Source organism: Micromonospora sp. NPDC005206, from assembly GCF_040608175.1.
Lineage (GTDB): Bacteria > Actinomycetota > Actinomycetes > Mycobacteriales > Micromonosporaceae > Micromonospora.
Map to the genome: position 1 here is coordinate 167,087 of NZ_JBEXHU010000006.1, position 56,929 is coordinate 224,015.

Genomic DNA, 56,929 nt, shown 5'->3' on the forward strand with positions numbered 1-56,929 from the left:
CGGTGAGGGCGGCGCGTACCCGCTTGAGGGTCTGCGCGTCCAACCCCTTGGGCAGGCTGTGCCCGGTCGTGCCGCGCAGGGTGGCGAACATCTGGTCCACCTCGTGCTGGGCGGCCACCTCCCCGTCGGCGAGCGCCTGGGCGCGGTAGTCGGCGTAGCGCTCCAGCTTGTCGCGGAAGGCGGCGAAGGTGAACGGCTTGAGCAGGTAGTGGGTCACGCCGAGGGAGACCGCGGTGCGTACCACCGCCAGGTCCCGCGCCGAGGTCACCGCGAGAATGTCGACGCTGCTGCCGGCCGCGCGTAGCGCCCGGCAGACGTCCAGGCCGTGCAGGTCAGGCAGCCGGAAATCGAGGAGTACGAGGTCCACGTCGCCGCCGTCGTTGGCGCGCAGCGCCGCCATGGCCGCCCGCGCGGTGTGCGCCACCCCGACCACGACGAAGCCGGGAACCCGTTCGGTGTACGCCGTGTGGGCCGCCGCCAGCAGCGGCTCGTCCTCGACGACGAGCACCCGGATGTCGGTCATCGGCGTACCCCGACGATCGGCAGCCGGACGGTGAACAGGCTGCCGCCGTCGTCCGAGCGGCCCACCTCGGAACGACCACCGTGCCGGTGGATCACCTGACCGATCAGGGCCAGGCCGAGGCCACGGCCGGTGCTCTTGGTGGACCAGCCGCGCCGGAACGCGTCCGCCACCCGATCTGGCGCCAGCCCGGGGCCGCTGTCGGCGACCCGTACCACCAGTTCGTCGTCGACCGCGCCGACGAAGACCCGCACCCGGCGGGGCGCCGGCGTACCGGCCACCGCTTCGAGGGCGTTGTCGAGAAGGTTGCCGACCACGGTGAGCAGGTCGTTGGTCGGCAGCGGGCTGTCGTCGAGCCGGCAGTCCGGTTCGATCACCAGGTCCACCCCGCGCTCGCTGGCCTGCGCCGACTTGCCGAGCAGCAGCGCGGCCAGCGCCGGCTCGGTCACCGCGCCGACCACCCGGTCGGTCAGCTGCTGAGCGAGGGCCAGGTCCCGGGTGCCGAGCCGCACCGCCTCGTCGGGGCGGCCCAGCTCCACGAGGGTCAGCACGGTGTGCAGCCGGTTGGCCGACTCGTGGGTCTGCGCCTGCAACGCCTCGGTGAGCGCACGTACCGAGTCCAGTTCGCTGGCCAGGGTCCGCAGCTCGGTCTGGTCGCGCAGGGTCAGCACCGTGCCGAGCACGGCGCCCTCGAACCGGGTGATCCGCTGGTTGGCCACCAGCACCCGGTCACCGGCCAGGACCGGCTCGTCGAGGGCGTCCCGCCCGGAGCCGAGCAGCTCGGCCACCGCCGGCGGCAGGTCGATCCCGGCCACCGGCTGGTCGATCACCGCCGCGTCCGCGTCGAGCCCCAGCAGCCGGCGGCCCTCGTCGTTGACGAGTGCCACCCGGCGGTCGGTGGTCAGCACGACGAGACCCTCGCGCACCGAGTGCAGGACCGCGTCGTAGTACTCGTACATCCGGGTCATCTGGGCCGGCCCCAGGCCGTGCGTCTGGCGGCGCAGTCGGCGGCTGAGCAGCCAGGAGCCGGTCGCGGCGAGGGCGAGCGCCGGCGCGGCGACGCCCAGCAGCACCGGCAACTGTCCGAGGAGCTTGCGGTTGATCGCCGAGGTGGTGATGCCCACCGAGACCAGGCCGACGATCCGGCGCTGGTCGTCGTACACCGGAACCACCGCGCGCACCGACTCGCCGAGCGTGCCGACGTTGGTGACGGTGAACGGTTGGCCGGCCAGCGCCGGCGCGATCTCCCCGACGAACGGCTGGCCGATCAGCTCCCGGGTCGGGTGCGAGAAGCGGGTGCGGTCCGGGGCCATCACCACCACGAAGTCGGTGCCCGTCGCCAGTCGGGTCGACTCGGCGTACGGCTGGAGGGTGCTGGCCGGGTCGGCGGTCGCGAGGGCCGCGCGGACGTCGGGGGAGCGGGCCACGGTCTGCGCCACCGCGAGCACCTCCTCCTGTGCCGCCTGCTGGGCGTCGCTTCGGGCCAACCAGACGGCGCCCGCCGCGCCGGCGAGCACGAGCAGCGTCACCACCACCGCCTGGAGGGCGAACAGCTGCCCCGCGATGCTCCACTGGCGCTGGGCCACCTCCACCACCTCCTCGTTGCGCCGGTGCCGTTGCTGCTTCCGCGGTGAACAGAATGACCGCAAGGCTGTCAACGGGTGAGACGCGCTTCACATTGTCGACATGGACTCCACCGCAACCACCACCACACCGGCGCCGCCGGTCCGTCGGGACCGTACCCGTTACCTCTACCTGGCCGTCATCGTCGCCGTGCTGGCCGGCATCGTGGTCGGCCTGGTCGCCCCTGATTTCGGCAAGGAACTCAAGCCGATCGGCACCGGCTTCGTCAACCTGATCAAGATGATGATCAGCCCGGTCATCTTTTGCACCATCGTGCTGGGCGTCGGCTCCGTCCGGCAGGCCGCGAAGGTCGGCAAGGTCGGCGGACTCGCCCTCGGCTACTTCCTGACCATGTCGACCGTCGCGCTCGCCATCGGCCTGGTGGTCGGCAACCTCATCCACCCCGGCTCCGGCCTGGACCTGGGTCAGGACCTCGCCGGCGCGGGCAAGGCCGCCGCGGGCGACGAGGCCGGGGGTACGGCGGACTTCCTGCTCGGGGTCATCCCGACCACGCTGCTCTCCGCGCTCACCGAAGGGGAGGTGCTCCAGACGCTGCTGGTCGCTCTGCTCGTCGGCTTCGCCGTACAGGCGATGGGCCGGCGCGGTGAGCCGGTGCTGAGCGCCATTGGCGTCATCCAGCGGGTGGTCTTCAAGGTGCTCGCCATGATCATGTGGCTGGCGCCGATCGGCGCGTTTGGTGCCATGGCCGCCGTGGTCGGCGCGACCGGCGTGGACGCGCTCAAGAGCCTCGCGCAGATCATGGTCGGCTTCTACGCGACCTGCCTGATTTTCGTGCTGGTCGTCCTCGGCGCGCTGCTGTGGTTCGTGGCCCGGATCTCGATCTTCTCGCTGCTGCGGTACCTCGGCCGGGAGTTCCTGCTGATCCTGTCGACCTCGTCGTCGGAGTCGGCGCTGCCGCGGCTGATCGCCAAGATGGAGCACTTCGGGGTGAGCAAGCCGGTCGTGGGCATCACGGTGCCGACCGGGTACTCGTTCAACCTGGACGGCACGGCGATCTACCTGACCATGGCGTCACTGTTCATCGCCGACGCCATGGGCAAGCCGCTGTCGATCGGTGAGCAGATCTCGCTGCTGCTGTTCATGATCATCGCTTCCAAGGGAGCGGCGGGGGTCACCGGCGCCGGGCTGGCGACGCTGGCCGGTGGGCTTCAGTCGCACCGGCCCGACCTGGTGGACGGGGTCGGTTTGATCGTGGGCATCGACCGGTTCATGTCGGAGGCACGGGCGTTGACGAACTTCGCCGGCAACGCGGTCGCGACCGTGCTGGTGGGGACGTGGACCGGGGAATTTGATCGGGATCGGGCGGTTGAGGTGCTGCGCGGCGACGACCCGTTCGACGAGGCGACAATGCTCGACGAGCACGACAACGAGGACGAGTCGGCGTCGCGGCGGCCCGCCGACGAGCCGGCCGCGCCAGTCGGGGCGTCGGTCTGACCTCGTTGAAGAGACACCCCGGGGTCCCGCCTGCTCAACGGCAGCGGGACCCCGGGTTCACAACAGATGTGGGCACCGATCGAGGCGGGCGGAGTGAGTCGATACTGAGCCGATGACGGACGAGCAGCCGACGGAGCTGACCCGGTGGACCATTCACGGTGAGCGAAGCGTCGACGATACCCGGCGAGCGCGGCTGAGCATCGCCGACGTGGAGTTGCCTGACGGCGGACGGTTCGAGCAGTACGTGATTCGAGCACCCCGGTCGGCCATGGTCGCGGTCCTCGACGATCGCGAGCGCCTGCTGCTCATGCGGCGGCACCGGTTCGTGTTCGACCGATGGGTGTGGGAGTTGCCCGGCGGCTACGTCGATAGTGACGAGCAGCCCGATGTGTGCGCCGTACGCGAGGTGGAGGAGGAGACCGGGTGGCGTCCGCACCAGGTCGAGCCGCTCCTGTCGTTCCAACCATGGGTGGGCACCGCGGACGCCGAGAACCTCCTCTTCCTCTCCCGGGCGGCGGAGCACACGGATGGTCCGGTCGACGTGAACGAGGCCGAGCGGGTCGCCTGGATCCCGCTGGCCGAGGCGCGGGAGCTCGTGGCACAAGGCGAGATCGTCGGGGCCGGGACGGTGATCGCAGTACTGGAGTTGGTTGCCCGACAGGCGCGTGGGGAGTTGTAGGCGTCAGCGCCGGGTGCCGAGGACCGCGTCGACCCGCCGGATGAATTGTTGAACGGTGGGTCGTCGGCGGTAGGGCACGAGTTCAGCTTGCAGGTCGCGTACGTAGCGGGCGGCCCTGGCCGATTGGAGCCGTGTGGTCAGAGTCAATGCTTCCGCCCCGACGAGGCAAGCCCGCTCCGGTTCCCCTGGCTGCGCCTGCGCCGTGGCGAGAAGGGCGAGGTTGAAGGCCTTGCCGCGGACGTACTGCTCGTCCATCCGAAGAGACCGGCCGCCCCGCCGAGAGTTCACACCGAAGCGGTCACTCCATCACGGCTGAGTGGTTGCGGTAGACGAGACACGTTCCACCGGGGAAAGACTCCACAGCAGGAGCTGGAACGGGTCCTCGCCGCAGGTGAGCCATGTGCCGTCGCCGAGCGCCATCGGGCTCTCTGAAATGGGCATCGAGTACTCGACCCGACCGAGCACGTCACCCTGCGACGCGTCGACGAGCCAATGCTGCGGGCGACCGTACTCCTCATCGTTCTCGTCGGCGCTCGCGATCACCGTGCGCTCGTCGACGAAGCCGCACTGGTAGTCCCAGTAGGGCTCCTCCGCCGTGTCCGACGGTGGTTGCGGGTGGGCCTGAAGCTGGTCGGCGGCAACCTCGTGCAGCACCGCACCGTCGGGAAGCCGATGGACCGCCAGGTCTCCCTGATGGTGGGCGACCGTGAGCAACAGTCTCCCGGACGGGCTGACGTCGATGAGGGAACGGTCGTCATCCCCGATCGAGGTGACGGTGAGTTGGACGCCGTCCCACCGGCCCCACCGCAGCGGGACACCGTCCTGGCCTTCGCCGATGCTGATGCCCATCTGGCCGGGGTCGGGGTGGGGAACGTGGTGGGAGCCGGCGGCTGCGGTGTCGGTCGAGGCCCGTCCCAGGATGCGACCGTCGGTGGCGTCGATCACGAGCCACTCCTCGTCGTACTCCGCCTCCGCGTCGTCGGGCAGAGGGGTGCGTACGTGCGCCCAAGCCGTCGAGCCGTCCGCGCTGATCGCGCACGAGCCCCGATCGGGATAGCGGTGCTCGTCGGTGCCCGCGTACTCCTCGTAGGACTCGTGGAGCGACGAGCAGGGGGAGCCCCAGCACGCGTGCCGCACACTCCAGCGCAGCGTGCCGGTCTGGTCGACCGCGTGCAGAGCGTGCTGGCCGCTGAAGACCGCCAGGTCGAGGGTAGGGCTCACCGCATCGACCCCGCCCGCCCCACGCGGCCATGGCGCCGGGAACCGCGCGGCGGGAGTGTCGTCGCCGCTGAGGAGCCGGTCGAGGTCGTATGCCAACAGCTCGTCGTGCCGGCGGATCACGACGAGCCGGCGATGCGGCCACCGCTGGACGGCGGGAGTGTCGGCGGTGCTGGCCATATCGGGTACGCGAGGGGCGTTCGACGGCATCCGGAAGGACGTTACGAGGTGAGGGGTGAAGCGCACCGGAACATCCTGCCAGGATGCGCCGCCCACCACGGCTCCGGAGCGTCGTGGTCATCGGTCAGCTGCTTTCAGACGGCCTGGGGCTACGGCGTGTTGGTTTCGTCGCAGGGACGGCCGATGCCGAGGTTGACTCGGTCCTGCCGCCCGTCCGACCGGACGATGAGCGGTAGGCAGGTGGCTCGTGCAACCCACGTGCCGCCGACGAAGGCCATCCACTGAGGTTGTCCCTCCGTGGGCGCGCAGGCGTGCACCCGGGCGGTCGCCGCGGGCGTTCCCGAAGCGCCCCATCCGATCCGGGCGTCGTCTTCCCATCCGGGCGCCACCTGAAGGTCAACGACAGTTCCGGCGCGTACGACCAATCCCCATTTGGCAAATAGCCGAGCTGCTGGATCGGCCTCGCCCGATTCCTCCGCGGGCAGCACCGTGCGGCCCGGCACCGCCGCATTCTCGCCCACGAGCCGATAACCCTCCGGTGGCGTGGGCATCGCCGCTGCCGATGTCGTGCACGGCGTCTCACCACTGCTTCCGGCCGTTGCCGTGGCCGCGCCATCGACAGACGGTGTGGCAGGGCGGCTGGAGTCGCTCGGGGGCGTGCAGGCAGTCAGCGTCACCATCAGGAACGTGAGGCCCCAGAGCAGGTTCGGCCTGGTCCAGATGCCCTGCATGGGCCCCGGTCCGGCCGGAGGCCGTGCCGTACGGGTCTCGACGGGATTCGAGTTCATTCGATATTCATATCAGATCGCCGATATACGCATTGGTAACATCGCGTTGGGCGACAGTGGGCGTGCATAGTGGAGTTGTGTCGGAATGGTCCAGTGGAGGCCGCCGAAAGCCGCGTGTGACATATCCAACTGTCGCTTTCCACCTGTCGGGAAGAATTGGGCACGTAATGATCGCCAGGCACCTTCCTGTCGTGCCCGACACCCCTCGACAGTTGATTGCCAATCGCTACCGGCTGGTACGTCCGCTCGGACAGGGCGGAATGGGCCGTGTGTGGCAGGCCCGTGACGAGATGCTCCAGCGGGACGTGGCCATCAAGGAGTTGGTGGCACCGCCCGGTCTGCGTGACGACGAGCGTCGGGAGATGCGCGAACGGTCCATGCGCGAGGCTCGGGCCGTCGCCCGCCTGGGTCATGGCAACGTGGTACGCGTCTTCGACGTGCTGCACTCCGGCGACGACCCCTGGATCGTGATGGAGCTCGTCCCGTCCCGTTCCCTGCACGAGGTGCTCGAATCAGAGGGTCCGATGCCGGTGGCCCGCGCCGCGCGGATCGGGCTGGGTGTGCTGGGCGCGCTGCGGGCGGCACACCAGGCCGGCGTGCTGCACCGCGACGTCAAGCCGGCCAATGTGCTGCTCGCCGACGACGGCAGGGTGGTGCTGACCGACTTCGGTCTGGCCACCCTCCCCGGCGACCCGCGCATGACGCAGACCGGCATGGTGCTCGGCTCGCCCGCGTACCTCGCACCGGAGCGGGCCACCGACGGCGACGTCGGCCCCGCCGCCAACCTCTGGTCACTCGGCGCCACCCTCTACGCGGCGGTGGAGGGACGTACCCCCTATCAACGCTCGTCCCCGATCGCCACGCTCGCCGCCCTCGCCACCGAGGCGCCACCACCGCCGCAGCGAGCCGGGCTGCTGAACCCGCTCCTCGAAGGACTGCTGCGGCGGGAGCCGGCTCAGCGGATCAGCGCCGAGGAGGCGGATCGCCTACTGCGCCGCGCCGTCGACCCGGATGTGCCGGCCGCCCGGATCAACACCGGCGACGATTCTCGTCCGCAGATCGTGCCCGAGTTCGTCACCGTCGGGTCCGGTCCGCCAGCGTCACCGGCCGTCCCCGACGCGCCTGTTCCAACGCCGGTCCGCAGGCGTCGGGGTCGGCTGATCGGGTCACTCGCCGCTGCCCTGCTGCTCGTGTCGTTGGTGAGTGCGGCGTTGGTGAACCGCGGAATGTCCGGCGGAGCGGGCGACCGCCAGGTGGCGATGCCGACCGCGAACCCGTCGCCCATCGCCGAGACGCCGGTGTCCAGGGTGCTGCCACCGCCGCCCGCCGGCTGGCACTACCACCGCGACGATCCGCGCTTCCTCGTACCGGTGCCGGACGGCTGGCAGCCGCGGCGAAACGGTGAGCGGGCCGAATTCCGCGAGCCGGACGGCAGCCGCGTGCTCGTCGTCGACGAACTCCGCCGCGTCCCGGCGGACCTGGCCGCCGAGCTACGGGCGCGGGAGAAGGCGGAACGCAAGCGGTACGCCAAGTACCGGCAGGTCCGGCTCGCCGCGCTGCGCTACCAGGCACGGGCGGCGCAATGGGAGTGGACGTACACCGCCGAGGACGGTACGCCGATGCGCGCGGTGAGCCGCGCCTTCGTCGGTCACAACGGCCACGCGTACACGATCGGCTGGACCACCTCGGCGGCCGAGTGGTCGGCCAGCGCGGGTGTCTTCGCGCTGATCACGGATGGTTTCCAGGGCCTGCCCGTCACGGGCGGCTCGCCGTCGAGATCGGCCGGCCCACCGCCGTCCGGGGACGCAGGGCAGTCGTCGCCGCGGCCGGGCAGCGGCGCGACGACCGGCCCGGGGAATCCGGCGCAGCAGCCGTCGGCACCGCCAGCGCCCCCGTCGCCGACGCCGACCAACACGCCCACCGGGAAGCAGATCGTCGGCTTCGCCAGTGACCGCTGCATCGACATCCCGGACGGCAACGCCACCGCCGGTGCTCGACTCCAGATCTGGGACTGCCGCCGGACCGCCAAGCAGCTGTGGACCTTCCCGGCGGACGGCACGGTCCGCTCGATGGGCAAGTGCCTGGACGTCGCCGGCCACTCCACCGAGAACGGGGCCGCTGTCCAGCTGGCCGACTGCACCGGCGCGGGGTCCCAGAAGTTCACCCTGAACAAGGCCCACGACCTGGTGAACACCAGGGCGGACAGATGCGTCGACGTGCTCGACCAGAACCCCGACAACGGCGCCCGCCTGCAGCTCTGGCAGTGCAACGGGCAGGCGAACCAGAAGTGGCGGGCCAGCTGAGCGCTGACGCGGGCTATTCGGCGCGAAACCCGCCGCCACCGGGAGGCTCCATGGAAAATGGTGGGCCGGGGAGGGCGCTGCGACGAACCCGGGGGAGCCGGCGTGCTCGGAACCAGCCTCCTGGGCCGGCTTCGCAGCCGTGACCCGGGGGATGCCGTCCTGCGGCGCGCGGCACGCCTGACCCTCGTCGCGTCCGTCGTCTTCTACGCCTGCCGCTACGGCGCGGGCAGCCCGATGCTCGCCACGTACGGTCTGTTCGGCGTGGTCGCCGCCGGGTCGTTCGCGCAGCTGCCCGGTCCGGCGCCCCAGCGGGCGCGGATCCTCGTCACGTCACTGCCGGCGGTCTGGGCCCTGATCGCCGCGGGCACCCTGCTGGCGTGGAGCACCTGGGCGGCCGCCGGCGGAATGCTGGTCATCGGGTTCGTCGTGGCGTTCGCCGGGGTCGGCAACCCGCGCCTGGTCGGGCTGGCCAGCGCGTTCCAGCTCTTCTACATCCTGGCGTCCTTCCCGCCGTACCAGCCGGACACCCTGCCGGAGCGGCTGGCGGGGGTCACGCTCGCCGTCGTGCTGCTCGCGGTGGCCGAGGTGTTCCTCTGGCCCGATCCGGTGCCGGTCACCTACCGGCAGCGTCTCGTCGAGGCCACTGGTGGCGTCGCGGCGTTCCTGGAGGCCACCGCCGCCCTGTTGACCGATCCGCGGGGCGGTCACGGCGGTCGGGACACACGGCGCGAGCGGGCGTACGACGCGGTGGCCGGCCTCGCGTTGGGCCGCAATCCCCCGGAGTGGGCACCCACCGCGGCGGGCGCTCGGGACCGGGCGTTGCGAATCTGCGCGGCGGCGTTGCGGGAGGTGCTCGCCGAGGCGGACCGGTTGGCGGCGGACGCGCCGCCGGAGCCGATCCCGGACCTAGCCGCGGCGCGGCTGCTGAGCTCGTGTGCCGAGACGACCCGTGCCGCTGGCGGGAGCCTGGCGCCGGGTGCACCGCCGGTCGACCTCGGCGACCTGGACGCCGCGATCGGGCGGGCCGAGAGGGCGTACCCCGTTGGAGAGGGCGACGACCGCCACGCGCCGGACGTGCCCCGGTTGTGCCGGGACGCGACGGCGCTGGCCCTCGCCGACCAGGTACGGGTTCTCGCCGTCGGTGCCCGGGTGGCCAACGGGTCACGGCTCGAGGGCGAGGAGGTCTCGGGGCAGTTCGAGTACGCGCGGCATGGCCCGTGGACGCTGTACTGGCGACAGTTCCGCCTCCACCTGGCGCCCCGATCCGACTACCTGCACAGCTCGCTGCGGCTGGCCGTGGCGCTGGCCGTCGCGCGGGTGGCCGCCGGGGTGTTGTCGCTCACCCACGGCTTCTGGGTGCTCCTGGCGACCCTCACCGTCCTGCGCACCTCGGCGGCGGACACCCGCACGGCGCTGCGGCCCGCCGTGCTCGGCACGATCGCCGGGGTCGTCGTCAGCGGCGGGCTCCTGCTCCTCGTCCAGGAGCCCATCGTGTACGCCATCGCGTTGCCGTTCACCCTGATGCTGGCCTTCGGCGTGGGCCGCCTGCTGGGGCCGGTCTGGCAGCAGGCCCTGTTCACCGTGCTGCTGACGTTCGTCTTCGCCCAGCTCGCCCCCGAAGGATGGCGACTCGCCGCGGCCCGCCTGGTCGACGTCGTGCTCGGCGCCGTGATCGGCGTGGTCGCCGGCATCGCCATGTGGCCGCGCGGCGCGAGCCGCGACCTGCGGCGCAACGCCGGCCGCTACCTGGAGGCCAGCGCGGACGCGGTCGACCAGACCATCCGGGCGGTGCTCGGCGGCCCTCGGCCCGACCAGGCTTTCGAACGGGTCCGCAGGAGCATGGTCCTCGTCGACTCGTCCTACTGCCAGTACCACACGGAGCGGCCCGAGCCGCCGAGCCGGCGCGTGGACTGGGACGCCGTCCTGGCCGCTGGGCACCGCGCGGTGCCCGCCGCCGAGTCGTTGCTGCGGCGCAACCCACCCGGCTGCCTCGCGGGCTGGCCCGCGGTGGCGCCGTTACTACGGGACTCCGCAGGTCAACTGCGATCGGAGTACGACGACCTCGCCGACGAGGTCGCGCACGGCCGGCCGTCGGGCCCGGTGCCCCCGCCGGCTGACTGCGTCGACGAACTCGACCGGATCCGCCCCCTGCTGGGTGCGGTCGGCTCCCAGTCCTCGATCCGGCATCTGGTGGAGGTCGACCGTTGGCTGGCCGGTCTCGCCGACAGCCTCTCCCGGATCCACCCGCCGGGCGGCGGTGACGTGTCCGGCCGAGGTGGGAAGCCGTGACGGCTCAGCCCGTTGGGGCGGCAGGATGTTCGTGAGCGTTATACCTCAGTGTCATATCTATACCTCAGAGTCATCACGCTCGTCAGGGACCGGCCCGCCGCGCAGGGCGCACAGGTGGCTCGTCCATGCGCCGCAGGCCGCCGGCCGCCGATTGGCCGTGCCGAACCCGGGCCGTCCCGCCTAGCGTCGGTCCCGTGGACATCGAGCAGGCACAGCAGTTGTGGAAGCCGGAGCCCGGCTGGCTGAACACCGCCTCCTACGGGCTGCCGCCCGAGCCGGCCTGGACGGCGATGCAGGAGGCCCTGGCCGACTGGCGGGTCGGCCGTACGTCGTGGGAAGGCTGGGGAGACTCCGTGCAGCGGGCGCGTACCGCGATCGCCGGCCTGATCGGGGTGCCGGTCGGTGACGTGGCGGTCGGTGCGGCCGTGTCCCAGATTCTCGCGCCGGTCGCGGCGGCGCTGCCGGCCGGTGCCACGGTGGTGGTCCCCGAGGTCGAGTTCACCTCGAACCTGTTCCCCTGGCTGGTCCAGGAGGATCGCGGGGTCAAGGTCCGGACGGTGCCGCTGGAGTCGCTGGTCGACGCGATCGACGCCGACACCGATCTGGTCGCGTTCAGCCTGGTGCAGTCGGCCGACGGGGCTGTCGCGGCGTACGACGAGATCGTGGCCGCGGCCCGCGCGCACGGCGCGCTGGTGGTGGTGGACGCCACCCAGGCGTGCGGCTGGCTGCCGTTTGACGCGAGCCGGGCCGACGTGGTGGCGGTGGGCGGCTACAAGTGGCTGATGAACCCGCGCGGCACCGCGTACGCCTATCTGGCACCGGCGTTGCGTGACCGGCTGCGCCCCGACGCCGCCGGCTGGTACGCGGGCCGCGACCCGCACGCCTCCTACTACGGACCGCCGCTGCGGCTCGCCGACGACGCCCGCCGGTTCGACATCTCACCGGCCTGGTTCAGCTGGGTCGGCGCGGCTCCCGCCCTGGAGTTGGTCGCCGAGATCGGCGTGCCGGCGATCCGGGCACACGACGTGGCGCTGGCCAACCGGTTCCTGACCGGGCTGGGCCGGCCGCCGGGGGAGAGCGCCATCGTCACCGTCGACGTGCCCGACGCGGAGCGGCGCCTGACGGCGGCCGGCATCCGGGCAGCGGTGCGCGCCGGCCGGGTCCGGGCCTCCTTCCACATCTACTCCACCGAGGCCGATGTGGACGCCGCCCTGACGGCGCTGACCAGCTGAGCTGGTCAGCACCACCCCCGCTCAGGCCAGGTGACCGCCGATCTTCGTGTACCCGCGCAGCAGGTCGCGCGAGATGATCAGGCGCTGCATCTCGTCGGTGCCCTCGAAGATCCGGTAGAGCCGGACCTGCCGGTACCAGCGCTCGATGGGCAGCTCACGGGTGTAGCCCATGCCGCCGTGGATCTGGAGCACCCGGTCGACCACGCGGTTGACCATTCCGGCGCCGTAGAGCTTGCCCATCGACGAGGCGTGCCGGGGGTCCATGCCCTGGTCGACCGTCCACGCCGACTTCAACACGAGCCAGCGGGCCGCCTCCAGCTCGGTCTCCGAGTCGGCGATCATCCACTGGATGGCCTGGTTGGTGCCGATCTTCGAGCCGAACGTCTCCCGGGTGTTGGCGTGGTCGATGGCCATCTGAAGGACCCGCTCGGCGATGCCGATGGCGTGCGAGGGGATGGTGTAGCGGCCCTTGCCGATCCACTCCATGCCCAGCGTGAAGCCCTGCCCGACCTCGCCGAGGATGTTGCGGTGCGGCACGCGTACGCCGTCGAAGATCAGCGACGCGGGCCCGCCCTCGCCCATGGTCTGGATGAACTCCGAGCGCCAGCCCATCGCCCGCTCCACCAGGAACGCGGTGGCGCCGCCGTTGCGGGCGCCCTTCTCCCGGTCGGTCACCGCCACCACGATGGCGAAGTCGGCGTCGTTGCCGCCGGTGATGAACGTCTTCTCGCCGTCCAGGATCCAGTCGTCGCCGTCGCGGCGGGCGGACAGCCGAATGTTCGCCGCGTCCGAACCGGCACCCGGCTCGGTGATCGCGAAGCAGGAGCGCCGCTGGCCCTCGATGGTCGGGATGAGGAACTCCCGCTTCTGCTCCTCGGTGGCGTGGAACAGGATGTTGTCCGCCTCGCCACCGAAACGGAACGGCACGAACGTGTGGCCCAGCTCGGTCCAGATCAGCGACTGGAGCACCGCCGGCAGGTCCATCCCGCCGTACTCCTCCGGGGTGGCCAGGCCCCAGAAGCCGAACTTGCGAGCCTTGAGTTGCAGCTCGCGCACCTCGGAGTGGTCCAGGCCCGGCTGGTGCGCCCGTTCCCGGCGGAGCACCTCCTCCTCCAGCGGCATCACCTCGCGGCGGATGAACGACCGGACGGTGTCCCGTACCGCCCGCTCCTCGTCGGTCAGCGAAAAGTCCACGGTGGTCCTCCTGGCGTCGGTGCTGCCGGTCACCCTTAAACTAGCGGTGTAAGTTTTGCCGCGTCCAGACCCCACGGCCGAGACCCGCGAGGAGCGCAGTGCCCCGACCACGCCAGCCCCGGCTCACCCGGCAGCTCATCGTCGAGACCGCCACCGCGGTGATCGACGCCGAGGGCCTGCCGGCGTTCTCCACCCGCCGGCTCGCCGCCGAGCTGGGCGTGCGTGGTCCGTCGCTCTACAACCACTTCGCCACCAAGGACGAGATCCTGGACGCGGTCGCCGACGCGGTCACCGCCGCGGTGGACACCGGTGGCTTCGCCAGCCGGGACTGGGTCACCGCGCTGCGCGACTGGGCCTGGTCGTACCGGCGGGCGCTCACCGCGCACCCGAACATCGTGCCGTACCTGGCCCAGGGGCCCGGCCGTCGGCCGGCCGCGCTGGCCATGGCGGACGCGGTCTACGGCGGGCTGGTGCGCGCCGGCTGGCCGCCGGCCCGGGCCACCCACATCGGCGCCGCGCTGCGCTACTTCGTGGCCGGGTCGGCGCTCGGCTCGTTCGCCCGCGGCTTCGTCGAGGACCCCGAGCTGTACGCCGCGCACTACCCGCACCTGCGCCAGGCGCACCGGCTCGCCGAGCACCAGCAGAGCGTGGACGAGGGCGCGTTCGCCCTCGGCCTGGACGCCCTGCTGCACGGCCTGGCCGCCGAGTACGCCCGCACCGTCGGCCCCCTCGGTCCGGTGGAGTCCGCCCGGTCCAGCGGGTAGCGTCGAAACTCCCAGCGCTAGTTTCATCGCCCATCGCCCACCCCCGAAGGGACGACATGGACCTCGCCGCCGCGCCGTCGCAGCTGCTGCCCGACGCCCTGCGCCTCCGGCGCCACCTGCACATCGCCGGCCAGTGGACCGAGTCCACCGCCGGCGAGGTGATCGCAGTGGAGACCCCGAGCACCGGCGAGCTGGTCGGGCAGGTGCCCGCCGGCACGCCGGCCGATGTGGACCGGGCCGTGGCCGCGGCGCGCGCCGCCTTCCCCGGCTGGTCGGCCGCCACCGCCGCCGAGCGCTCCGCTCACCTCGACCGGCTGCACACCGCGCTCGCCGCGCGCGCCGACGACCTCGCCCGCACCATCGCGGTGGAGCTGGGCGCCCCGCTCAAGCTCGCCACCCGGGTGCACGTCGGGCTGCCGCTGATCGTGCTGCGCGACCACATCGCGCTCGCCGCCCGACCACCAATCGAGGAGAGCATCGGCAACTCCCTCGTCGTCCGCGAGCCGATCGGCGTCGTCGGCGCCATCACCCCGTGGAACTACCCGCTGCACCAGGTGATGGCGAAGCTGGCACCCGCGCTGGCCGCCGGCTGCACGGTGGTGCTCAAGCCCAGCGAGCTGACCCCGCTGACCGCGTACCTGCTCTTCGACGCGGTCACCGAGGCCGGGCTGCCGCCGGGTGTGCTCAACCTGGTCCCCGGCATCGGCCCGGTGGTCGGCGAGGCGCTCGCCGGGCACCCCGACGTCGACCTGGTCTCGTTCACCGGCTCCACCGCCACCGGCGCCCGGATCATGCGGCTCGCCGCCGACCGCATCGCCCGGGTCGCGCTGGAGCTGGGCGGCAAGTCCGCCAACGTGATCCTCCCCGACGCCGACCTGGCCGCCGCGGTCAAGGTCGGCGTCGGCAACGCCCTGATCAACTCCGGCCAGACCTGCACCGCGTGGACCCGGATGCTGGTGCACCGCGACCGGTACGCCGAGGCCCTCGACCTGGTCGCCGCCGCCGTCGCCGGCTACCGCCTCGGCGACCCGTTCGACCCGGCGACCCGGCTCGGCCCGCTGGTCTCCGCCGCCCAGGCCGAGCGCGTCCGCGGCCACGTCGACCGGGCTCTCGCCGACGGGGCCCGGCTGGTCGCCGGTGGCCCGGACGCCCCGGTGCCGGCCCAGGGACACTACGTCGCCCCGACCGTCTTCGCTGACGTGCACCCGGACAGCGCGCTCGCCCAGGAGGAGGTCTTCGGCCCGGTGCTCGCCGTCATCCCGTTCGCCGACACCGACGAGGCGGTGGCCATCGCCAACAACTCGAAGTACGGGCTGGCCGGCGCGGTGTGGTCCGCCGACACCGACGCGGCGCTCGCAGTGGCCCGGCGGCTGCGTACCGGCGCTGTCGACATCAACGGAGCGCCGTTCAACCCGCTCGCCCCGTTCGGCGGTTACAAACAGTCCGGCCTCGGCCGGGAGTTGGGTGTGCACGGGCTGGCCGAGTTCAGCGAGCTGAAGGCGATCCAGCGATGAGCCCCGAGCCGGCCCCGGCCGGGCCGGTCACCGTCCGCGCGCTGGTCGCGCGAGGGGCCGGCGCCGAGCTGCGGGTCGAGCGGGTACGCCTGCCCGCGCCCGGCCCCGGCGACCTGCGGGTGACGATCACCGCGGCCGGCGTCTGCCACTCGGACCTGTCCATGGTGAACGGCACCCTGGCCGCGAGGTTCCCGCTGGTGCTCGGGCACGAGGCGACCGGGGTGGTGGCCGAGGCCGGGCCGAACACCCGATTGGCGGTCGGCACGCCGGTGGCCCTCAACTGGGCGCCCGCGTGCCGGGCCTGCTGGTGGTGTCAGCACGACGAGCCGTGGCTCTGCGCCGCGAACACCGCCCCGACGGTGGCGCGCGGCGAGACCGACGACGGCACCGGACTGCACCTGACCCTCGGCCTCGGCGCGCTCGCCGAGGCGGTGGTGGTGCCCGAGAGCGCCGTCATCGCCATCCCCGGCGGGCTGCCGCCCGAGCAGGCCGCGCTGCTCGGCTGCGCGGTGCTCACCGGCATAGGCGCGGTCGGCAACACCGCCCGGGTGGCTCCCGGCGAGTCGGTGGCGGTGATCGGGCTCGGTGGGGTCGGGCTCGCCGTGCTCACCGCCGCCCGCCGGGCCGGCGCCACGTCGATCCTCGCCATCGACATCGCCGAGGCCAAGCGCGACCTGGCGCTCGCCGCCGGCGCGACCGACTTCCTGCTCTCCGACGACCGGCTCTCCAAGGAGGTACGGGCACGCACCGAGGGCCGGGGCGTCGACCACGCCTTCGAGTGCGTCGGCCGCGCCGCCACCATCCGGGCGGCCTGGCGGCTCACCCGGCGCGGGGGAGCGGTGACCGTGGTCGGCATGGGCGCGAAGGACGACATCGTCAGCCTCGGCGCGCTCGACATCTTCCACTCCGCCCGGACCCTGCGCTCCTCGGTGTACGGCTCGTCCGACCCGGATCGGGAGGTGCCCGAGCTGGCCCGGGCCGCGCTCGACGGCACGCTCGACCTGGCACCGCTGGTCAGCGGGGTGGTCACCCTCGACGAGGCGCCGGCCGCGTTCGACCGGCTCGCCCGGGGCGAGGGCGCCCGCTGGGTGGTCAGCTTCCCGGACTGAGCTGAGGGTCGGCCTGCGGCGGCTGCTCGATCAGCGCGGCGTAGCCGTCGAGGAGCCGCCGCAGGCCGAACTCGAAGACGCTCTCCAGGTCGAGGTCCAGGTCGCCCTCGTCCGTGAGCGCGGCCATCGTGGAGTAGCCGCGGCTCGTGATCGCGTGCTGGAACGTGGCCACCTGACGGTCCACCCACTCGTCGTCGGTGAGGCCGGTGTCCTGCTCCGCCTGCGCCCGCATCTCCAGGTTCGTCGCGATTCCGCGGACGTACGCCAACAGGGCGATGGCGACGTGCCAGCGCACGTGCCGGTCGAGGCCCAGGCCGGCGGTGGCCCGCAGGCCCCACTCGGTGTGCGCCATGGCGTGGGGCAGCACCTGCGGACGGGCGATCGAGATGGCGTGCGGCAGCCAGCGGTGCCGCCGGTAGGTCGCCCACTGCGCTCGGCCCAGCAGCTCCAGCTGGGCCCGCCACCCGGCCGGCGGAACGGCCGGCAGCGGCGCGTTGGCCAGAACCGTGTCGGCCATGGTCAGGATCAGCTCGTCCCGGCCGCGCACGTGCCGGTAGAGCGACATCGTGGACACGCCCAGCTCGGCGGCGATCTGCCGCATCGACACGGCAGCCAGGCCGTCCGCGTCGGCCCAGGCGATCGCGGCCCGGATCAGCCGCTCCCGGGTCAGGTTCGGCTCCGCGCCGGCACCGCTCCGGCGCACCTGCGGCACCGCCGCGCGGGCCGGGGCCACCACCGTGCCCGCGCCCGGTCGGGTCAGCACCAGACCCTCGTCGCGCAGCAGTGCGAGGACCTTGGTGGCGGTGGCGATGGCCACCCCGTGCTCGCGGGTGAGCTGCCGGGCCGACGGCACCCGATCGCCCGGACGCAGCTCCCCGAGGTCGACCCGGCGGCGGATCTCCGCGGCGATCAGCCGGTACGGCGGCTCGGAACCGGTCATGGCGCACCTCCGGTGCAGCGTACTAGTACGTGCCGCGCCCGGCGGCTCTCCCTGGCGCAGCGTACTAGGTCGGGCCGAGCGCATGGATCCCTGTGTAACTACCGTTCGCTGCGCGGGACGACCTCCCGTCCGAGCCGCGGTGACGGCTGGGTTGACGGTGTAAAGCTCGATCTCAGGAGCGGTGCGATGGACGACAGGACCGTACTCATCTCCGGCGCCGGTGTGGCCGGCCCCGCGCCGGCCTTCTGGCTGCGCCGGAACGGCTTCGCCGTCACCGTCGTGGAGCGGGCGACCGGGCTCCGCCCCGGCGGGCAGGCGGTGGACGTGCGGGGGACCGCCCGGGAGGTCGTCGACCGGATGGGGCTCACCGCCCGGATCCGGGCCGAGTGCGTCCGGGAGCAGGGCATGGCGGGCGTCGACGCGCGGGGTCGGACGCGTTACCGGATGCCGGTGCACGCCTTCGGCGGCGAGGGCATCGTCGCCGACATCGAGATCGAGCGCGGCGACCTGGCCCGTCTGCTGTACGAGGAGACCCGCGCCGACGTGGAGTACATCTTCGACGACTCGATTGAGACACTCACCCAGACCGGGGACGGGGTGCGGCTCACCTTCGCGCGATCCGCCCCGCGGACCGTGGGCCTGGTCGTCGGGGCGGACGGCTCGCACTCGCGTACCCGGGCTCTGGCCTTCGGCCCCGAGTCGGCGTACGTCCGGCCGCTCGGGGCCTACCTGGCCTACTTCACGACCCCGTACCGGAACGAGACGGGCTGGTTCGAGCTGCACAACGCTCCGGGCGGTCGGGTGGTGGGCACCCGTCCGACCCGGCACGGCACGACCAGCGCGCTGTTCAGCTTCGTCTCCCCACCGCTCGACCTGGACCGCCGGGACCGGAACGCCCAGCAGCGACTCCTCACCGAGCGCTTCGCCGACGTCGGCTGGCGGACCGGGGAACTGCTGGCCGCGATGCCCGACGCCCCCGACTTCTATTTCGACTCCTACGGGCAGGTGCGGATGGACACCTGGAGCACCGGGCGGGTGGCGCTGCTCGGCGACGCCGCCTGGTGCCCGTCCCCGCTGACCGGGCAGGGAACCAGCCTGTCCCTGGTCGGGGCGTACGTGCTCGCCGGTGAGCTGGCGGCGGCCCGGGGTGACCACGTGATCGCGTACCGCCGCTACGAGGAGACGCTGCGGGCGCACGTGGCGCGCGGCCAGGATCTACCAGGCGGAGGCGTCTCCGGCTTCCTGCCGGCGACACGGACCGCGATCCGGCTGCGCGACGCGTCCATGCGGGCGATGACCTCCCGCCCGTTGCGGGCGCTCACGACCAGGCTCGTCTTCAGCCGGGCCGACGGGTTGACCCTGCCGGAGTACGCCGTCGCCGCGTGACGATCGCCGGGTGACCCGGCCCACCCGGAGCGGGTGGGCCGGTCCCGGTCACTTGCCGGTGACGATGCCCGGGTTGATGCAGAGTCCCGGGTTGGCCCCGTTCTTCTCGGCGATCTCCAGGCAGCGGGTCACCTTGTCGACCTTCGCGTTGGTCTCGGTGATCTGCTTGGAGATCTCGGCGTTCTTGCGGTCCTGCTCCAGGTTGCGGGTCTGGGCCAGCTTGTCCTGGAACGCCTTGATGTTGCCCTCGGTCTTCTCGTCGTGGTTCACCCGGGTGATGGTCACCGAGAGGATGTCGACGTCGGCGGCGAGCCGGGTCTCCGCGCTGGTCTTGATGTTCGCCGCGAAGGGCTTCAGGTCGACGTTCAGGTCGCCGGTCTGGGCGTCGATCTTCTCCAGCGGGTTGTACGCCGCGAACGCGTCGTTGACCGCGCTGTCGAGCTGCACGCCCACCCTCTGGCCACGGAAGCTGGTGAAGTCCCCCTTGTAGTCCATGAACTGCTTCGGCGCGTTCTCCGGCTTGACCTGCCACTCGATGAGCACCTCGACGCAGGCGTCGGCGAGCGTGCCGGTGCGGACCCGTACGCAGTTGTTGCCGCCGATGTGGTCGTACTTCTGCCGGCCCGCGTCCCACTCGCCGACCTTCTGCCAGGGCGCCACCCACTTCAGGCCCGAGCCGGTCACCTCACCGGTGGGCTTGCCGAAGCTGGTGACGATGCCGACCGAGCGGATCGGTACGGAGTGGGCGCTGGAGGCGACGCCGATCAGCAGCGTGAGGGCGAGGCAGCCGAGCGCCGCGAGGGCGGCCGTCCGCTTCACGGCGGTTCTCGGGGCGACGAGCGCCAGGACGGCGCAGACCGCCAGGGCGACGGCGAAGACGATCGCCATGGTGAAGCCGACAGGCATGGGTCGGGGGCCTTTCGCTGGGCTGTGTGGATCATCAACCTAGGGGGCTCGGTCAAGTTGGTGACGTCGGGGAGTGGGGTTTCAGCACGTCTCCTGCCGGCCGAATATGGATGCCATCGACATGGCTCGACTCGCAGGACCGGCCGTAGGTTTCCTCCACGCGACGGCCCTGTGACCACGGTCACCGATCGGACGTCGCCGCGACCCTGCGGAGGATGAGGCGATGGCCGGGCAAGCGCTCCTGTCGGCCCGTGGGCTGACCCGAGACTTCCGGGGCTTCCGGGCGGTCGACGACGTCGATCTCGACGTCGCGCCGGAGAGTGTGCACGCGCTGGTCGGCCCCAACGGCGCCGGCAAGACCACCCTGTTCAACCTGCTCACCGGCTTCCTGCGGCCCAGCGGCGGGCGGATCGAGCTGGCCGGGCGGGACGTCACCGGGCTGCCCCCGGAGCAGGTCGCCCGGCTCGGCGTGGCCCGCTCGTTCCAGATCACCAGCCTCTTCCCGCAGTTGTCCGCACGTGAGCACGTCGCGCTGGCGCTGCAGTCGTCCAGCGGGTTGGGCTGGCGGTTCTGGCGGTCCGCGAAGCTGATGGGCCGCTACACCGGGCGCGCCGACGAACTGCTGGCCATGGTGGGGTTGGCCGAGTTGGCGGACGCCCCCTCCGAGGCGCTGGCGTACGGCCGCAAGCGCGCCCTGGAACTGGCCATCGCCCTGGCGCTGGACCCGAAGGTGCTGCTGCTCGACGAGCCGACCGCCGGGATGGGCCTCGAAGACGTCGACCGCACCGTCGAGCTGATCGGCCGGGTCCGCCAGGGCCGGACCGTGGTGATGGTCGAGCACAACATGAGCGTGGTCGGCCGGCTCGCCGACACCGTCACCGTGCTCCAGGCCGGCAAGGTCCTCGTCGAGGGCCCGTACGAGCAGGTCCGCGCGGACGAGCGTGTGATCACCGCCTACCTGGGAGCCGCTGATGCTGCGCATTGAGAACCTGTCCGCCTGGTACGGCGAGGCGCAGGTGCTGCGGGACGTCAGCCTGGACGTCGCCGCCGGCGAGGTGGTCACCCTCGTCGGGCGCAACGGCGCCGGCAAGTCCACCCTGCTGCGCTGCGTGATGGGGCTGCACTCCGGCCAGCGCGGCACGGTCGAGCTGGACGGGCGGGACGTCGGGAAGCTGCCGGCGCACCGGCGGGCCTGGCTCGGGCTGGGCTGGGTGCCCGACGACCGGGGCAGCTACGCCACGCTGACCGTGACCGAGAACCTCACCCTGCCGCCCCGGGCCGGCCCGGACCCGTGGTCGCTGGAGCGGGTGTACGAGGCGTTCCCCGCCCTCTACACCCGGCGTGACTCCGCGGCCACCATGCTCTCCGGCGGCGAGCAGCAGATGCTCGCGCTGGCCCGGGTGCTGCGGATGGGCGCCCGGCTGCTGCTCTGCGACGAGCCCACCGAGGGGCTCTCTCCACTGTTGGTGCAGCAGGTCGGTGACCTGCTGCGGGAAGCCAAACGGCACGGGGTGACCGTGCTGCTGGTCGAACAGAACCTGCACTTCGCCACCGGCGTCGCCGACCGGCACTACCTGCTGGCCGAGGGACGCGTCGCCGAGGCGATGGACAACTCCGAGGTGCGCTCGCGGGAACGCGAGCTGCTGGCGTACCTCGGAATCTGATTTTTCTCTCAACGACGACCCGCGCGATGAGGCGCGGAATGGATGGAGTGGGCATGCGGAGGACGGTGGGTGTGGCTGCGGCGTCGGCCGCGGTGGTGCTGGTCGCCGGTTGCGGCGGCGGTGGACCCCAGTCGGGCGGCGACCAGAAGCTGACCGGCGACAAGATCGTGCTGGGCGTGCTCAACGACCAGTCCGGGGCGTACTCGGAGTTGTCCGGGAAGAACTCGGTCACGGCGGTGGAGATGGCCATCGCCGACTTCACCGCCAAGTACGGCGACAAGGCGGTGACCAAGGACATCACCGTGGAGACCGCCGACCACCAGAACAAGCCGGACGTGGCCAACTCCAAGGCCCAGGAGATGTACGACCGCAAGGGCGTCGACCTGATCCTGGACGTGCCCACCTCGTCGGCGGCGCTGAAGGTCGCCGACGTGGCGAAGGAGAAGAAGAAGCTCTACTTCAACATCGGGGCGGCGACCACCGACCTGACCGGCAAGAGCTGCAACAAGTACACCTTCCACTACGCCTACGACACGTACATGCTGGCCAACGGCACCGGGAAGACCACGACCGAGCAGATCGGCAAGAACTGGTACATCCTGTACCCGAACTACGCCTTCGGTCAGGACATGGAGAAGAGCTTCTCCACCGCGATCACCGCGGCCGGCGGGAAGGTCGTCGGCAAGGACGGCGCGCCGTTCCCGAACACCAGCGGCGACTTCTCCACCTTCCTGCTCAAGGCGCCGAACCTGAACCCGAAGCCGGACGTGCTGGGCACCATGCAGGCCGGCGCGGAACTGGTCAACGTGGTGAAGCAGTACAACGAGTTCAAGCTGCGCGACAAGGGCGTCGGCCTGGCGGTGGGGCTGATGTTCCTCACCGACATCCACTCGCTGACGCCGGCCGCGCTGGCCGGCACCACGTACACCGACGCCTGGTACTGGAACTTCGACGCGAAGAACCGGGAGTTCGCCGACCGGTTCCAGCAGAAGTCCGGCACCCGGCCGACGTTCGCGCACGCGGCCAACTACTCCGCCGCCCTGCAGTACCTGGAGGCGGTGCAGGCGGCCGGCACCGACGACGCGGACGCCGTCGTCAAGGGTCTGGAGGGCAAGACGGTCGAGGACGTCTTCCTGCGCAACGGCAAGATCCGCGCCGAGGACCACCGGGTGGTGCACGACGCGTACCTGGCCCAGGTGAAGCCGCAGTCCGAGGTGACCGAGCCGTGGGACTACGTCAAGGTGCTCAAGACGATCCCCGCCGCGGAGGCGTTCCGCGCGCCGTCGGCGGACTGCAAGCTGTGAGCGTGTGACGCTGTGAGCGGATTCGCGCAGAACACGTTCAACGGGTTGGTGAGCGGGGCGTTCTACGCCCTGCTCGCCCTCGGGCTCGCGGTCATCTTCGGCATGCTGCGGGTGGTCAACTTCGCCCACGGCGCGTTCTACATGCTCGGCGCGTTCGGCGCGTACGTGCTGCTCACCGAGGCGGGCGTGCCGTTCTGGGCGGCCCTGGTGATCATGCCGGTGGGGCTGGGTCTGCTGGGCATGGCCCTGGAGCGGGCGGTGATCCACCGCCTGACCCGACTCGACCCGCTCTACAACTTCCTGCTCACCTTCGGCCTGACGCTGATCCTGCAGGACCTGGTGAAGCTGCGCTACGGCGTGCAGTCCAGCCCGTACGAAACCCCGTCGCTGTTGAGCGGGACGGTCAACTTCGGGCTGTTCGACTTCCCGACCTACCGGGTGTTCATCCTCGGCTTCGCGGTGCTGCTCTGCGTCGCCGTGTGGTGGGTGCTCACCCGGACCCGGATCGGCATGGTGGTCCGCGCGTCCACCGAGCGGCCCGACCTGACCCGCGCGTTCGGTATCGACGTCGGGCGCTGGGTGACCCCGGTCTTCGGCTTCGGCATCGGGCTGGCCGGGCTGGCCGGTGTGCTGGCCGCGCCGATGCGCGCGGTCAACCCGCTGATGGGCGCCGACCTGATCATCGTGGTCTTCGCGGTCGTGGTGATCGGTGGGCTGGGGTCCATCTTCGGGTCGGTCGCCGCCGGCTTCGGCATCGGCCTGGTCCAGGCGTGGGGCGAGGCGTACCTGTCGAACTTCCCGATCGTGTCCCAGACGATCGTCTTCATCGTGATGGCCGCGGTGCTGCTCTGGCGCCCGGCCGGCCTGTTCGGCCGTGAGGAGGCGCCGGCATGACCAGCACCGTGGACACTCCGGCCGACGCGCCCCGGGCGGCGCCGCCGTCCGGGCTGGTCACCGTGGCCCGTGCCCCCGGCTGGGTGCGGTACGCGCTGCTCGCCGTCGGGCTGGCCGTCGCTGCGTGGCTGCCCAACGGCCTCTATCCGGCGGTCGCGGTGGACATCCTCTGCTGGGCGTTGTTCGCCGTCGCGGTGGACCTGCTGCTCGGCTTCACCGGGCTGATGTCGTTCGGGCACGCCGCGTTCTGGGGCACCTCGGCGTACGTCACCGGGTTGGTGGCGATCCACGCCGGCCTGCCGTTCCCCCTGGCGGTGCTGGCCGGGGCGCTGGCCGCGGCCGTGCTGGCGGTGCCGATCGGCTACCTGGCGGTCAAGCGGACCGGCATCTACTTCGCCATGGTGACGCTGGCCTTCGCGCAGATGGTCTACTACGTCGCCAACGAGTGGCGCTCGGTGACGCAGGGCGAGAACGGCCTCCAGGGGGTGCCCCGCGCGCTGTTCGGCTGGGACCTCACCGACGACTACTACTTCTATTACGCGATCCTGCCGATCGTGCTGCTCGGGCTGGCCGCGGCCTGGCGGATCGTGCACTCGCCGTTCGGTCGGGTGCTGGTCGGCATCCGCGACAATCCGGCCCGCGCGCGGGCGCTGGGCTATCCGGTGCACCGCTACAAGCTCACCGCGTTCGTGCTCTCCGGGTTCATCGCCGGCCTCGGCGGCGGACTGTTCGCGGTGGGCCACCGGTTCGTCTCGCTGGACGTGCTGCACTGGACCACCTCCGGCAAGGCGGTCATCGTGGTGGTGCTCGGCGGGATCGGCACCCTCTGGGGCGGGGTGCTGGGCGCCGGGATCGTGGTCCGTCTGGAGGACTGGCTGTCGTTCTCCGGGTTTGAGGCGATCGGCCTGGTCACCGGGGGCATCTTCGTCCTCGTCGTGGTGCTGTTCCGGCGCGGCATCTGGGGCAGCGCCGCCGCGCTGGCCCGCCGGCTGATGGCGCGCCGCCGGTAGATCTCCGCGCCGGCGCATCCGCCGCGCGCCCTCGTGGCGTACCCCAGGGTAGCGAACACCTACCCGGGGGTACGTCTGGTGCTGACCGATCCGATGCCGGCGGAGGCCGTGGAGACCGCGCACAAGCGGGTCACGCTGGCGGCCGAGGACCTGGACGGCAACCGGGTCGCCACGTTGTTGCTGGAGCTGGCCGGGGAGTGGGGTGTACCGGCGCTCTGGCAGCAGGTCTGCCAGCCGCTGCTGGCCCGGCTGCCGGGGCGTACCGCCGCCGAGATCGCCGTCGAGCACGCCCTCTGTGCGGGCGTGCGGGTCGGGCTGGACGTGTACCGGCGGGAGCCGGGGCGGTCGCTGCCCACCGGCGGCGTGCTGCTCGCCGGGGCCGAGCGGGAGGCGCACTGCCTCGGCCTGCACGCGCTCGCCGCCGCGCTGCGCGAGCACGGTCGCGGCTGCCTGCACCTCGGCCCCGCCCTGCCGTGGACCGCACTGACCAGCGCCGTGTACCGGGCCCGCCCGAGCATCGTCGTGCTCTGGTCGCAGACGCCGGTCACCGGCCGCGCGTACCGCCTCGTGCGCTTCGCCCGGGATTTCCCGCTGCTGCGGGTGTACGGCGCCGGGCCCGGTTGGATCGAGCCGCTCGCCGCGCCGGCGACGCGCCTGCGTACGCTGCCCGCCGCCGTCGCCGCCTGCCTGGCCGCCCCGCGACCATGCTGACCTCGGCGGCTAACCGGCCCCCGCGGTGTGGCCGGCCCCCGCGGGGTGGCCGGCCCCCGCGGGGTGGCCGGCGCGAGGGCGACCGGTGCCGGGTCCGCCTTTGCTCTGCTTCAACCGACGCAACACTCACCGCCCGAAACCGTTGCGCGGGTTGAAGCAGAGCAAAGGCGGCGGGGGGGGTGCCCCACGGGTCAGACCGGGACCGGGACCGGGACGACGTGACGCCGGCCACATACGATACGGATCGGTTCCGTATCGTTAATGCCGCCAGTACTCTGACCGGAGTTACGAGTCTGGCCCGTATCGTATTGCGCGGCCGGTGAAACCGGGGGGAGAACCGGGCATGGAGCTGCACGAGAACACCGGACATCCGAGGAGGTGGGCGATCCTGGGGGTGCTGGTGATCAGCCTCCTCGTCGTCGTCCTCGACAACACGATCCTCAACGTCGCCCTACGCACCCTGGCCGACCCGGTGCACGGCCTCGGCGCCAGCCAGGGCGAGCTGGAGTGGTCCATCAACTCCTACACGCTGGTCTTCGCCGGGCTGCTGTTCACCTTCGGGGTGCTCGGTGACCGCGCCGGCCGCAAGCGCTTCCTGATGATCGGGCTGGCGCTGTTCGGCCTGGCGTCGCTGCTCTCCGCGTACGCCCAGGACCCGGCACAGCTGATCGCGGCCCGCGCCCTGATGGGGGTCGGCGGCGCGGCCATCATGCCGGTGACGCTGTCGATCATCTCCAACGTCTTCGACCCGCGCGAGCGTGGCCGGGCGATCGGCGTCTGGGCCGGCGCGGTCGGGCTCGCGGTGGCGATCGGTCCGATCCTCGGCGGCGCGCTGCTGGAGCACTTCTGGTGGGGCTCGGTCTTCCTGATCAACGTGCCGGTTGTGGTCGCCGGCGTCATCCTGGTCGCCCTGCTGGTGCCCGAGTCGCGCGACCCGCGCCCGGGCCGGGTCGACCTGCTCGGCGTCCTGCTCTCCGTGGTCGGCCTGGTCGCCCTCTCCTACGGCATCATCGACGGCGGCGAGCACGGCTTCGGCCGCCCGGTGGCCTGGGGTTCGATCGTCGTCGGCCTGGCGGTGCTCGCCTGGTTCGTGGAGCACGAGCGGCGCAGCGACCACCCGTCGCTGGACGTCCGGCTGTTCCGCCTGCCCCGGTTCGCCGCGCCGGTGGCCATCGTCGGCCTGGTGTTCTTCGCCGCGATGGGCGTGATGTTCTTCAGCTCGTTCTACCTGCAACTGGTACGCGACTACAGCCCGCTGCAGACCGGTCTGCTCTTCCTGCCCTTCGCCGGCGCCCAGCTGATCTTCGCGCCGCGCAGCGCCGCCATGGTCCGCCGCTACGGCGGCCGGGCGGTCGCCACCGTCGGGCTGGCGCTGACCACGGCGGCGCTCGCCGCGTTCGCCTTCGTCGACGCGTCCACCCCGATCTGGATCGTGCTGGTCGTCTTCTTCTTCCAGGGCGTCGGAATGGCCAACATCATGCCGCCGGCCACCGAGTCGATCATGTCGGCGCTGCCCCGGGAGAAGGCCGGCGTGGGCTCCGCGGTGAGCAACACCGTCCGCCAGGTGGCCGGCGCGCTCGGCGTGGCGGTTCTCGGCTCGGTGCTCTCCGCGGTCTACCGGGCCGACGTGGACGGCGCGCTGACCGGCCTGCCCGCGCAGGCCCGTGACGCGGCGAACGAGTCGATCTCCGGGGCGTACGCGGCGGCCGGGCAGCTCGGGCCCGCGGGGCCGGCGCTGATCTCGGCGGCCAACGACGCCTTCGTCACCGCCATGCACTGGGCGGCGGCGCTCTCCGCGGTGGTCGCCGCGCTCGGGATCGTGGTGGTGCTGCGCTGGATGCCCGGCCGGGAGGCCGTGGCGGACGCGCCGGCGGCGCCGGTCGCCGAGCCCGAGTTGGCCGGGACAGCCTAGGTTCGGGGACAATGTCCGACATGACGTCCACTGCCGATGCTCCGCGGTCGCCCGGGCGACCGCGGAGCCTCCGCGCCGATGAGGCGATCATCGAGGCCACCCTCGACCTGCTCGCCGAGGGCAGCACCATCGAGGCGCTCTCGATCGAGGCGATCGCCGCCCGCGCCGGGGTCGGCAAGGCCACCATCTACCGCCGCTGGGCCGGCAAGGACGCGTTGCTGCTGGACGCGCTGCGCCGGCTCAAGGGCATCCTGCCGCAGCCCGAGGGGCACTCCGTCCGGGACGACCTGGTGCTGCTCGTCGGCGCGATCGGGAAGAACGTCGACCCGCGAGCGGCGAAGATCATGCCCTGCCTGGTGCCCGCGGTGAATCGCAGCCCCGACCAGTTCCAGCTCTACCAGAACATCATCGCCCCGCGCCGGCAGCTGATGCGCGAGGTGTTGCGGCGGGGTATCAGCGAGGGTCTGCTCCGGCCGGACATCGACCTGGAGGTGACCATGGCGCTCCTCACCGGGCCGATGCTGATCCAACGGGTGCTGCGCTGGAACCCGGAGCTGGACGAGCGGGCCCTGCCGGAGCCGGTCGTCGACGCGGTGCTGGAGGGCATCCGCGCCCGCTGACCCGTACCCGGCCGGTGGTCAGCCGGCCGGGGTGCGCAGCCGGTGCAGGCGCAGCGCCAACTGCACCTCCAGCGCCCGCTCGGGCCGCTGCCAGTCGGCGCCGAGCAGCTGACCGACCCGCTCCAACCGCTGGGTCACCGTGTTGACGTGCACGTGCAGCTGCTCGGCGGCCCGGGCCAGGCTGCCGCCCACCCCGAAGTACGCCTCCAGCGTCTTCACCAGCGCCGTGCCCCGCCGGGCGTCGTAGTCGAGCACCGGCCCGACGGTGGCGGTGAGGAACTGGGCCACGTCCTTCTCGCCCCGGTCACCGACCGTGCCCAACAGCAGCCCGACGAAGCCCAGCTCCGCCGTGCTCGCCCCCTGACCGGAGCGACCCAACGCGCCCAGGGCGGTGAGGCAGCGATCCGCCTCGTGGAACGCGCCCGCGAGGGTCGCCGGCCCGGCCGACGGGCCGCTCGCCCCGGCGGTCACCGGCCGACCGGTCACCCGGGACAGGTCCCGGGCCACCGCACGGGCGCTGCCACCGGCGTCCCGCCCGGGCAGCATCAGCACCACCCGACCGTCGCGCGCCGCCGCCAGCCCGCCCCGCGCCGAGGCGTACGTCGTGGCCCAGGAGAGCACCCGCTGCCGGGCTGAGCCGGTAGCCGCGATCGCGTCGTCGCCCACCGCCACCAGCACGTGCGGGGCGTCCAAATCGACCCCGAGGCGGCGGGCCCGACTGCGCAGCGCGTCGGTGTCCCGCAGCGGCCGGGCGATCAGATCATCCAGCAGCTCACCGCGGACCCGCCCCTCCGCCTCCGCCACGGTGCGCCGGAACAACAGCAGCAGAGCGGTCACCAGCGCGGCCCGCTCCAGAATCCGCTGGTCGGCGTCGACCAGCTCGTCGTCCGGGCGCAGCACCAGGGCGCCGAGGTTCTCCGCGCCCGCCACCACCGCCGCGTACCAGAGCGGGCCCCGGCGCACGCTGCGCCCCTCCGTCCGGGACGCGGCCACCGCCTCGACGATGTCCGCGCGATCCGGCTCCTCGATCTCACCGACCCGGGCCAGCAGCCGCCCCTCGGCGTCCAGTGCCAGCAGCGCCCCGTCCAGCACCTCGGTCACCGCGGCCGCCACGTCCTCCACCCCGCCGCCGCGCAGCACCAGCGCGGTCATCCGGTCGTGCGCCGCCGCGGCCCGCTCCACCGAGCTGCTGTGCGCCCGGATGGTGGTGTTCGCCGCCGACAGCTCCGCCAGCGCCGAGCGGGTCTCGGCGAGCAGCCGAGCGGTGTCGATCGCCACGGCGGCGTGCGCGGCGAGGGAGACCAGCAGCGCCACCTCCTCCCGGGCGAACGGCCGGGCCGAGCGGTTCGCCGAGTACAGCACCCCGATCGAGGTGGAGCCGAGCCGCAGGGGCACCCCGAGGATCGCCACCAGGCCCTCCTCGCCGACCCCGGCGTCGATCTCCCCGGTGTGGTGGAAGCGCTCGTCCTCGCCGTAGTTGGCGGTGACGTACGGCGCGCCGGACTGGGCCACCAGTCCGCCGAGGCCGGCGCCCATCGGCAGCCGCAGTCGCTGGAAGCGGGCCGAGACCGAACCGTCGGTCACCCGCATGTAGGTGTCGCCGTGCTCGTCGTCGTTGAGCGTCATGTAGGCCACGTCGGCGCCGAGCAGGTTGCGGGCCCGGTGCACGATCGCCCGCAGCACGTCGTCCAGGTCGCGCAGCCCGGCCAGGTCGCTGACCGTGTCGTACAGGCCGGACAGCTCGGTCTCCCGGCGGCGCCGGCGCTCCAGCAGCGCGCGGACCCGCAGCGCCACCGTCTTCGCCTGCTCCAGCTCGGCCAGCCGGTCGGCGGGCAGCCCGGCGGCCCGCGCGGCCACCAGCGGTCCCTCGAACTCGACCGCCGCGGCCTCACGGGCGAGCAGTTCCAGGAACTCCACCGGCGACGACATGGTCGACATTGTGCTCGGGCCCACTAGTTGGCCGTCCAGCCCCCGTCGAGCGCGATCGACGCGCCGGTGATGAACGCCGCCGGCGGTGAGCAGAGGTACGCCAGCAGCTCCGCCACCTCCTCCGGTTCGATCAGCCGCTTGATCGCGGCCCGGGCCAACATGATCTTCTCGATCACCTCGGCCTCCGGGATGCCGTGGCTGGCCGCCTGGTCGGCGATCTGGCTCTCCACCAGGGCGGTGCGCACGTACGCCGGGTTGATGCAGTTGGCGGTCACGCCGTGCGCGGCACCCTCCAGCGCCACCACCTTCGACAATCCCTCCAGCGCGTGCTTCGCCGAGACGTAGGCCGCCTTGTACGGCGACGCTCGCAGCCCGTGCACGGAGGAGATGTTGACGATCCGGCCCCAGCCACGCGCGTACATGTGCGGTAGCGCGCGGCGGATCAGCAGGAACGGCGCCTCGACCATCACCCGCTGGATGTACTCGAAGCGCTCGACGGGGAAGTCCTGCACGGGCGCCACGTGCTGGAGCCCGGCGTTGTTCACCACGATGTCCACGTCCACGTCGAGCCGGTCCACCGCGGCGGCGTCGGCCAGGTCCACGCCCTCGGCGCGGCCACCGACCTCGGCGGCGACCGCCTTGGCCGCGTCCAGGTTGCGGTCCACCACGAGCACCTTGGCGCCGGCCGCGCCCAGCCGCAGGGCGCAGGCTCGCCCGATGCCGCTGCCACCCCCGGTGACCAGGGCGGTCCGACCAGCGAGGTCGACGTGTACGACGTGGGGGACCGCCACGGGTTCTGCCGTCATGGCGCAAGAAGTTACGAGCTGTGTGGCCCCGCGCACATGTTCCGACAACACATATCCCACACCAAGTCTGTGTGGCCCCCCGCGCACGGCGGGTCTCCCGGCCGCTCTCGTCGATCATGGAGTCCTGGTGCCCGATCAGCGGGCTTTCGCGGCCTTCGTGACCCACCACACCTCCATGATCGACAGGGGCGGGCGTGTCTCTTCCGTGCCCTTGGGGGTGGGGCAGTAGGGTGTCGAACACACGTACTGCTGACGGGTGGAGGGGGGCGGCGTGCGGGTTCTCGGGGTTGACCCGGGGTTGACCCGGTGCGGGGTGGGCGTGGTCGAGGGCGTGCCCGGCCGGCCCTGCACCCTGATCGCCTACTACGTGGTCTACACCGACCCGGCCGACGACCTGCCGCTGCGGCTGCTGCACCTGGACCGGTCGCTGACCGAGTTGGTGGCCGAGCATCAACCGGACAGCGTCGCCGTCGAGCGGGTGTTCAGCCAGCACAACGTCCGCACGGTCATGGGCACCGCGCAGGCCAGCGGCATCGCCGTGCTGGCCGGGGCGCGCGCCGGGCTGCCGGTGCAGACGTACACCCCGAGCGAGGTGAAGGCGGCGGTGACCGGCTCCGGTCAGGCCGACAAGGCGCAGATGACCGCCATGGTGACCCGACTGCTGCGGCTGGCCGAGCCGCCGAAGCCGGCCGACGCCGCCGACGCGCTCGCCCTGGCCATCTGCCACGTGTGGCGCGGCGGGACCCGCTCCAAGCTGGCCGCGGCGGCCGACCGGGCACGACGAGGAGGAGCGGGATGATCGCCAGCGTGCGCGGCACGGTGACCGCGACGGGTCCGGACCAGGCCGTGATCGAGGTCGGCGGGGTCGGCCTGGCCGTGCACTGCGCCCCCGGGATTATCGCCGAGTTGCGGGTCGGCCAGAGTGCCCGGCTCGCCACCAGCCTGGTGGTCCGGGAGGATTCGCTGACCCTCTACGGCTTCGCCGACGACGATGCCAAGGCGCTGTTCGAGCTGCTCCAGACCGCGAGCGGCGTCGGCCCGAGGCTGGCCCAGGCGGTGCTGGCCGTGCACACCCCGGACGCGGTGCGCAAGGCGATCGCCAACGCCGACACCGCCGCGCTGACCCGGGTGCCCGGGATCGGCAAGAAGGGCGCCGAGCGACTGGTGCTGGAGCTGCGCGACCGGATCGGCCCGGTGTCGATCGGCGCCGACGGCGTGGGCGGGGTGACCGGCGGCGCCTGGCCCGATCAGGTCCGCCAGGCGCTGGTCGGGCTGGGCTGGACGGCGGGGCAGGCCGACCAGGCGGTGGCCGCGGTGGCGGAGACCGTCGACGGCGAGACCCCGCCCGTGCCGGTCCTGCTCAGGCAGGCCATCCGCCTGCTGGGTCGTACCCGATGAGTGAGACCGAAGGGCTCGTCTCGGCGTACGTCACCGACGCGGAGCGGGACGCGGAGGCCACCGTACGGCCCAAGCGGCTGGCCGAGTTCATCGCTCAGGACCGGGTCCGCGATCAGCTCGACCTGTTGTTGCAGGGCGCCATGCGGCGGGGCTCCCCGCCGGACCACATCCTGCTTTCCGGCCCGCCCGGCCTCGGCAAGACCAGCCTGGCCAACATCGTCGCCGCCGAGCTGGGCTCGGGCATCCGGGTGACCAGCGGCCCGGCGATCGAGCGCTCGGGCGACCTGGCGGCCATCCTGACCAGCCTCGCCGAGGGTGACGTGCTGTTCATCGACGAGATCCACCGGATCGCGCGGCCAGCCGAGGAGCTGCTCTACAGCGCGATGGAGGACTTCCGGGTCGACGTGGTTGTCGGCAAGGGGCCGGGCGCCACCGCCATCCCGCTGGACGTCGAGCCGTTCACGCTGGTCGGGGCGACCACGCGGTCGGGCCTGTTGACCGGGCCGATGCGGGACCGGTTCGGTTTCGTCGCGCACCTGGACTTCTACGCCCCGAAGGACCTGGAGACCCTGCTGCACCGCTCGGCGCGGATCCTCGGTGTGCCGATCACCGCCGAGGGCGCGGCCGAGATCGCCGGCCGGTCCCGGGGCACCCCGCGGATCGCCAACCGGCTGCTGCGCCGGGTCCGCGACTACGCGGAGGTGCGGGCCGAGGGCGTGGTCAACCTGGGCACGGCCCGGGCCGCGCTGACCGTGTACGACGTGGACGCGCTCGGCCTGGACCGGCTGGACCGGGCGGTGCTGACCGCGCTGGTCGACTCGTTCCGGGGCGGCCCGGTGGGGCTGTCCACGCTCGCCGTGGCGGTGGGGGAGCAGCCGGACACGGTCGAGGAGGTCTGCGAGCCGTTCCTGGTCCGCGCCGGCCTGCTGGCCCGTACCCCGCGCGGCCGGGTGGCGACCGAGGCCGCCTGGCGGCATCTGGGCCGAACACCACCGAATGGTACATTTGGGGTGGATGTCCCACCGGCGCCCGATCTGTTCTCGTTGGACGCCGAACAGCCGTGATGTGAACGTGATCTGCACCGCATTCGGTGTTCTCAGGTGCAGGGATTAGACTTCGCCGCGGTCTGTACAGGACGTGAGAATCCGCCTCCGCTCCGGCACCCCGTGTGCCGGGCAGGTGGCCAATGGGAAGGTCAGTAACCGTGCATTACGCAGCAGCGGGTGGCGGGGCCGGCAGCTTCACGCCGATCCTGATGATCGCCCTGCTCTTCGGTGTCATGTACTTCATGATGATCCGTCCCCAGCAGAAGCGCCGCCGCGAGGCGGCGTCGATGCAGTCCAACCTCGGCCCCGGCGACGAGGTCGTGACCATCGGCGGGCTCTACGGCACGGTCACCGGCATCGAGGACGACAGCGTCCTGCTGGAGGTCGCCCCGGGCGTGCAGACCCGGTACGCCCGGCCGGCCATCGCCCGGGTGGTCACCCGCGCGGAGCTGCCGAGCGAGCCGGCCACCGAGGACGCGGACACCGTCAAGGAGTGACCCCTCCCTCCCGGGGGTGGCGGGTCCGGCGTACGGCCGGCCCACGGCCCTCGGGCCGCCGCGCCCGACGGGGCAGCGGACGTGACGTGAAAACTGGATAGTTGGGTCGACGCCGGGCGTCGGCACGTTCCCGTGACCGTCGGCGTCCCGCGCCGGCGCGTACGGCCACCGTGTCGGCCCCTCGCCGGCCCAGGTCAAACCCGTCGGCCGGGACCCCCGGCCCGACACCCGCCGCCGCCGCGCGCAGCGGCGCGACCGTACAGGGAGACAGGACAACCGTGGCACCACCTCAGGGACAGATGCGGCCCGGCCGGCAGCTCGCCGTGCTCGGGTTCATCTTCGTCGTCCTCTACCTATTGGTGTTCTTCGCGGGCGGCGCCAGCGGGAGCTTCAAGGACCGGCTAGAGCCCAAGCTCGGCCTGGACCTGATCGGCGGCACCCGGATGACGCTGGAGGCGACCAACAGCGTCGACGGCAAGCCCCCGACGGCGGAAAACCTCGAGGAGGCCCGCCAGATCATCGAGAGCCGGGTCAACGCGTTCGGCGTGGCCGAGGCCGAGGTGGTCACCGAGGGCAACCGCAACATCGTCATCTCCCTGCCCGGTGAAAACCGGGACCTCACCGACGTGGGCAGCGCCGCCGAGCTGCGCTTCCGCAAGGTGCTCAAGGCCGCCGACGGCAGCGGGACGGCCGCGGTGCCGCCGCCCGCCGCCACGCCGGCCCCCTCGGGCAGCGCAAGCCCGACCCCGTCCGGCAGCGCGTCGCCGACCCCGTCGGGCAGCGCCGCGCCGAAGGTGACCACGTCGCCGAGCGGCGGGCAGGGCGGGATGGCGCCGACGCCCAGCGCCAGCGCCAGCGCCAGCGCCACGCCGACCCCGTCGGCCTCGGCCTCGCCGAGTGCCGCCACCCCGTCGCCGAGCGCCAGCGAGGAGCCGGTGCCGGCCAGCATCGAGGAGCAGCGCAAGGCCGTCGAGCAGAAGGTCGGGGCTCCCACCTGGCAGGCCGCCAGCGGGTTGCAGGCGCCGGCCGACCTGACCGCCGAACCGTCGCTGGCCGACAAGCTCAAGCCGTTCGGCACGCTGTCGCCGCAGGAGGTGGCGGTGCTGCCGGCGCAGATGCAGTTCAACGTGCCGACGATCAGCTGTGCACAGCTCGACAAGCGCCCGCCGGCGTCGATCTCCGACCCGAAGCAGCAGGTGGTCTCCTGCGAGGACGGCGCTTCCAAGTACCTGCTCGACCAGGCCAAGGTGCTGGGCACCGACGTGGACGACGCCGACGCGGTGCTCGACCAGACCAACGCCTGGGTGGTCAGCCTGGACTTCACCGGCGACGGCCAGGGCAAGTGGACCGCCCTCACCCGTGAGGCGTTCAACAACGAGGGCCAGGCCTGCGACGCGACCGCGCTGGGCCAGGACGGCAAGTGCCGGGTGGCCGTCGTGCTGGACAACGAGATCGTCTCCTCGCCGGAGATCCAGGGCGTGCTGACCGGCAACTCCCAGATCACCGGCAACTTCACCCAGAAGGACGCGAGCACGCTCGCCGGCCAGCTCCGCTACGGCGCGCTGCCGGTGACCTTCGAGCCGCAGGAGTCGCAGAACGTCACCGCCACGCTGGGTGCCAGCCACCTGCGGGCCGGTCTGCTCGCGGCCGGCATCGGCATGCTGCTGGTCATCATCTACGCGTTCTTCTACTACCGGCTGCTCGGCTCGGTGATCTTCCTGAGCCTGATCCTCTCCGCGCTGCTGGTCTTCGGCGCGCTGGTGGTGCTCGGCCGGCAGATCGGCTTCACGCTCACCCTCGCCGGCATCGCCGGCATGATCGTCTCGCTCGGTGTGGCGGCGGACTCGTTCGTCATCTACTTCGAACGGTTGAAGGACGAGATCCGGGAGGGGCGCAGTCCGCGTAGCGCGGTGCCCCGGGCCTGGATCCGGGCCCGCCGGACGATCATCTCGGCCAACGCGATCACCCTGCTCTCCGCGGTGGTGCTCTACGTGGTCTCGGTCGGCACGGTCAAGGGCTTCGCGTTCGCCCTCGGCCTGGCCACCGTGCTGGACCTGGTCGTGGTCTTCCTCTTCCGGCACCCGATCATGACGATGTTCGCCCGGACCCGGGCGTTCCTGTCCCCGCGGGTCAGCGGTCTGGGCCGGGCTCTTCCGGCCCGCAGCCAGCAGACTCAGACTCAACCCCGCAACCCGCGCGCCAAGGAGGCCTGAGATGGCTCAGAACGGTCTGGCGAGCCGCCTCTACAACGGCGAGGCCGGTCTCAACGTCGTCGGTCGACGCAAGCTCTGGTTCGGCGTCGCCGGGGTCCTGGTCCTGATCGCGATCCTCAGCTTCTCGATTCGTGGGTTCAGCCTCGGCATCGAGTTCGCCGGCGGCAACTCGTTCCAGGTGCCGGCCAGCGTCGGCACCCTGGAGCAGGCCGAGGAGGAGGTCAACTCCGCCCTCGCCGCCGAGAACACCGGCGTCGAGGTGGCCACCGCGCAGAAGGTCGGCGGCCCTGGCGGCGACTCCTACGAGTTGCGCACCGGGCAGCTCTCCGCCGAGCAGGCCAATGCCGTCAAGGCCCAGATCGCCGAGGATCTCGGCATCGATGTCGGCCAGATCAGCGGCAACCAGGTCAGCGAGGCGTGGGGCAGCCAGGTCACCGAGCGGGCCGTCCTCGGCCTGGTCATCTTCATCGCGCTGGTGATGGTCTACCTGATCCTGCGGTTCGAGTGGCGGATGGCGGTCGCCGCCGTCTCCTCGCTGTTCATGAACCTGATCCTCACCGCCGGCATCTACTCGCTGGTCGGCTTCGAGGTCACCCCGTCAACGATCATCGGTTTCCTCACGATCCTGGGCTTCGCGCTCTACGACGTGGTGGTGGTCTTCGACAAGGTCCAGGAGAACACCCGGGGCATCACCGCCAACAACAACCAGACGTACGGCGAGGCGGCCAACCTGGCCGTCAACCAAAGCCTGATGCGGTCGCTGAACACCTCGGTGGTCGCCCTGCTGCCCGTCGGTGGTCTGCTCTTCATCGGCGCCGGCCTGCTCGGCGCCGGCACGCTGAAGGACCTCGGCCTGGTGCTGTTCGTCGGTATGGCGGTGGCGTTCCTGACCTCCATCCTGGTGGCCACGCCGCTGCTGGCGCTGCTGAAGAACTACGACCCGCGGATCCAGGCCCACAACAAGCGGGTGCTGACCCGTCGGGGCGCGCTGTCCCGTGGCGAGATCACGCCGAAGGGTGCCCCGAGCCCGGGCCAGGCCGACGGTGCGGAGACCCCGGTCGACCCGGACTCCGCCGCGCTGGCCGGCGCCGCCCCCAAGGTGGGCGCCCGGCCGACGGGTAAGCGGCCGACCGGCGCCCGGGGCGGTCGCCCCGGTGGCGGCGGCAACCGGCCGGGTGGCGCCAAGCGGCGCTGACCGGCGCCCCGGGGCGGACCCGGGAGGAAACACCCGAACGGCGTCCGGCATGCTGTGCGAGCAGCATCGCCGGACGCCGTCGTCGTTGGAAGGAAACGGAACAGCCGTGACGGAGACCCACAGCACCGCGGCGCGCGGGGACAGCGGCCCGGAGACCGCCCGGCTGGTGGCCAGCCGGGTGCTGGACGTGCCCGACTTCCCCCAGCCCGGTGTCATGTTCAAGGACCTGATGCCGCTGTTCGCCGACGGTAAGGCGTTCCGCGAGGTGACCGACGGGATCGTCGCGTACCACGGGCGGGACAGCTTCGACGTCGTGGTCGGCATCGAGGCTCGCGGGTTCGTCGTCGCGGCGGCAGTCGCGTACGCGGCCGGGGTGGGCGTGGTGCCGGTGCGCAAGGCCGGCAAGTTGCCCCGCCCGGCACACGCGGTGTCCTACGCCCTGGAGTACGGCGAAGCCACCCTGGAAGTGCACGAGGACGCCTTCACCGCCGGGCACCGGGTGCTGGTCGTCGACGACGTGCTGGCCACCGGCGGCACCGCCGAGGCGACGCTGGATCTGGTCGAGCGGGCCGGCGGGACCGTCACCGGCTTCACCGTGCTGCTGGAGCTCGCCTTCCTGGGTGCCCGCAAGCGGCTGGCCCCGCGTCCCGTCCATGCCCTGCTGACCGTTTGAACCCGGGCCCGTCGGACGGACCGGGCACCGACCGTCCGGCGGAGCGGCAGGGGACCGTCCGTGCGGGTAGCATTGCCCTTTGCTGACGCCGGCGGTCACGCCGTCCGGCGGCGCGAGACCAGGCCGGCCGACGTACGGCCGGTGCGTTCCGGCGAGCGGTGAGGAGGCCGGTGTCCCACGATGTCGTCCCTCCGGTGGAGGGCACGGTGCACCCGACAGGCGACGCTGACGGCTCGGTGACGGAGCGGAACGGTGACGCGCCGACCAGGGTGACGGGCGCCGGCAACGGCACCAGCAAGGCTCCGGCCGAGGGCGCGGTGCGTCCGACCGTGGCGGTGCCGAGCGCGGAGGCGTCCCCCGGTGCCGACGGGGTCGTGGTCCCGTTCCCGACCGACGCCGGCGTCGAGCCGCTGCCCAGCGGCGGCTTCGGGCTGTCCAACGCGCCCACCGGGCGGCGGGTCCGGGCCCGGCTCGCGCGGTTCAACGCGCCGTGGCAGACCTCGCAGGTCAGCGAGGTGCTCGAACCGCTCATCGCCAGCCACCGGGAGAACCACCCGAAGGCCGACGCCCGGCTGCTCCAGCGCGCCTTCGACACGGCCGCGCGGTGGCACTCCGGGCAGTACCGCAAGTCCGGCGACCCGTACATCACCCACCCGCTCGCGGTGGCGACCATCCTGGGCAACCTCGGTATGGACACCACCACGCTGGTCGCCGCGCTGCTGCACGACACCATCGAGGACACCGAATACACCCTCGACCAGATGCGCGCCGACTTCGGCGGCGAGGTCGCCCTGCTGGTCGACGGCGTCACCAAGCTGGACAAGGTCAAGCTGGGCGACGCGGCCAAGGCCGAGACGATCCGCAAGATGGTCGTGGCCATGGCCAAGGACCCGCGGGTGCTGGTGATCAAGTTGGCCGACCGGCTGCACAACATGCGCACCCTGACCTTCCTGCCCCGGCCTAAGCAGGAGCAGAAGGCCAAGGAGACGCTGGAGATCCTGGCCCCGCTGGCCCACCGGCTCGGTATGAACACGATCAAGTGGGAGCTGGAGGATCTCGCCTTCGGCACGCTGTTCCCGAAGCGCTACGAGGAGATCAACCGGCTGATCGGGGAGCACCAGCCGCAGCGCGAGGCGCTGCTGCGGCAGGTGACGCAGAAGGTGCAGACCGACCTCAAGGCCGCCAAGATCAAGGCGGAGACCACCGGCCGGCCGAAGCACCTCTACTCGATCTACCAGAAGATGATCGTGCGGGGTCGCGACTTCAACGACATCTACGACCTGGTCGGCGTGCGGATCCTGGTCGACACGGTTCGGGACTGCTACGCCGCGCTGGGCGTGATCCACGCCAACTGGCAGCCGGTGCCGGGCCGGTTCAAGGACTACATCGCGATGCCCAAGTTCAACATGTACCAGTCGTTGCACACGACGGTCATCGGGCCTACCGGCAAGCCGGTGGAGATGCAGATCCGCACGTACGCGATGCACCGCACCGCGGAGTTCGGCATCGCCGCGCACTGGAAGTACAAGGAGCACAAGGGCACCCAGATCGTCGGCCCGCCGGCGCACATCGACGAGATGACCTGGCTGCGGCAACTGCTGGACTGGCAGCGCGAGGCGGCCGACCCGAGCGAGTTCCTGGACGCGCTGCGCTTCGACCTGTCCAGCCAGGAGGTGTACGTCTTCACCCCGAAGGGTGACGTCATCCCGCTGCCGACCGGCTCGACGCCGGTGGACTTCGCGTACGCGGTGCACACCGAGGTCGGGCACAAGTGCATCGGCGCGCGGGTCAACGGCAAGTTGGTGCCGTTGGAGTCGACGCTCTCCAACGGCGACGTGATCGAGATCTTCACCTCGAAGTCCGAGACCGCCGGCCCGACCCAGGACTGGTTGGGCTTCGTCAAGAGCCCGCGTGCGCGTACGAAGATCCGCCAGTACTTCAACAAGGAGCGGCGCGAGGAGGCGATCGAGGCCGGCAAGGACGCGATCGTCAAGGCGATGCGCAAGCAGGGCATGCCGTTGCAGCGGATGCTCACCTCCGACGCGCTGATGTCGATCGCCCGGGACCTGCACCTGGCCGACGTGGCCTCGCTCTACGCGGCGGTCGGCGACAGCCAGGTCTCCGCGCAGTCGGTGGTGCAGAAGCTGATGGCCGCGTACGGGGGCGAGGAGGGCGCGGCGGAGGACATCGCCGAGACCGCCGTCGCCACCCGGCCGCCGCGCAGCCGGCAGAGCAGCGCCGATCCCGGCGTGGTGGTCCGGGGCGTCAGTGACGTCTGGATCAAGCTGGCCCGCTGCTGCACCCCGGTGCCACCGGATTCGGTGTTCGGCTTCGTCACCCGCTCCGGCGGGGTGAGCGTGCACCGCGACGACTGCGCCAACGCGGAGGACCTGCGGGCGCAGAGCGAGCGGGTGGTCGAGGTGAGCTGGAAGCTCACCTCCGCCTCGACGTTCCTGGTGGCCATCCAGGTGGAGGCTCTGGACCGGCACAAGTTGCTGGCCGACGTCACCCGGGTGCTCTCCGAGGAGCGGGTCAACATCCTCTCCGCCACCGTCACCACCACCCGCGACCGGGTGGCGGTGAGCCGGTTCAGCTTCGAGATGGCCGACCCGAAGCACCTGGGCCACCTGCTGGCCACGGTTCGCAAGGTCGACGGCGTCTTCGACGCCTACCGGGTCACCTCCGGCGCCTGACCGCCTGCGCCGCGTACCCCTGCGGCAACGAGTCTCCGGACACGGAAGCGCCCGCCGGCTCAGCCGGCGGGCGCTTCGTCGTCTCCTCGGGCGTCAGCCCTGCGGCGCGCTCATCGTGAGGTCGTTGATGACGACCTCCTTCTTCGGGTGGCCACCGCCGGCCTGCTGCGCGAACGCCCCGTCGTCGCCGGCCTTGGCCACGTCCTTGACGATGTCCAGGCCACCGGTGATGGTCCCCAGCACCGTGTACGCGGGGTCCAGAGGCGAGTCGCCGTAGACGATGAAGAACTGGCTGCCGGTGCTGCCCGGCTGGCCCGAGTTGGCCATCGCGATGACGCCCTCCGGGTATGGCGGGCGCTTGTCGGTGGGCAGGTTCTCCTCGGGCAGCCGGTAGGTCGGGCCACCCGTGCCGTCGGTGTCCCGCCAGCCCTTGCCGGTGGCGCTCGGGTCACCGCACTGCAGCACCTTGATGCCCTCGGTCACCAGGCGGTGGCACTTGCTGTTGTCGAAGAAGTTCTTCTCCGCGAGGTGGGTGAAGCTGCCCGCCGTGCAGGGCACCAGCGATCGGTCGACCTTGGCGGTGATCGGGCCGAGATTCGTGGTGATCGTCATGGTCTGCACGCCGGTGCCGGACTGCTCGTTGCTCGGCAGCCCGACGTCCTTGACTTGTGGGCTCCGCTGGTCGGCGGGCAGCGCGTTGTAGGCGCACTCGGACGCGCCGGGTGCCTGGGCGGTGGTGTCGGTCTTGTCGTCGTCGCCGCCGAGGCTCATGGCCAGCCAGACGGTGCCGGCGACCACGAGCACCAGCGCGGCGGCCGCGCCGATGATCGCCTGCGTCTGCCGACGCTTGCGGGCCCTGGCCGCGCGCTCGGCCATCTCCTTCTCGAGCCGGGCGCGTGCCGCCGCGCGCTGCCGCTCTCTGGTGGACGTCACGCCTGGATCCTCCTGGCTGTCTGCTTCTGGGTGCCGCTCGGGTGGGGGTAGGGCCACCGGTCAGCCGGCGCTAGGGCTGCTGGCCGGGGCGCCGGAGGCCGACGGCGACGGTGCCGCGGCGGTGACCGGCTCACCAACGGTGAGGCTCTGGATCACCACGTCGGTCTTGGGCTTGACCTTGGCCCCCGTCCCATTGTCCACGGTCGGCAGGGCACCGATCTTCTCCACCACGTCCAGCCCGCCGGTCACCCGGCCGATCACGGGGTACTTCGGGTCGGTGGTGGTGAAGTCCTTGAAGAAAATCAGGAACTGGCTGCCGTTGCTGCCCGGCGGGTTGGAGATCATCGCCACGGTCCCCTTCGGGTACGTGGGCGGCTGGCCGGGTGCCGGGCTGGCCGACGGCGACGCCGACGGCACGGTCGGCACGTCCTCGTCGTAGAACGAGTAGGTGGGCCCGCCGAGGCCGGTGCCGCTGGGGTCGCCGCAGCGCAGCGCGCCGTCGGCGGTGATCTCGTGGCACTTGGTGTTGTCGTAGAACGACCGGCTCGCCAGGTGGGCGATGCTCGCCGCGGCACACGGTGAGTTGGTCAGACTCAACTCAGCGGTGATCGGCGCGCCCTGGTTGGTGGTCACGGTCATCGCCCGGGTGCCGTCGGTGGGCAGGTCCTTCGTCGCCGGCGTGCCGACGTCCTTGAGGTTGGTGTTGGCCGTCGCGTCCTGCGGCGTCCAGAGGCAGGTGTCCGCCGCGGCCGTGTTCTGCTTCGGGTCGGAGTCGAACGCGCCCAGTGCCCACGCCGAGCCGGCCACGATCACCGCGAGGACCAGGAAGGCGCCAACGCCGGCCTGGATCTGCCGACGGCGCCGCGTTGCGGCGGCCCGGCGGGCCAACTGCCGGTCGAGCTTGGCCCGCGCCAGTTTGCGCTGCCGGTCCCTGCTGGAAGCCACCCGTGCTCCCCTTTCCTCTACCTGGTCGTCGCCGGCGGCCGGGCGTCCCGGCCCGTCCGGGCGTCACGTGTGCCGCGCCACACGCCCGGCAGAGTGTACGGCTAGCGACTGGGAATGTGGTGTACGAGGTCCACCCGTCCGCCAGCAGCCCTTATCGGGCGATGTCACTGTGCCCGGCGGGGCGGGTGGGACGGACGCGGCAAACCGGCTCGCCCCGCCGGTTAGGCTGCTGGGCAGGACGACAGCTCGACGGAAGGACAGCGCCCGTGCTCGTGGCCGGCTTTCCCGCGGACGCCTTCGGCACCAACTGCTATGTGGTGGCCACGGCACCGGGGGAGCAGTGCGTGGTGGTCGACCCCGGCATCGGGGTGCTCGACCAGCTCGACGCCCTGCTCGCCGAGCACCGCCTGCACCCGGCCGCCGTGCTGCTCACCCACGGCCACCTGGACCACACCTTCTCGGTCGCGCCGGTCTGCGGCGCCCGCGGCATCACCGCGTACGTGCACCCCGGCGACCGGGAGATGCTGGCCGACCCGGCCAAGGGCCTCTCGACCGACCTGACCTCGCTCTTCGGCGGCCGGCTGAGCTACACCGAGCCGGAGGACGTGGCGGAGCTGACCGACGGCGCCACCCTCGCGCTGGCCGGTCTGGAGATCGCCGTCGACCACGCCCCGGGCCATACCGGCGGGTCGGTGCTGTTCCGGCTGCCTGGCGCGGGCTCGGGCTGGGACGCCGAGGAGCTGTGCCTCTCCGGTGACGTGCTCTTCGCCGGCTCGATCGGCCGCACCGACCTGCCCGGCGGGAGCATGCCCGCGATGCTCACCAGCCTGCGCGACAAGATCCTTCCGCTGGCCGACGACACGGTCGTGCTGCCCGGCCACGGCCCCAGCACGACCATCGGCCGCGAGCGGGCCAGCAACCCGTACCTCATCGAGGTGGCGCAGGTCGGCGGCGGCCGACCGGCGGCGCCCACCCGGGGCCTCTAGATCTCCTCCGCGCCGTGCGCGGACCCACGACAGCACCGCGCCCAGACGCGGGACCGCAAGGAGTACTCCGATGAGCAAGCCCACGCCCATCTCCGGCTTCCCGGAGTGGACCCCCGGCCAGCGGATGATCGAGCAGTTCGTGCTCGACAAGATCCGGGCCACGTTCGAGCTGTACGGCTTCGCCCCGCTGGAGACGCGCGCGGTGGAGCCGCTGGACCAGCTGCTGCGCAAGGGCGAGACCTCGAAGGAGGTCTACGTGATCCGGCGGCTGCACGCCGACGCTGAGGGCGCGGGCGGCGACGACCAGCTCGGCCTGCACTTCGACCTCACCGTGCCGTTCGCCCGGTACGTGCTGGAGAACGCCGGCAAGCTGGCCTTCCCGTTCCGCCGCTACCAGATCCAGAAGGTGTGGCGGGGCGAGCGGCCGCAGGAGGGGCGCTACCGGGAGTTCGTCCAGGCCGACATCGACATCGTCGACCGGGACACTCTGGCCCCGCACCACGAGGCGGAGATGCCGCTGGTGATCGGGGACGCGCTGCGCACGCTGCCGATCCCGCCGGTGACGATCCAGGTCAACAACCGCAAGATCTGCGAGGGCTTCTACCGGGGCATCGGGCTGACCGACCCGGAGGCGACGCTGCGCGCGGTGGACAAGCTCGACAAGATCGGCCCGGCGAAGGTGGCCGAGCTGCTGGCCCAGACCGCCGGGGCGAGCGAGGCGCAGGCCAAGGCGTGCCTCGCGCTGGCCGAGATCTCCGCCCCGGACGCGTCGTTCGCCGACGCGGTGCGCGCGCTGGGGGTCGACGACCCGCTGCTGACCGAGGGCATCGAGGAGCTGGTGCGGGTGGTGGAGACCGCCGCCGAGCACTCGCCCGGCCTGTGCGTGGCCGACCTGCGCATCGCCCGTGGCCTGGATTACTACACCGGCACGGTCTACGAGACGCAGCTGCGCGGCTACGAGCGTTTCGGCTCGATCTGCTCCGGCGGCCGGTACGACAACCTGGCCAGCGCCGGCGCCACCTCGTACCCCGGCGTGGGCATCTCGATCGGCGTGACCCGGCTGCTCGGGCTGCTCTTCGGCGCGGGGGAGCTGTCGATCTCCCGCGAGGTGCCGACGGCCGTGCTGGTCGCGGTGAGCAGCGAGGAGCGGCGTTCGGCCAGCAACCGGGTGGCCGAGGCGCTGCGGCGGCGCGGGGTGCCGACCGAGGTGTCGCCGAGCGCGGCGAAGTTCGGCAAGCAGATCCGCTACGCGGAGCGGCGCGGCATCCCGTACGTCTGGTTCCCGGGTGTCGACGGTGCGCCGGACGAGGTGAAGGACATCCGTTCCGGTGAGCAGGTCACGGCCGGTGCGGGGGAGTGGATGCCGCCCCGCGAGGACGTGAAACCGGCGGTTGGCTGAGCGTTCCACTGGCGCGTACGGCCGCGGGGACCTACGGTAGCGTAAGTTACGCCACCGTAGGGAGTTTCTTGTGACCGTGAGCACCACGCTGAGTCAGACCGCACTGCTCGTCGAGTTGGAGCCGGTTGTCGCGCGCAACCTGGACCGCCACCTCTCGCTGGCCAAGGAGTGGTTCCCGCACGAGTACGTGCCGTGGAGCGAGGGTCGTACCTTCGACGGGCCGCTCGGCGGCGAGGCGTGGTCGCCGACCGACTCCACCATCCCCGACGTGGCCCGCACGGCGCTGATCGTCAACCTGCTGACCGAGGACAACCTGCCCTCGTACCACCACGAGATCGCCACCCTGTTCGGTCGGGACGGCGCGTGGGGCACCTGGGTGCACCGGTGGACCGCGGAGGAGGGCCGGCACGGCACGGCGATCCGCGACTACCTGACGGTCACCAGGGCGGTCGACCCGGTGGCGCTGGAGCGGGCCCGGATGACGCACATGTCCGAGGGCTACGAGAACGTGCACGGTGACGAGGTGCTGCACTCGCTGGCGTACGTCTCGTTCCAGGAGCTGGCCACCCGGATCTCGCACCGCAACACCGGCAAGGCCACCGGCGACCCCGCCTGTGAGGCGCTGTTGGCCCGGGTGGCCGCCGACGAGAACCTGCACATGGTCTTCTACCGCAACCTGCTCGCCGCCGCGTTCGAGCTGGCCCCGAGCCAGGCCATGCGGGCCGTCGCCGACGTGGTGGCCGACTTCCAGATGCCGGGCAACGGCATCGAGGGGTTCGCCCGCAAGTCGGTGGCGATCGCCCTGGCCGGCATCTACGACCTGCGCCAGCACCGCGACGAGGTGCTGCTGCCGGTGTTGCGCCAGTGGGACGTCTTCAACGTGACCGGCCTGAACGCCGACGGCGAGGCCGCCCGCGAACAGCTGGCCGGCCAACTCGACACGCTGGAGCGCGCCGCCGCCCGCTTCGAGGAGAAGCGCGACGCCCGCGCCTCCCGCCTGGCCCTGCGCTGAACCCCACCCAGCTGGCTGCCCGCTGCCACGCCCACCCTCGTTGATCACGAGGTTGACGGTTGGTCGATGTCCAGATCGTCCGTCAACCTCGTGGCCGGCCGGTGGAAGGTCAGGCCGGCGGGTCGAGGGGGAAGAGCAGGCAGGTGCTGGTGGCGTGGGCGATGAGACGGGAGTCGGCGTCGGTGAGGCGGGCCTCGGCCAGGGACGTGCGGCGGCCCCGCTGGAGCACGGTGCCCTCGCAGCGCAGGATTCCGCTGTCGACGGTGACCGGGCGGAGGAACTTCACGTTGAGGTCCAGCGAGGTGTAGCCGACGCCGGCGGGCAACGTGGTGTGCACGGCGCAGCCGGCGGCGGTGTCCAGCAGGGTGGAGATGACGCCACCGTGGACGGTGCCCAGCGGGTTGTAGTGGAACTCCTGCGGGACCAGTTCGACCGTGACCCGGCCCTCGTCGGCCTCCATCCGCGCCATGTCGATCAGGTGCATCACCGGCGGCGCGGCCAGCTCCCCGGCGATCATCGCCCGGAGCAGGTCGAGGCCGGCGCGTCGACCGACCTGCGGCGCGTTGGCCGCCGGGTCCGACCAGGTGAAGGTACGGCTGCGCGTCGGCTCCTGCGTCTGTGTCATGGACGCAGCCTCGCAGCACGTTGCTGAGTCTGTCAATCAGACTTAGCCTGGTCGGATGAAACCCGCGGCACTGGACTGGTCGGTGGAGAACTGCACCATCGCCCGCGCGATGGAGATCCTCGGTGAGCGGTGGACCCTCGTGGTGCTCCGCGAGGTGTTCAACGGCGTACGCCGCTTCGACGACATGCGGGTGCGCACCGGGATCCCACGCCAGGTGCTGACCAACCGGCTGGCCGCCCTGGTGGAGCAGGGCGTGCTGCGCCGCGAGCCGTACCGCGAGCCGGGCAGCCGGCTACGCCACGAGTACCGGCTGACGGAGAAGGGCCTGGACCTGTGGCCGGTGCTGGTCGCCGTGCTCGGGTGGGGCGACCGCCACCTCGCCGACCCGGAGGGCTCACCGATCAGCGTGGGTCACCGGGACTGCGGCGCGGAGGTGCGCGTCGAGCTGCGCTGCGCGGACGGGCACGAGGTGAGCCGGCACCGCGACGTCGTGCCCCGGCCGGGCCCCGGCGCCCGTCGCCGTACCCCCTGACGCGGACCGCCGCCCGCCGTCCGTTGCCGCGCTGCGGCGTCTAACGGCAGGTGGTGTCCGGAAGGGATCCGGCGGTGGTTCGGTGTGACGGTGGGCGTCCGCGAGCGTGTCCGAGGTGTTGCGGCCATGTGACCGGCGCGGATCGGCGAATCCGGGTGAAACAGGTCTTGCGAATGATCTTATGCATGTGAATACTTCAGTTCACTTGGCCGGTTTTCCCAGATCGGCCGGGTGGCCCCCGCGGGTTCGCCACCCCGGCGAGACCCGTTCCCCCGCCCAGGAGGTTTGTTACATGCGAACCACGAGGTCATCACTCCGTGTTGCGGCCACCGCCGCCGTGGCCGGAGCCCTGGTTGCCGGCTCGCTCATCGGCGCGCCCGCCCAGGCCGCCCCCGCCGCCTCGCCCGATGCCGCCGCCGCCCTCTCCGCACAGCTCGGCGACAGCTCCGCCGGCTCGTACATCGACGCCAGCGGCAAGTCCGTCGTCACCGTGACCGACGCGGTCGCCGCCCGCAAGGCGAGCAACGCCGGCGCCACCGTCCGGTACGTCACCCGTGGCGCCGCCGAGCTCAACCGGGCCACCGCGGACCTGGAGCGCTCGGCCAAGATCCCGGGCACCGCGTGGTGGAGCGACCCGGTCACCAACCAGGTCGTCGTCTCCGTGGACAGCACCGTCACCGGTGCCAAGCTGGAGCGGGTCAAGGCCACCGCCGCGCGGGCCAACGGCGCGGTCCGGGTCGAGGCCGAGGCGGGCGTGCTGAGCACCCGCATCTCCGGCGGCCAGGCCATCTACGCCGGCGGTGGCGGGCGCTGCTCGCTCGGCTTCAACGTGCGCAGCGGCAGCACCTACTACTTCCTGACCGCCGGGCACTGCACCAACATCTCGGCGAGCTGGTACTCGAACTCCGGGCAGACCTCGCTGATCGGCACCCGTACCGGCACCAGCTTCCCGGGCAACGACTACGGCATCGTGCGGCACAGCAACTCCGCCAACGCCGCCGGTAACGTCTACCTCTACAACGGCAGCTACCGGGACATCACCGGCGCCGGCAACGCCTCCGTCGGCCAGTCGGTGCAGCGCTCCGGCAGCACCACCGGCCTGCGTTCCGGCTCGGTGAACGCGACCAACGCCACGGTGAACTACGCCGAGGGCTCGGTCTCCGGCCTGATCCGCACCAACGTCTGCGCCGAGCCGGGCGACAGCGGCGGCTCGCTGTTCAGCGGCGGCACCGCCCTGGGCATGACCTCCGGCGGTAGCGGCAACTGCCGCACCGGCGGCACCACCTACTTCCAGCCGGTCACCGAGGCGCTGAGCCGCTACGGCGTCAGCGTCTTCTGATCGATCCACCGCCCGCGGGCCGCCGGAGTCCTCCGGCGGCCCGCGCCGCGTGTGGGGCCCGCCTCACGCGAGCCGATCGGGCCCGTCCGCTGGTCGCAGGGGATCCGGGGGTACGACACCAGCCGCCGGCAGGGCCGGACCGACGGATGTGGCACCAGCGGTGGCCCACGCCAGATGCGCCTGCCGGGCCGAGATGACCGCCAGCAACGGCCAGAGCGACACGGCCACCGCCGTCACCCGCTCGGCCAACCCGGTCCGGGATCCGCTGGTCACCTCGAACGCGCTCCAGGCGAAGAGGGCGAGCAGCGCGAGCGTGGCGCTCAACCCCACGGTTCGGCGGAACGCCCACGGCGGCTGCGGAGCCTCCGGGTGCGCGGCGTTCGGGCCGCGCGGCAGCCGCAGCGCCGTGCCGGCCGGCCACAGCACCAGGGCGAGGACGGCCACCGTCGCCGCGATGCCGTGGCTGAGCGAACCGCCCACCGGCGGCCGGGGAAAGGCGACCAGCGCGATGGTGGCCACACCACCGATCGCGAGCAGGAAGCGGCTGGGCAGCCCGGCCGCGTGCAGCACGGCGGCCACCGCCAGGTAGCAGCAGCCGAGCAGCACCAGACAGGTGATCATGATCCAGGCGTCGGTGGCGTCCTGCCCCGCCAGCTCGCTGATGGTGTCCCGGATCGGGTCGTACCCGGCGGGCTGCCGGGCCTGCGCCACCGTCCAACCGGTCGCCAGCAGCACGGGTGCGGCCGCGGCCGTGGCGACGGCCCAGTTCGGTACGGCGCGCATTCGGCCACGTTAACCGTCGCGGCGGCCCGCGAACCGGGGTTCGCCGCGCTGCCCACCGACAGATCACCCGGCCTGCCGGGTGCCCCGGAACAACGACTGCCGCCCCTGACAGAATGCCGGTGAGGACTGTTCCACGATGAGGAGTTGCCAGCCGTGATCCGTACCCACAATGCCGGAAGCTTGCGCGCGACGGACGCCGGCACGACGGTGACGCTCGCCGGGTGGGTGGCCCGTCGGCGCGACCACGGCGGCGTCATCTTCGTCGACCTGCGCGACGGCTCCGGCGTGGTCCAGGTGGTGTTCCGCGAGGAGGACGCGCACGCGCTGCGCAACGAGTTCTGCGTGAAGGTCACCGGCGAGGTGACCCGCCGGCCGGCCGGCAACGAGAACCCGGAGCTGCCCACCGGTGAGGTCGAGGTGACCGCCGTCGAGCTGGAGGTGCTCTCCGAGGCGGCGCCGCTGCCGCTGCCGGTGGACGACCAGATCGAGGCCGGTGACGACATCCGGCTCAAGTACCGCTACCTGGACCTGCGCCGCAGTGGCCCGGCGAGCGCGCTGCGGCTGCGCTCGCGCGCCAGTCAGCTCGCCCGGGGCGTGCTGCACGAGCGGGACTTCCTGGAGATCGAGACGCCGACGCTGACCCGGTCGACGCCCGAGGGCGCCCGCGACTTCCTGGTCCCGGTCCGGCTCCAGCCGGGCAGCTGGTACGCGCTGCCGCAGTCGCCGCAGCTGTTCAAGCAGCTGCTGATGGTCGGCGGCATGGAGCGGTACTACCAGATCGCCCGCTGCTACCGGGACGAGGACTTCCGCGCCGACCGGCAGCCGGAGTTCACCCAGCTCGACATCGAGATGTCCTTCGTCACCGAGGACGACGTGATCGACCTCGGCGAGGCGATCGTCTCGACGCTCTGGAAGGACCTGGCGGGGCACGAGATCAGCCAGCCGATCCCGCGGATCACCTGGCACGACGCGATGTCCCGCTACGGCTCGGACAAGCCGGACCTGCGCTACGGCGTCGAGCTGACCGAGCTGACGGACTACCTGCGCGGCACCGAGTTCCGGGTCTTCGCCGGGGCGATCGACGCGGGCGGCTACGTCGGCGCGGTGGTGATGCCGGGTGGCGCGGCGCAGAGCCGCAAGGAGCTGGACGGCTGGCAGGACTGGGCGAAGGCGCGTGGCGCGCGCGGCCTGGCGTACGTGGTGCTGGACGCCGAGACCGGCGAGGCACGCGGCCCGGTGGCCAAGAACCTCTCCGCCGAGCACCTCGCCGGGCTCGCCGACACGGTCGGCGCCAAGCCGGGCGACGCGGTCTTCTTCGCCGCCAGCGCCACCACCCGGGAGGCGCAGGAGCTGCTCGGCGCCGCCCGGGTCGAGATCGCCAAGCGGGCCGGGCTGATCGACGAGAGCGCCTGGGCGTTCTGCTGGGTGGTCGACGCGCCGATGTTCGAGCGCACGGACGAGGGCGGCTGGACGGCGGTGCACCACCCGTTCACCTCGCCCAACGCCGAGTGGGTGGACAAGTTCGAGGAGGCGCCGGACCGGGCGCTGGCGTACGCGTACGACATCGTCTGCAACGGCAACGAGATCGGCGGTGGGTCGATCCGTATCCACCGGGGCGACGTGCAGAAGCGGGTCTTCGACCTGCTCGGCATCACCCCCGAGGAGGCGCAGGACAAGTTCGGCTTCCTGTTGGAGGCGTTCAAGTACGGCGCCCCGCCGCACGGCGGCATCGCGTTCGGCTGGGACCGGGTCTGCATGCTGCTCGCCGGCGCGGACTCGATCCGCGAGGTGATCGCGTTCCCGAAGACCCGTGGCGGCTTCGACCCGCTGACCGGCGCACCGACGCCGATCACCGCGCAGCAGCGCACCGAGGCCGGCGTCGACGCCAAGCCGAAGCCCCCGGCCACCGCGCACACCGGCACCGCCGGTCCCGCCGCCCCGGTCGCCGACCCGGTCTGACCGACCCACCCTGCACCTGCTTGGTTGATCAAGAGGTTTGCGTCATCATCGCTCGGTCGGGATGACGCAAACCTCTTGATCGTCGACGGGGGAGTGGTGGCATGCGGGTGCTCGTGGTGGGGGCCAGTGGGTTTCTGGGCGGGGAGGTGTGCCGGCGGGCTTCGGGCGCTGGATGGTCGGTGGTGGGCACGTGCCACTCCGGCGACATCACCACGCCGGGTGTCGCGGTGCGCCGGCTGGATGTGACCGACCGGGCCGCCGTGCGCGCGCTGGTGGCCGAGGTGCGCCCGGACGCGGTGGTCTCCACCCCCTACCGGTACGACGACTGGACGGTCACCGCCGACGGGGCTGCGCACGTGGCGGTCGCCGCGGCGGAGGTGGGCGCCCGGCTGGTCCACATGTCCAGCGACGCGTTGCACGGCGGCCGGGCCGAGCCGTACGGCGACGACGAGCCGCCGAGCCCGGTGAACGCGTACGGGGCAGCGAAGGCGGCGGCCGAGACCGCCGTGCGGGCGGTCGATCCCGGTGCGGCGCTGGTGCGTACCTCGCTGATCCTGGGGGAGGGCAGCAAGCAGATCGAGCTCTGCCGGGAGGCGCTCGCCGGGCGGGTCACCCTGTTCACCGACATGATCCGCTGCCCGGTCGACGTCACCGACCTGGCCGACGCCGTGCTGGAGCTGGTCGACGGCACGTACGCCGGGCCGCTGAACGTGGCCGGCGCGGACGCGGTCAGCCGTGCCGAGCTGGGTCTGCTGGTCGCCGAGCGGTTCGATCTCGATTCGGCCGGGCTGAAGACCACCACCAGCGCCGCCGCAGGGTTGGCCGGGCCCGGCGACGTCCGCCTGGACTGCGCCCGTGCCGCCGGTCTGCTGCGTACCCGGCTGCGCGGGGTGCGCGAGTTCCTGGCCCGCTGAGCCGCCGCCCCACGAATGCACACTTCCTATGCACAACTCTTGTGCATAGGAAGTGTGCAGAGATAGTGTGCAGTCATGGCGGATGACGAAGAGGCGCCCCGGCCGGCGCCGCGCGAGGTGCGGATCGACAAACGGCAGGTCCGGGTGCTGGCGCACCCGCTGCGGATGCGGCTCCTCGGGGCCCTGCGGGTGAACGGGCCCGCCACCGCCACCACCCTGGCGGAACTGCTCGGCACCAACACCGGCGCGACCAGCTACCACCTGCGCCAGCTCGCCGAGGTCGGTCTGGTCACCGAGGATCCCGACCGGGGCAGCGGACGGCAGCGCTGGTGGCAGGCGGCGCACGACGTCACGAACTGGGAGCCGACCGACTTCGACGACGACCCCGACGCCCGGGCCGCGATCGAGTGGATCCAGGGCGACCAGGTACGCCTCCTCGCCGAGACCGCCGAACGCTGGTTCACCACCCAGCACGAGTGGTCCGTCGCCTGGCGGGACGCCATCGGCATGGGCGACATCTTCATGACCATCCCGCCGGACCGGCTGAAGGAACTCCAGGCGGAGGTGTGGCAGGTGCTGGAGCGGTATCACCGCGAGGCCGACTCCGTCGACACCGCCGACCCGCAGGCCCGCCCGGTGCAGGTCTTCCTGGCCGCCTACCCGTTGCGCGAGGGCCTCCGGTGAGCGCGCTGACCGTACGCCAGGTCCGGCGTCGCTACCTCACGCTCTACGGCCTGCGCTGGCTGCCCACCGGTCTGATGATCCCGGTGATGATCCTGCTGATGCAGGAGCGCGGCCTGTCGCTGCCACAGATCGGCCTGGTCGGCACCGCGCAGGGGCTGCTGGTGCTGGCGCTGGAACTGCCCACCGGCGGGCTCGCCGACGCCCTCGGCCGCCGACCGGTGCTGCTCGCCGCCGGAGCGCTCAACCTCGTCTCGCTGTCCCTGTTCGCGGTGGCGAACTCGTTCGTGCTGTTCTTCGCGGTCTGGGCGTTGCAGGGGATCTACCGGGCGCTGGACAGCGGCCCGTTGGAGTCCTGGTACGTCGACGCCACCGTGGCCGCCGACCCCGAGGCGGAGTACGAGCGCGGGCTCGGCCACGCCGGCACCGTCGCCGGGCTGTCCATCGGCGCCGGCGCGCTGCTCAGCGGCGGCCTGGTCGCACTCGGCCCGATCGGGCCGGTCAGCGCGCTCACGCTGCCCGTGCTGGTCGCCATCCTCGCCCAGGCGGCGGCGCTTGTCGCCCTGCTCGTCCTGCTGGTGGAGCAGCGCCCGGCCACCGGAGCGGCGGCACTGCGGGCCTCGGTCGTCCAGGCGCCCCGGATGATCGGCGAGGCGGTCGGGCTGCTGCGCCGGTCCCGGGTGCTGCTGGCCCTGGTCGCGGTGGAGCTGTTCTGGGGCTTCGGCATGGTCACCTTCGAGTCGCTGCTCCCGGTCCGGCTCGCCGAGGTGGTCGGCGATCCCGAACGTGCCGCCGCGCTGCTCGGGCCGGCCAACTCGGCCGCCTGGCTCGCCTCGGCGGCCGGCGCGGCGCTGACACCGCTGCTGCTGCGCTGGCTCGGCGCCGCGCCGGGCGCGGCCCTGCTGCGCATCCTTCAGGGCATCACGGTGGTCGGGATGGGCCTGTTCGCCGGACCCATCGGGGTGCTCCTGGCCTACCTGGCCTGCTACACCGTGCACGGCGCGTCGAACCCGCTGCACAGCGGACTGCTGCACCGGCAGGTCGACGGCCCGTACCGGACCAGCGTGCTCTCGCTGAACTCGATGATGGCGCAGCCGGCCGGCGCGCTCGGCGGGGTGGTGCTGACGGCGCTCGCCGCCGCGACCAGTGTGGGCACCGCCATGGTGGTCGGCGCGGTGGTGCTGGCCGTCGCCGCACCGCTCTACCTGCCCGCCTGGCGGGCAGGCCGCCGGATCGCCGCGGACCCGACCGACCCGCCCCTGGCTCCCGTACCCGCCGAGCAGCACGCCAGCCGTTAGGCAGGGGCGCGCTCAGGCAAGGCGGATCGAGGTGAGGTGGTGGGTGTTGGTGAAGCCGAGCCGCCGGTAGAGGCGTACCGCCCCGACGTTGTCGGGGTAGACGCCGAGCCCGACGGTGTCGTGGCGGGCCAGTAGCGCGCGGGTCATCGCGGCGGTCAGCGCCGCGCCCCACCCGCGTCCCCGCTGGTCGGGAGCCACGGTCAGGCCGGCCAGGAAACCGATGTCACCCCGGCTGCGGTCCGCGCCGCACGCCACGAGCCGACCACCGGCCCGGATGCCGTACCAGTCGACCACCCGTGGATCACCCGGCCGGGAGGTGGTGTTCGGGAACGCCTCGTCGATCAGCGCGTCGAGCGCCGGATGGTCGGCCTCGGTGAGCCGGACGACCCGTTGCTCACCCGGCTGCGTCGGCGGCGCCACGACGGTCCAGTGGAAGTCCCAGTCGACGTGCTCGGCCACCGCCAGCCGGCCGGCCACCAGGTCGGGATCGAGCCGGGGCAGGTGCATCCGATGCTCCGGCCGCAGCACCCCGTCGGCGACCAGCGCGACGACCATGTCGAGCACCGGTCCGGCGGGACCGATCGCGTCCGCGCCAGGACCGCGCTCGGGCGGCAACAACCAGAGCACCGCGCCGTCGCGCCGGTAGCCGCGTGCCGGCGCGCCGCGCCAGAGCGCGTGCCGGGCGAACGGGTGGTGGCCGGCGGCGGCCAGGACGTCGGCCCGGTCGTGGAGCACCTGGTCGTCGATGATCATGGCGTCCAGCCTAGGAGCCGGGGAACGGAGGACCGCGCCGGGTCGGGGTGACTGCCCGGATCCACGGTGGAGATTGACGGGTCGACCGATTGGGTACATCACGCGCCGACCTACTGGGAACCCCCACCGGAGGACCGACATGCTCGCCATTCTCGCGGCCATCGTCTTTGGCTTCGCCCTGCTGATCGACCTGCTCGACACGAACTTCGGGGCGCCTGACCTGTTCAACTGGAACACTCTCGTGCTCCTCGGGCTGTTCCTGCTCGCGCTCTACCTGGGTGGCGTGGGCAGCGGCCCGCGCGGCGGTGGCGGCGGCCGCTGGTACCGGGGTCGGCGCCCTGGTCGTGGCTGACCGGAACCGATCACGGGTTGCCCGGCTCGCGGCGCGATTCCGGCGTCGCGGGCCCGGCCCGGTACTGTCTTCGTGATGGAGTCCGACGCTCTCTTCTCCCTCGGTGCACCCGCCGGGCCGCGCAGCGCGCCCGCCGGTCCCGCCGGTGTCGACGGCTTCACTCCGGTAGCGGACGATTCGCCCCTGCCCGTCCGGATGCGCCCGGCGAACCTCGACGAGCTGGTCGGGCAGGACCACCTGCTCGCCCCCGGTGCGCCGCTGCGGCAGTTGGTCTCCGGCGGCGCCCCGATGTCGGTGATCCTCTGGGGACCGCCGGGCAGCGGCAAGACGACCATCGCGCACCTGGTGGCCGCGGCCACCGACCGCCGGTTCGTCGCCATGTCGGCGCTCTCCGCCGGGGTCAAGGACGTCCGGGCGGTGATCGAGACGGCCCGCCGCCAGCGCCGCTCGGGCGGCCCGCAGACCGTGCTCTTCATCGACGAGGTGCACCGGTTCAGCAAGACCCAGCAGGATTCCCTGCTCGCCGCCGTCGAGGACCGTACGGTCACGCTGCTGGCCGCGACCACCGAGAACCCGTACTTCTCCGTCATCTCCCCACTGCTGTCGCGGTGTGTGCTGCTCACTCTGCAACCGCTGAACGACGACGCCGTGCGAGGGCTGCTCCGCCGTGCCGTCGCCGACGAGCGCGGCCTGGGCGGCGTGCTCACCCTCGCCGCCGAGGCCGAGGAGCACCTGGTCCGGCTCGCCGCCGGTGACGTCCGCAAGGCGCTGACCGCGCTGGAGGCGGCGGCGGCCTCCGCCACGGCGCTCGGCGCCGGACGGATCGACCTCGCCACCGCCGAGCAGGCGGTCGACGTGGCGGCGGTGCGCTACGACCGCGACGGCGACGCCCACTACGACGTGGTCAGCGCGTTCATCAAGAGCATGCGCGGTTCGGACGTGGACGCCGCAGTGCACTGGCTGGCCCGGATGCTGGTCGCCGGGGAGGACGCCCGGTTCATCGCCCGCCGGCTGGTCATCTTCGCCAGCGAGGACGTGGGCATGGCCGACCCGGCCGCGTTGAGCGTGGCCACCGCCGCCGCGCACGCCGTCGAGTACGTCGGTCTGCCGGAAGCGCAGCTCAACCTGGCCCAGGCGGTGATCCACCTGGCGACCGCGCCCAAGTCGAACTCGGCGACCACCGCCATCGGCGCCGCCATCGCCGACGTCCGGGCCGGCAAGGGCGGGCCGGTGCCGCGCGGGCTGCGCGACGCGCACTACGCCGGCGCCCGGGGGCTGGGCCACGGCACCGGCTACCGCTACCCGCACGACGACCAGCGCGGCGTGCTCACCCAGCAGTACGTCCCGGACGACCTGGTGGGCACCGACTACTACCGGCCCAGCCCACACGGGGCGGAGCGGTCGGTGGCCACCCGGCTGCCGTTGCTGCGCCGGATCGTGCGCGGGCTGCCGGCTCCGGCGGCCCCGCCGGTCGGATCGTCCGTAACGGCGCAGACCGCGCCGGCGCTTGCCGACGAGAACGGTCGTCCCGCGACGGGCACGCCTGGTCCCGGCGCGATGCAGGACAGCGGCATGAACGCCGCAGGAGAGGGTCAACAGTGAAGTCGCGTGGTGCGGACCGCCCGGACGAGGGCCCGGACGAGCGGCGCGATTCCCGCGCCAAGGGGCGCCGCTGGGGTCGAGGCCGGGCCGAGGCCGAGCCGGAGGCACCGGTACGCGGTGAGGAGTTCGGCTGGATCGACGACCTGCGCTC

General features: G+C 72.2%; 50 protein-coding genes and 2 pseudogenes (1 of these 52 only partly in view). 37 read left to right on the forward strand and 15 right to left on the reverse strand.

Annotated features, from left to right (window positions below):
- Both ABZU69_RS10865 and ABZU69_RS10870 read right to left on the reverse strand, forming a co-directional pair.
- Positions 1–523 carry the 5' portion of a response regulator gene (locus tag ABZU69_RS10865; protein WP_354964174.1) on the reverse strand. It extends 173 nt beyond the left edge of the window, so only the first 523 of its 696 coding nucleotides appear in the window; its start codon is at positions 521–523; its stop codon lies off the left edge, out of view.
- On the reverse strand, positions 520–2,106 hold the full coding sequence (locus tag ABZU69_RS10870) for a sensor histidine kinase (RefSeq protein ID WP_354964175.1): 1,587 nt from the start codon (positions 2,104–2,106) through the stop codon (positions 520–522). Before ABZU69_RS10870 ends, ABZU69_RS10865 begins: the two co-directional genes overlap by 4 nt.
- Before the next feature lie 100 nt (positions 2,107–2,206).
- Between ABZU69_RS10870 and ABZU69_RS10875 the strand changes: the two genes are divergently transcribed.
- Positions 2,207–3,598, forward strand: a complete 1,392-nt coding sequence (locus ABZU69_RS10875) for a cation:dicarboxylase symporter family transporter (RefSeq protein ID WP_354964176.1) — start codon at positions 2,207–2,209, stop codon at positions 3,596–3,598.
- Positions 3,599–3,710: 112 nt separating this feature from the next.
- Positions 3,711–4,277, forward strand: a complete 567-nt coding sequence (locus tag ABZU69_RS10880; protein WP_354964177.1) for an NUDIX hydrolase — start codon at positions 3,711–3,713, stop codon at positions 4,275–4,277.
- A gap of 3 nt (positions 4,278–4,280) precedes the next feature.
- Here ABZU69_RS10880 and ABZU69_RS10885 read toward each other — a convergent pair.
- The 3 genes and pseudogenes from ABZU69_RS10885 to ABZU69_RS10895 form a co-directional block, all read right to left on the reverse strand.
- Positions 4,281–4,544: pseudogene (locus ABZU69_RS10885) on the reverse strand (XRE family transcriptional regulator); the annotation flags it as partial.
- A 39-nt stretch (positions 4,545–4,583) separates the two neighbouring features.
- On the reverse strand, positions 4,584–5,675 hold the full coding sequence (locus tag ABZU69_RS10890; RefSeq protein ID WP_354964178.1) for a hypothetical protein: 1,092 nt from the start codon (positions 5,673–5,675) through the stop codon (positions 4,584–4,586).
- 149 nt (positions 5,676–5,824) lie between these two features.
- Positions 5,825–6,406, reverse strand: coding sequence for a hypothetical protein (locus tag ABZU69_RS10895; RefSeq protein ID WP_354964179.1), 582 nt, complete (start codon positions 6,404–6,406; stop codon positions 5,825–5,827).
- A 224-nt stretch (positions 6,407–6,630) separates the two neighbouring features.
- On the opposite strand from ABZU69_RS10895, the pseudogene ABZU69_RS10900 reads away from it, so the two are divergent.
- The 4 genes and pseudogenes from ABZU69_RS10900 to ABZU69_RS10915 form a co-directional block, all read left to right on the forward strand.
- A pseudogene (locus ABZU69_RS10900) lies at positions 6,631–8,220 on the forward strand (serine/threonine-protein kinase); the annotation flags it as partial.
- 174 nt (positions 8,221–8,394) lie between these two features.
- Positions 8,395–8,766: an RICIN domain-containing protein gene (locus ABZU69_RS10905; protein ID WP_354964334.1), complete on the forward strand. Its 372-nt coding sequence runs from the start codon at positions 8,395–8,397 to the stop codon at positions 8,764–8,766.
- 102 nt (positions 8,767–8,868) lie between these two features.
- Positions 8,869–11,055, forward strand: a complete 2,187-nt coding sequence (locus ABZU69_RS10910) for an FUSC family protein (protein WP_354964180.1) — start codon at positions 8,869–8,871, stop codon at positions 11,053–11,055.
- A gap of 194 nt (positions 11,056–11,249) precedes the next feature.
- The gene (locus ABZU69_RS10915) at positions 11,250–12,287 is read left to right on the forward strand and encodes an aminotransferase class V-fold PLP-dependent enzyme (RefSeq protein ID WP_354964181.1); all 1,038 of its coding nucleotides are present in this window, start codon (positions 11,250–11,252) and stop codon (positions 12,285–12,287) included.
- A gap of 21 nt (positions 12,288–12,308) precedes the next feature.
- Here ABZU69_RS10915 and ABZU69_RS10920 read toward each other — a convergent pair whose 3' ends face one another.
- The gene (locus ABZU69_RS10920; protein WP_354964182.1) at positions 12,309–13,481 is read right to left on the reverse strand and encodes an acyl-CoA dehydrogenase family protein; all 1,173 of its coding nucleotides are present in this window, start codon (positions 13,479–13,481) and stop codon (positions 12,309–12,311) included.
- Between the two features lie 98 nt (positions 13,482–13,579).
- Between ABZU69_RS10920 and ABZU69_RS10925 the strand changes: the two genes are divergently transcribed.
- From ABZU69_RS10925 to ABZU69_RS10935, 3 genes are read left to right on the forward strand one after another with little or no spacing between them, the layout of a single operon-like run.
- Positions 13,580–14,245 carry a TetR/AcrR family transcriptional regulator gene (locus ABZU69_RS10925; RefSeq protein ID WP_354964183.1) on the forward strand — a complete coding sequence of 222 codons (666 nt, stop codon included), beginning with the start codon at positions 13,580–13,582 and terminating at the stop codon, positions 14,243–14,245.
- 56 nt (positions 14,246–14,301) lie between these two features.
- On the forward strand, positions 14,302–15,759 hold the full coding sequence (locus ABZU69_RS10930; RefSeq protein WP_354964184.1) for an aldehyde dehydrogenase family protein: 1,458 nt from the start codon (positions 14,302–14,304) through the stop codon (positions 15,757–15,759).
- The gene (locus ABZU69_RS10935; RefSeq protein ID WP_354964185.1) at positions 15,756–16,868 is read left to right on the forward strand and encodes a zinc-binding dehydrogenase; all 1,113 of its coding nucleotides are present in this window, start codon (positions 15,756–15,758) and stop codon (positions 16,866–16,868) included. The genes ABZU69_RS10930 and ABZU69_RS10935 overlap by 4 nt, the downstream gene beginning before the upstream one ends.
- Here the strand turns inward: ABZU69_RS10935 and ABZU69_RS10940 are convergent.
- The gene (locus tag ABZU69_RS10940) at positions 16,852–17,808 is read right to left on the reverse strand and encodes a TetR/AcrR family transcriptional regulator C-terminal domain-containing protein (RefSeq protein ID WP_354964186.1); all 957 of its coding nucleotides are present in this window, start codon (positions 17,806–17,808) and stop codon (positions 16,852–16,854) included. The genes ABZU69_RS10935 and ABZU69_RS10940 overlap by 17 nt on opposite strands.
- A gap of 186 nt (positions 17,809–17,994) precedes the next feature.
- On the opposite strand from ABZU69_RS10940, the gene ABZU69_RS10945 reads away from it, so the two are divergent.
- Positions 17,995–19,194, forward strand: a complete 1,200-nt coding sequence (locus tag ABZU69_RS10945; RefSeq protein ID WP_354964187.1) for an FAD-dependent monooxygenase — start codon at positions 17,995–17,997, stop codon at positions 19,192–19,194.
- Between the two features lie 48 nt (positions 19,195–19,242).
- Here ABZU69_RS10945 and ABZU69_RS10950 read toward each other — a convergent pair whose 3' ends face one another.
- Entirely contained in the window at positions 19,243–20,100 is an 858-nt protein-coding gene (locus ABZU69_RS10950; RefSeq protein WP_354964188.1) for an SPFH domain-containing protein, read from the reverse strand.
- Between the two features lie 223 nt (positions 20,101–20,323).
- Between ABZU69_RS10950 and ABZU69_RS10955 the strand changes: the two genes are divergently transcribed.
- The 8 genes from ABZU69_RS10955 (at position 20,324) to ABZU69_RS10990 (ending at position 28,215) form a co-directional block, all read left to right on the forward strand.
- The gene (locus tag ABZU69_RS10955; RefSeq protein WP_354964189.1) at positions 20,324–21,085 is read left to right on the forward strand and encodes an ABC transporter ATP-binding protein; all 762 of its coding nucleotides are present in this window, start codon (positions 20,324–20,326) and stop codon (positions 21,083–21,085) included.
- Entirely contained in the window at positions 21,072–21,764 is a 693-nt protein-coding gene (locus tag ABZU69_RS10960; protein WP_354964190.1) for an ABC transporter ATP-binding protein, read from the forward strand. The genes ABZU69_RS10955 and ABZU69_RS10960 overlap by 14 nt, the downstream gene beginning before the upstream one ends.
- A 53-nt stretch (positions 21,765–21,817) precedes the next feature.
- On the forward strand, positions 21,818–23,068 hold the full coding sequence (locus ABZU69_RS10965) for an ABC transporter substrate-binding protein (RefSeq protein WP_354964191.1): 1,251 nt from the start codon (positions 21,818–21,820) through the stop codon (positions 23,066–23,068).
- Positions 23,069–23,080: 12 nt separating this feature from the next.
- Positions 23,081–23,962, forward strand: coding sequence for a branched-chain amino acid ABC transporter permease (locus ABZU69_RS10970; protein ID WP_121654462.1), 882 nt, complete (start codon positions 23,081–23,083; stop codon positions 23,960–23,962).
- Positions 23,959–24,972: a branched-chain amino acid ABC transporter permease gene (locus tag ABZU69_RS10975; RefSeq protein WP_354964192.1), complete on the forward strand. Its 1,014-nt coding sequence runs from the start codon at positions 23,959–23,961 to the stop codon at positions 24,970–24,972. Before ABZU69_RS10970 ends, ABZU69_RS10975 begins: the two co-directional genes overlap by 4 nt.
- A gap of 78 nt (positions 24,973–25,050) precedes the next feature.
- A complete protein-coding gene (locus ABZU69_RS10980) occupies positions 25,051–25,683 on the forward strand; it encodes a transcriptional regulator (protein ID WP_354964193.1) in 633 nt (210 codons plus the stop codon).
- A gap of 343 nt (positions 25,684–26,026) precedes the next feature.
- Complete coding sequence (locus tag ABZU69_RS10985; RefSeq protein WP_354964194.1) at positions 26,027–27,595, forward strand: DHA2 family efflux MFS transporter permease subunit; 1,569 nt, start codon at positions 26,027–26,029, stop codon at positions 27,593–27,595.
- An 11-nt stretch (positions 27,596–27,606) separates the two neighbouring features.
- On the forward strand, positions 27,607–28,215 hold the full coding sequence (locus ABZU69_RS10990) for a TetR/AcrR family transcriptional regulator (RefSeq protein ID WP_354964195.1): 609 nt from the start codon (positions 27,607–27,609) through the stop codon (positions 28,213–28,215).
- A gap of 18 nt (positions 28,216–28,233) precedes the next feature.
- Here the strand turns inward: ABZU69_RS10990 and ABZU69_RS10995 are convergent, their stop codons facing one another.
- Positions 28,234–30,153: a helix-turn-helix domain-containing protein gene (locus ABZU69_RS10995; RefSeq protein WP_354964196.1), complete on the reverse strand. Its 1,920-nt coding sequence runs from the start codon at positions 30,151–30,153 to the stop codon at positions 28,234–28,236.
- A gap of 14 nt (positions 30,154–30,167) precedes the next feature.
- On the reverse strand, positions 30,168–30,950 hold the full coding sequence (locus ABZU69_RS11000) for a 3-hydroxybutyrate dehydrogenase (RefSeq protein ID WP_354964197.1): 783 nt from the start codon (positions 30,948–30,950) through the stop codon (positions 30,168–30,170).
- 271 nt (positions 30,951–31,221) lie between these two features.
- Between ABZU69_RS11000 and ruvC the strand changes: the two genes are divergently transcribed.
- The 8 genes from ruvC to ABZU69_RS11040 all read left to right on the forward strand — a co-directional run bounded on the left by ruvC (position 31,222) and on the right by ABZU69_RS11040 (position 40,665).
- Entirely contained in the window at positions 31,222–31,749 is a 528-nt protein-coding gene (gene ruvC, locus ABZU69_RS11005; RefSeq protein ID WP_354964198.1) for a crossover junction endodeoxyribonuclease RuvC, read from the forward strand.
- On the forward strand, positions 31,746–32,348 hold the full coding sequence (gene ruvA / locus ABZU69_RS11010) for a Holliday junction branch migration protein RuvA (RefSeq protein WP_354964199.1): 603 nt from the start codon (positions 31,746–31,748) through the stop codon (positions 32,346–32,348). Before ruvC ends, ruvA begins: the two co-directional genes overlap by 4 nt.
- Complete coding sequence (ruvB, locus tag ABZU69_RS11015; RefSeq protein WP_354964200.1) at positions 32,345–33,412, forward strand: Holliday junction branch migration DNA helicase RuvB; 1,068 nt, start codon at positions 32,345–32,347, stop codon at positions 33,410–33,412. Before ruvA ends, ruvB begins: the two co-directional genes overlap by 4 nt.
- 122 nt (positions 33,413–33,534) lie before the next feature.
- The gene (gene yajC / locus ABZU69_RS11020; protein ID WP_354964201.1) at positions 33,535–33,891 is read left to right on the forward strand and encodes a preprotein translocase subunit YajC; all 357 of its coding nucleotides are present in this window, start codon (positions 33,535–33,537) and stop codon (positions 33,889–33,891) included.
- 278 nt (positions 33,892–34,169) lie between these two features.
- Positions 34,170–36,104, forward strand: coding sequence for a protein translocase subunit SecD (gene secD / locus ABZU69_RS11025; protein WP_354964202.1), 1,935 nt, complete (start codon positions 34,170–34,172; stop codon positions 36,102–36,104).
- A 1-nt stretch (position 36,105) separates the two neighbouring features.
- Complete coding sequence (gene secF, locus ABZU69_RS11030) at positions 36,106–37,299, forward strand: protein translocase subunit SecF (RefSeq protein ID WP_354964203.1); 1,194 nt, start codon at positions 36,106–36,108, stop codon at positions 37,297–37,299.
- Positions 37,300–37,405: 106 nt separating this feature from the next.
- Positions 37,406–37,972 carry an adenine phosphoribosyltransferase gene (locus ABZU69_RS11035; protein ID WP_354964204.1) on the forward strand — a complete coding sequence of 189 codons (567 nt, stop codon included), beginning with the start codon at positions 37,406–37,408 and terminating at the stop codon, positions 37,970–37,972.
- A 194-nt stretch (positions 37,973–38,166) separates the two neighbouring features.
- Entirely contained in the window at positions 38,167–40,665 is a 2,499-nt protein-coding gene (locus tag ABZU69_RS11040) for a bifunctional (p)ppGpp synthetase/guanosine-3',5'-bis(diphosphate) 3'-pyrophosphohydrolase (RefSeq protein ID WP_354964335.1), read from the forward strand.
- A gap of 93 nt (positions 40,666–40,758) precedes the next feature.
- Here the strand turns inward: ABZU69_RS11040 and ABZU69_RS11045 are convergent, their stop codons facing one another.
- Positions 40,759–41,598, reverse strand: coding sequence for a peptidylprolyl isomerase (locus ABZU69_RS11045; protein ID WP_354964205.1), 840 nt, complete (start codon positions 41,596–41,598; stop codon positions 40,759–40,761).
- Between the two features lie 60 nt (positions 41,599–41,658).
- Complete coding sequence (locus ABZU69_RS11050) at positions 41,659–42,543, reverse strand: peptidylprolyl isomerase (protein ID WP_354964206.1); 885 nt, start codon at positions 42,541–42,543, stop codon at positions 41,659–41,661.
- A gap of 266 nt (positions 42,544–42,809) precedes the next feature.
- Here ABZU69_RS11050 and ABZU69_RS11055 point away from each other — a divergent pair, with 266 nt between their 5' ends.
- The 3 genes from ABZU69_RS11055 (at position 42,810) to ABZU69_RS11065 (ending at position 45,940) form a co-directional block, all read left to right on the forward strand.
- The gene (locus ABZU69_RS11055; protein WP_354964207.1) at positions 42,810–43,529 is read left to right on the forward strand and encodes an MBL fold metallo-hydrolase; all 720 of its coding nucleotides are present in this window, start codon (positions 42,810–42,812) and stop codon (positions 43,527–43,529) included.
- A 70-nt stretch (positions 43,530–43,599) separates the two neighbouring features.
- Positions 43,600–44,928, forward strand: coding sequence for a histidine--tRNA ligase (gene hisS / locus ABZU69_RS11060; RefSeq protein ID WP_354964208.1), 1,329 nt, complete (start codon positions 43,600–43,602; stop codon positions 44,926–44,928).
- A gap of 70 nt (positions 44,929–44,998) precedes the next feature.
- Entirely contained in the window at positions 44,999–45,940 is a 942-nt protein-coding gene (locus tag ABZU69_RS11065; protein WP_354964209.1) for an acyl-ACP desaturase, read from the forward strand.
- A 109-nt stretch (positions 45,941–46,049) separates the two neighbouring features.
- Here the strand turns inward: ABZU69_RS11065 and ABZU69_RS11070 are convergent, their stop codons facing one another.
- Entirely contained in the window at positions 46,050–46,565 is a 516-nt protein-coding gene (locus ABZU69_RS11070) for a PaaI family thioesterase (protein WP_354964210.1), read from the reverse strand.
- A gap of 55 nt (positions 46,566–46,620) precedes the next feature.
- On the opposite strand from ABZU69_RS11070, the gene ABZU69_RS11075 reads away from it, so the two are divergent.
- On the forward strand, positions 46,621–47,097 hold the full coding sequence (locus tag ABZU69_RS11075; RefSeq protein WP_354964211.1) for a helix-turn-helix domain-containing protein: 477 nt from the start codon (positions 46,621–46,623) through the stop codon (positions 47,095–47,097).
- Between the two features lie 292 nt (positions 47,098–47,389).
- Complete coding sequence (locus ABZU69_RS11080) at positions 47,390–48,436, forward strand: S1 family peptidase (RefSeq protein ID WP_354964212.1); 1,047 nt, start codon at positions 47,390–47,392, stop codon at positions 48,434–48,436.
- A 63-nt stretch (positions 48,437–48,499) separates the two neighbouring features.
- On the opposite strand, the gene ABZU69_RS11085 is transcribed toward ABZU69_RS11080, so the two are convergent.
- A complete protein-coding gene (locus ABZU69_RS11085; protein ID WP_354964213.1) occupies positions 48,500–49,219 on the reverse strand; it encodes a DUF998 domain-containing protein in 720 nt (239 codons plus the stop codon).
- A gap of 153 nt (positions 49,220–49,372) precedes the next feature.
- Between ABZU69_RS11085 and aspS the strand changes: the two genes are divergently transcribed.
- The 4 genes from aspS to ABZU69_RS11105 all read left to right on the forward strand — a co-directional run bounded on the left by aspS (position 49,373) and on the right by ABZU69_RS11105 (position 54,071).
- Complete coding sequence (gene aspS, locus ABZU69_RS11090) at positions 49,373–51,178, forward strand: aspartate--tRNA ligase (RefSeq protein ID WP_354964214.1); 1,806 nt, start codon at positions 49,373–49,375, stop codon at positions 51,176–51,178.
- Between the two features lie 101 nt (positions 51,179–51,279).
- On the forward strand, positions 51,280–52,092 hold the full coding sequence (locus ABZU69_RS11095) for a sugar nucleotide-binding protein (RefSeq protein WP_354964215.1): 813 nt from the start codon (positions 51,280–51,282) through the stop codon (positions 52,090–52,092).
- Positions 52,093–52,167: 75 nt separating this feature from the next.
- On the forward strand, positions 52,168–52,776 hold the full coding sequence (locus ABZU69_RS11100; protein WP_354964216.1) for a helix-turn-helix domain-containing protein: 609 nt from the start codon (positions 52,168–52,170) through the stop codon (positions 52,774–52,776).
- A complete protein-coding gene (locus ABZU69_RS11105; protein WP_354964217.1) occupies positions 52,773–54,071 on the forward strand; it encodes an MFS transporter in 1,299 nt (432 codons plus the stop codon). The genes ABZU69_RS11100 and ABZU69_RS11105 overlap by 4 nt, the downstream gene beginning before the upstream one ends.
- Positions 54,072–54,083: 12 nt before the next feature.
- Here ABZU69_RS11105 and ABZU69_RS11110 read toward each other — a convergent pair whose 3' ends face one another.
- Positions 54,084–54,824 (reverse strand): N-acetyltransferase, encoded by a 741-nt coding sequence (locus ABZU69_RS11110; protein WP_354964218.1) that lies wholly within the window; start codon positions 54,822–54,824, stop codon positions 54,084–54,086.
- Between the two features lie 139 nt (positions 54,825–54,963).
- On the opposite strand from ABZU69_RS11110, the gene ABZU69_RS11115 reads away from it, so the two are divergent.
- Both ABZU69_RS11115 and ABZU69_RS11120 read left to right on the forward strand, forming a co-directional pair.
- Positions 54,964–55,176: a hypothetical protein gene (locus tag ABZU69_RS11115; protein ID WP_089016611.1), complete on the forward strand. Its 213-nt coding sequence runs from the start codon at positions 54,964–54,966 to the stop codon at positions 55,174–55,176.
- Between the two features lie 75 nt (positions 55,177–55,251).
- The gene (locus tag ABZU69_RS11120) at positions 55,252–56,778 is read left to right on the forward strand and encodes a replication-associated recombination protein A (protein ID WP_354964219.1); all 1,527 of its coding nucleotides are present in this window, start codon (positions 55,252–55,254) and stop codon (positions 56,776–56,778) included.
- Positions 56,779–56,929 lie beyond the last annotated feature (151 nt).

Excerpts from the sequence above, each read along its gene's own strand:
- ABZU69_RS10945 (WP_354964187.1), top strand. The coding sequence starts at position 17,995 with ATGGACGACAGGACCGTACTCATCTCCGGCGCCGGTGTGGCCGGCCCC.
- ABZU69_RS10960 (WP_354964190.1), top strand. The coding sequence starts at position 21,072 with ATGCTGCGCATTGAGAACCTGTCCGCCTGGTACGGCGAGGCGCAGGTG.
- ABZU69_RS10930 (WP_354964184.1), top strand. The coding sequence starts at position 14,302 with ATGGACCTCGCCGCCGCGCCGTCGCAGCTGCTGCCCGACGCCCTGCGC.
- ABZU69_RS10975 (WP_354964192.1), top strand. The coding sequence starts at position 23,959 with ATGACCAGCACCGTGGACACTCCGGCCGACGCGCCCCGGGCGGCGCCG.
- ABZU69_RS11100 (WP_354964216.1), top strand. The coding sequence starts at position 52,168 with ATGGCGGATGACGAAGAGGCGCCCCGGCCGGCGCCGCGCGAGGTGCGG.
- ABZU69_RS10950 (WP_354964188.1), bottom strand. The coding sequence starts at position 20,100 with ATGCCTGTCGGCTTCACCATGGCGATCGTCTTCGCCGTCGCCCTGGCG.
- ABZU69_RS10880 (WP_354964177.1), top strand. The coding sequence starts at position 3,711 with ATGACGGACGAGCAGCCGACGGAGCTGACCCGGTGGACCATTCACGGT.
- ABZU69_RS11075 (WP_354964211.1), top strand. The coding sequence starts at position 46,621 with ATGAAACCCGCGGCACTGGACTGGTCGGTGGAGAACTGCACCATCGCC.
- ABZU69_RS10990 (WP_354964195.1), top strand. The coding sequence starts at position 27,607 with ATGTCCGACATGACGTCCACTGCCGATGCTCCGCGGTCGCCCGGGCGA.
- ABZU69_RS11070 (WP_354964210.1), bottom strand. The coding sequence starts at position 46,565 with ATGACACAGACGCAGGAGCCGACGCGCAGCCGTACCTTCACCTGGTCG.
- secF (WP_354964203.1), top strand. The coding sequence starts at position 36,106 with ATGGCTCAGAACGGTCTGGCGAGCCGCCTCTACAACGGCGAGGCCGGT.
- ruvA (WP_354964199.1), top strand. The coding sequence starts at position 31,746 with ATGATCGCCAGCGTGCGCGGCACGGTGACCGCGACGGGTCCGGACCAG.
- ABZU69_RS10895 (WP_354964179.1), bottom strand. The coding sequence starts at position 6,406 with ATGCAGGGCATCTGGACCAGGCCGAACCTGCTCTGGGGCCTCACGTTC.
- ABZU69_RS10995 (WP_354964196.1), bottom strand. The coding sequence starts at position 30,153 with ATGTCGACCATGTCGTCGCCGGTGGAGTTCCTGGAACTGCTCGCCCGT.
- ABZU69_RS10965 (WP_354964191.1), top strand. The coding sequence starts at position 21,818 with ATGCGGAGGACGGTGGGTGTGGCTGCGGCGTCGGCCGCGGTGGTGCTG.
- ABZU69_RS10935 (WP_354964185.1), top strand. The coding sequence starts at position 15,756 with ATGAGCCCCGAGCCGGCCCCGGCCGGGCCGGTCACCGTCCGCGCGCTG.
- ABZU69_RS11000 (WP_354964197.1), bottom strand. The coding sequence starts at position 30,950 with ATGACGGCAGAACCCGTGGCGGTCCCCCACGTCGTACACGTCGACCTC.
- ABZU69_RS10890 (WP_354964178.1), bottom strand. The coding sequence starts at position 5,675 with ATGGCCAGCACCGCCGACACTCCCGCCGTCCAGCGGTGGCCGCATCGC.
- ruvB (WP_354964200.1), top strand. The coding sequence starts at position 32,345 with ATGAGTGAGACCGAAGGGCTCGTCTCGGCGTACGTCACCGACGCGGAG.
- ABZU69_RS11115 (WP_089016611.1), top strand. The coding sequence starts at position 54,964 with ATGCTCGCCATTCTCGCGGCCATCGTCTTTGGCTTCGCCCTGCTGATC.
- ABZU69_RS10940 (WP_354964186.1), bottom strand. The coding sequence starts at position 17,808 with ATGACCGGTTCCGAGCCGCCGTACCGGCTGATCGCCGCGGAGATCCGC.
- ABZU69_RS10875 (WP_354964176.1), top strand. The coding sequence starts at position 2,207 with ATGGACTCCACCGCAACCACCACCACACCGGCGCCGCCGGTCCGTCGG.
- ABZU69_RS11085 (WP_354964213.1), bottom strand. The coding sequence starts at position 49,219 with ATGCGCGCCGTACCGAACTGGGCCGTCGCCACGGCCGCGGCCGCACCC.
- ABZU69_RS10955 (WP_354964189.1), top strand. The coding sequence starts at position 20,324 with ATGGCCGGGCAAGCGCTCCTGTCGGCCCGTGGGCTGACCCGAGACTTC.
- yajC (WP_354964201.1), top strand. The coding sequence starts at position 33,535 with ATGGGAAGGTCAGTAACCGTGCATTACGCAGCAGCGGGTGGCGGGGCC.
- ABZU69_RS11120 (WP_354964219.1), top strand. The coding sequence starts at position 55,252 with ATGGAGTCCGACGCTCTCTTCTCCCTCGGTGCACCCGCCGGGCCGCGC.
- ABZU69_RS10985 (WP_354964194.1), top strand. The coding sequence starts at position 26,027 with ATGGAGCTGCACGAGAACACCGGACATCCGAGGAGGTGGGCGATCCTG.
- ABZU69_RS11080 (WP_354964212.1), top strand. The coding sequence starts at position 47,390 with ATGCGAACCACGAGGTCATCACTCCGTGTTGCGGCCACCGCCGCCGTG.
- hisS (WP_354964208.1), top strand. The coding sequence starts at position 43,600 with ATGAGCAAGCCCACGCCCATCTCCGGCTTCCCGGAGTGGACCCCCGGC.
- ABZU69_RS11095 (WP_354964215.1), top strand. The coding sequence starts at position 51,280 with ATGCGGGTGCTCGTGGTGGGGGCCAGTGGGTTTCTGGGCGGGGAGGTG.
- ABZU69_RS11110 (WP_354964218.1), bottom strand. The coding sequence starts at position 54,824 with ATGATCATCGACGACCAGGTGCTCCACGACCGGGCCGACGTCCTGGCC.